At 43.6% G+C, this 57,671-nt stretch carries 47 protein-coding genes and 2 riboswitches (2 of these 49 cut by a window edge); of the genes, 23 read left to right on the top strand and 24 right to left on the bottom strand.

Going from position 1 to position 57,671, the window contains the following annotated elements:
- Positions 1 to 340 carry the 5' portion of a TonB-dependent receptor gene (locus tag IM792_RS02475; RefSeq protein ID WP_194100085.1) on the bottom strand. The gene continues 2,627 nt to the left of window position 1, outside the view, so 340 of the gene's 2,967 nt are visible here — the first part of the coding sequence; its start codon is at positions 338 to 340; its stop codon lies beyond the left edge, outside the window.
- Between the two features lie 262 nt (positions 341 to 602).
- Between IM792_RS02475 and IM792_RS02470 the strand changes: the two genes are divergently transcribed.
- From IM792_RS02470 to IM792_RS21220, 5 genes are all read left to right on the top strand, one after another.
- The gene (locus tag IM792_RS02470) at positions 603 to 4,679 is read left to right on the top strand and encodes a hybrid sensor histidine kinase/response regulator transcription factor (protein ID WP_228084899.1); all 4,077 of its coding nucleotides are present in this window, start codon (positions 603 to 605) and stop codon (positions 4,677 to 4,679) included.
- 598 nt (positions 4,680 to 5,277) lie between these two features.
- Complete coding sequence (locus IM792_RS02465; protein ID WP_194100084.1) at positions 5,278 to 6,324, top strand: aldehyde reductase; 1,047 nt, start codon at positions 5,278 to 5,280, stop codon at positions 6,322 to 6,324.
- Position 6,325: 1 nt separating this feature from the next.
- Positions 6,326 to 6,700 carry a hypothetical protein gene (locus IM792_RS02460; protein WP_194100083.1) on the top strand — a complete coding sequence of 125 codons (375 nt, stop codon included), beginning with the start codon at positions 6,326 to 6,328 and terminating at the stop codon, positions 6,698 to 6,700.
- The gene (locus tag IM792_RS21225) at positions 6,697 to 7,041 is read left to right on the top strand and encodes a hypothetical protein (protein ID WP_228084898.1); all 345 of its coding nucleotides are present in this window, start codon (positions 6,697 to 6,699) and stop codon (positions 7,039 to 7,041) included. Before IM792_RS02460 ends, IM792_RS21225 begins: the two co-directional genes overlap by 4 nt.
- A gap of 20 nt (positions 7,042 to 7,061) precedes the next feature.
- Positions 7,062 to 7,466, top strand: a complete 405-nt coding sequence (locus IM792_RS21220) for an AraC family transcriptional regulator (protein WP_228084897.1) — start codon at positions 7,062 to 7,064, stop codon at positions 7,464 to 7,466.
- Between the two features lie 170 nt (positions 7,467 to 7,636).
- On the opposite strand, the gene IM792_RS02450 is transcribed toward IM792_RS21220, so the two are convergent.
- The 11 genes from IM792_RS02450 to IM792_RS02400 all read right to left on the bottom strand — a co-directional run bounded on the left by IM792_RS02450 (position 7,637) and on the right by IM792_RS02400 (position 17,170).
- A complete protein-coding gene (locus tag IM792_RS02450) occupies positions 7,637 to 8,542 on the bottom strand; it encodes a DUF6268 family outer membrane beta-barrel protein (RefSeq protein ID WP_194100082.1) in 906 nt (301 codons plus the stop codon).
- A gap of 164 nt (positions 8,543 to 8,706) precedes the next feature.
- Positions 8,707 to 9,219 (bottom strand): hypothetical protein, encoded by a 513-nt coding sequence (locus IM792_RS02445; protein WP_194100081.1) that lies wholly within the window; start codon positions 9,217 to 9,219, stop codon positions 8,707 to 8,709.
- Positions 9,219 to 9,566 (bottom strand): hypothetical protein, encoded by a 348-nt coding sequence (locus IM792_RS02440; RefSeq protein WP_194100080.1) that lies wholly within the window; start codon positions 9,564 to 9,566, stop codon positions 9,219 to 9,221. The genes IM792_RS02445 and IM792_RS02440 overlap by 1 nt, the downstream gene beginning before the upstream one ends.
- A 104-nt stretch (positions 9,567 to 9,670) precedes the next feature.
- Positions 9,671 to 10,225: a hypothetical protein gene (locus tag IM792_RS02435; RefSeq protein WP_194100079.1), complete on the bottom strand. Its 555-nt coding sequence runs from the start codon at positions 10,223 to 10,225 to the stop codon at positions 9,671 to 9,673.
- 42 nt (positions 10,226 to 10,267) lie between these two features.
- Positions 10,268 to 10,672 carry a DUF2147 domain-containing protein gene (locus tag IM792_RS02430; protein WP_228084942.1) on the bottom strand — a complete coding sequence of 135 codons (405 nt, stop codon included), beginning with the start codon at positions 10,670 to 10,672 and terminating at the stop codon, positions 10,268 to 10,270.
- A 71-nt stretch (positions 10,673 to 10,743) separates the two neighbouring features.
- On the bottom strand, positions 10,744 to 11,520 hold the full coding sequence (locus IM792_RS02425; protein ID WP_194100077.1) for an SDR family NAD(P)-dependent oxidoreductase: 777 nt from the start codon (positions 11,518 to 11,520) through the stop codon (positions 10,744 to 10,746).
- A 91-nt stretch (positions 11,521 to 11,611) separates the two neighbouring features.
- Complete coding sequence (locus IM792_RS02420; RefSeq protein WP_194100076.1) at positions 11,612 to 12,541, bottom strand: helix-turn-helix transcriptional regulator; 930 nt, start codon at positions 12,539 to 12,541, stop codon at positions 11,612 to 11,614.
- Positions 12,542 to 12,665: 124 nt separating this feature from the next.
- Entirely contained in the window at positions 12,666 to 13,769 is a 1,104-nt protein-coding gene (locus IM792_RS02415; protein ID WP_194100075.1) for an MBL fold metallo-hydrolase, read from the bottom strand.
- A 176-nt stretch (positions 13,770 to 13,945) separates the two neighbouring features.
- Entirely contained in the window at positions 13,946 to 15,271 is a 1,326-nt protein-coding gene (locus tag IM792_RS02410; RefSeq protein ID WP_228084896.1) for an MFS transporter, read from the bottom strand.
- A 91-nt stretch (positions 15,272 to 15,362) separates the two neighbouring features.
- The gene (locus IM792_RS02405) at positions 15,363 to 16,139 is read right to left on the bottom strand and encodes an SDR family NAD(P)-dependent oxidoreductase (protein WP_194100074.1); all 777 of its coding nucleotides are present in this window, start codon (positions 16,137 to 16,139) and stop codon (positions 15,363 to 15,365) included.
- 89 nt (positions 16,140 to 16,228) lie between these two features.
- Positions 16,229 to 17,170, bottom strand: coding sequence for a helix-turn-helix transcriptional regulator (locus IM792_RS02400; protein WP_194100073.1), 942 nt, complete (start codon positions 17,168 to 17,170; stop codon positions 16,229 to 16,231).
- A 761-nt stretch (positions 17,171 to 17,931) separates the two neighbouring features.
- Between IM792_RS02400 and IM792_RS02395 the strand changes: the two genes are divergently transcribed.
- From IM792_RS02395 to IM792_RS02380, 3 genes are all read left to right on the top strand, one after another.
- Positions 17,932 to 19,323 carry a DUF5982 domain-containing protein gene (locus IM792_RS02395; protein WP_194100072.1) on the top strand — a complete coding sequence of 464 codons (1,392 nt, stop codon included), beginning with the start codon at positions 17,932 to 17,934 and terminating at the stop codon, positions 19,321 to 19,323.
- Positions 19,324 to 19,387: 64 nt separating this feature from the next.
- Entirely contained in the window at positions 19,388 to 20,482 is a 1,095-nt protein-coding gene (locus tag IM792_RS02390; RefSeq protein ID WP_194100071.1) for an efflux RND transporter periplasmic adaptor subunit, read from the top strand.
- A gap of 470 nt (positions 20,483 to 20,952) precedes the next feature.
- Positions 20,953 to 21,936, top strand: a complete 984-nt coding sequence (locus IM792_RS02380; protein WP_194100779.1) for a D-glycerate dehydrogenase — start codon at positions 20,953 to 20,955, stop codon at positions 21,934 to 21,936.
- 150 nt (positions 21,937 to 22,086) lie between these two features.
- On the opposite strand, the gene IM792_RS02375 is transcribed toward IM792_RS02380, so the two are convergent.
- Positions 22,087 to 22,227 carry a hypothetical protein gene (locus IM792_RS02375; protein WP_194100069.1) on the bottom strand — a complete coding sequence of 47 codons (141 nt, stop codon included), beginning with the start codon at positions 22,225 to 22,227 and terminating at the stop codon, positions 22,087 to 22,089.
- A gap of 169 nt (positions 22,228 to 22,396) precedes the next feature.
- Between IM792_RS02375 and IM792_RS02370 the strand changes: the two genes are divergently transcribed.
- The 9 genes from IM792_RS02370 (at position 22,397) to IM792_RS02330 (ending at position 31,680) form a co-directional block, all read left to right on the top strand.
- A complete protein-coding gene (locus tag IM792_RS02370) occupies positions 22,397 to 22,969 on the top strand; it encodes a TetR/AcrR family transcriptional regulator (RefSeq protein WP_194100068.1) in 573 nt (190 codons plus the stop codon).
- A 47-nt stretch (positions 22,970 to 23,016) separates the two neighbouring features.
- Entirely contained in the window at positions 23,017 to 23,805 is a 789-nt protein-coding gene (locus IM792_RS02365) for an antibiotic biosynthesis monooxygenase (protein WP_194100067.1), read from the top strand.
- Positions 23,806 to 23,867: 62 nt separating this feature from the next.
- Complete coding sequence (locus tag IM792_RS02360) at positions 23,868 to 24,713, top strand: aldo/keto reductase (RefSeq protein WP_194100066.1); 846 nt, start codon at positions 23,868 to 23,870, stop codon at positions 24,711 to 24,713.
- Between the two features lie 242 nt (positions 24,714 to 24,955).
- Positions 24,956 to 26,554 (top strand): GMC family oxidoreductase N-terminal domain-containing protein, encoded by a 1,599-nt coding sequence (locus IM792_RS02355; protein WP_194100065.1) that lies wholly within the window; start codon positions 24,956 to 24,958, stop codon positions 26,552 to 26,554.
- Positions 26,551 to 28,020, top strand: coding sequence for an aldehyde dehydrogenase family protein (locus IM792_RS02350; RefSeq protein WP_194100064.1), 1,470 nt, complete (start codon positions 26,551 to 26,553; stop codon positions 28,018 to 28,020). Before IM792_RS02355 ends, IM792_RS02350 begins: the two co-directional genes overlap by 4 nt.
- Positions 28,021 to 28,061: 41 nt before the next feature.
- Positions 28,062 to 28,670, top strand: a complete 609-nt coding sequence (locus IM792_RS02345) for a hypothetical protein (protein WP_194100063.1) — start codon at positions 28,062 to 28,064, stop codon at positions 28,668 to 28,670.
- A gap of 39 nt (positions 28,671 to 28,709) precedes the next feature.
- Complete coding sequence (locus IM792_RS02340) at positions 28,710 to 29,789, top strand: MBL fold metallo-hydrolase (RefSeq protein WP_194100062.1); 1,080 nt, start codon at positions 28,710 to 28,712, stop codon at positions 29,787 to 29,789.
- 118 nt (positions 29,790 to 29,907) lie between these two features.
- On the top strand, positions 29,908 to 30,771 hold the full coding sequence (locus IM792_RS02335; protein ID WP_194100061.1) for a pirin-like C-terminal cupin domain-containing protein: 864 nt from the start codon (positions 29,908 to 29,910) through the stop codon (positions 30,769 to 30,771).
- 36 nt (positions 30,772 to 30,807) lie between these two features.
- Complete coding sequence (locus IM792_RS02330; RefSeq protein WP_194100060.1) at positions 30,808 to 31,680, top strand: pirin-like C-terminal cupin domain-containing protein; 873 nt, start codon at positions 30,808 to 30,810, stop codon at positions 31,678 to 31,680.
- Positions 31,681 to 31,748: 68 nt separating this feature from the next.
- Here IM792_RS02330 and IM792_RS02325 read toward each other — a convergent pair whose 3' ends face one another.
- Positions 31,749 to 32,519, bottom strand: coding sequence for a LytTR family DNA-binding domain-containing protein (locus IM792_RS02325; protein WP_194100059.1), 771 nt, complete (start codon positions 32,517 to 32,519; stop codon positions 31,749 to 31,751).
- Positions 32,516 to 33,568, bottom strand: a complete 1,053-nt coding sequence (locus IM792_RS02320) for a histidine kinase (protein ID WP_194100058.1) — start codon at positions 33,566 to 33,568, stop codon at positions 32,516 to 32,518. The genes IM792_RS02325 and IM792_RS02320 overlap by 4 nt, the downstream gene beginning before the upstream one ends.
- Before the next feature lie 245 nt (positions 33,569 to 33,813).
- On the opposite strand from IM792_RS02320, the gene IM792_RS02315 reads away from it, so the two are divergent.
- From IM792_RS02315 to IM792_RS02305, 3 genes are all read left to right on the top strand, one after another.
- Positions 33,814 to 36,189: a TonB-dependent receptor gene (locus IM792_RS02315; protein WP_194100057.1), complete on the top strand. Its 2,376-nt coding sequence runs from the start codon at positions 33,814 to 33,816 to the stop codon at positions 36,187 to 36,189.
- A gap of 25 nt (positions 36,190 to 36,214) precedes the next feature.
- A complete protein-coding gene (locus tag IM792_RS02310; protein WP_194100056.1) occupies positions 36,215 to 37,057 on the top strand; it encodes a DUF4249 domain-containing protein in 843 nt (280 codons plus the stop codon).
- A 227-nt stretch (positions 37,058 to 37,284) separates the two neighbouring features.
- Entirely contained in the window at positions 37,285 to 38,184 is a 900-nt protein-coding gene (locus IM792_RS02305; protein WP_194100055.1) for a helix-turn-helix domain-containing protein, read from the top strand.
- 939 nt (positions 38,185 to 39,123) lie between these two features.
- On the opposite strand, the gene IM792_RS02300 is transcribed toward IM792_RS02305, so the two are convergent.
- From IM792_RS02300 to IM792_RS02285, 4 genes are read right to left on the bottom strand one after another with little or no spacing between them, the layout of a single operon-like run.
- Complete coding sequence (locus tag IM792_RS02300; RefSeq protein WP_194100054.1) at positions 39,124 to 39,384, bottom strand: hypothetical protein; 261 nt, start codon at positions 39,382 to 39,384, stop codon at positions 39,124 to 39,126.
- Positions 39,381 to 40,031, bottom strand: a complete 651-nt coding sequence (locus IM792_RS02295; protein WP_194100053.1) for a thiamine phosphate synthase — start codon at positions 40,029 to 40,031, stop codon at positions 39,381 to 39,383. The genes IM792_RS02300 and IM792_RS02295 overlap by 4 nt, the downstream gene beginning before the upstream one ends.
- Positions 40,031 to 41,074, bottom strand: coding sequence for an AIR synthase-related protein (locus IM792_RS02290; RefSeq protein ID WP_194100052.1), 1,044 nt, complete (start codon positions 41,072 to 41,074; stop codon positions 40,031 to 40,033). Before IM792_RS02290 ends, IM792_RS02295 begins: the two co-directional genes overlap by 1 nt.
- 9 nt (positions 41,075 to 41,083) lie before the next feature.
- Entirely contained in the window at positions 41,084 to 41,803 is a 720-nt protein-coding gene (locus IM792_RS02285) for a class I SAM-dependent methyltransferase (RefSeq protein ID WP_194100051.1), read from the bottom strand.
- Between the two features lie 105 nt (positions 41,804 to 41,908).
- A riboswitch (TPP riboswitch) is annotated at positions 41,909 to 42,009 on the bottom strand.
- 203 nt (positions 42,010 to 42,212) lie between these two features.
- Here IM792_RS02285 and IM792_RS02280 point away from each other — a divergent pair.
- Both IM792_RS02280 and IM792_RS02275 read left to right on the top strand, forming a co-directional pair.
- A complete protein-coding gene (locus tag IM792_RS02280; protein WP_194100050.1) occupies positions 42,213 to 42,794 on the top strand; it encodes a hypothetical protein in 582 nt (193 codons plus the stop codon).
- A gap of 692 nt (positions 42,795 to 43,486) precedes the next feature.
- Positions 43,487 to 47,197: an ATP-binding protein gene (locus IM792_RS02275; protein ID WP_194100049.1), complete on the top strand. Its 3,711-nt coding sequence runs from the start codon at positions 43,487 to 43,489 to the stop codon at positions 47,195 to 47,197.
- Between the two features lie 243 nt (positions 47,198 to 47,440).
- Here the strand turns inward: IM792_RS02275 and IM792_RS02270 are convergent, their stop codons facing one another.
- Genes IM792_RS02270 through IM792_RS02250 form a run of 5 tightly spaced genes read right to left on the bottom strand, consistent with a single transcriptional unit; the run spans position 47,441 to position 56,278 of the window.
- The gene (locus tag IM792_RS02270; protein ID WP_228084894.1) at positions 47,441 to 48,964 is read right to left on the bottom strand and encodes a hypothetical protein; all 1,524 of its coding nucleotides are present in this window, start codon (positions 48,962 to 48,964) and stop codon (positions 47,441 to 47,443) included.
- 11 nt (positions 48,965 to 48,975) lie between these two features.
- The gene (locus tag IM792_RS02265; RefSeq protein WP_228084893.1) at positions 48,976 to 50,388 is read right to left on the bottom strand and encodes a hypothetical protein; all 1,413 of its coding nucleotides are present in this window, start codon (positions 50,386 to 50,388) and stop codon (positions 48,976 to 48,978) included.
- Between the two features lie 3 nt (positions 50,389 to 50,391).
- The gene (locus tag IM792_RS02260; RefSeq protein ID WP_194100048.1) at positions 50,392 to 51,726 is read right to left on the bottom strand and encodes a DoxX family protein; all 1,335 of its coding nucleotides are present in this window, start codon (positions 51,724 to 51,726) and stop codon (positions 50,392 to 50,394) included.
- Between the two features lie 33 nt (positions 51,727 to 51,759).
- Entirely contained in the window at positions 51,760 to 53,136 is a 1,377-nt protein-coding gene (locus IM792_RS02255; protein ID WP_194100047.1) for a RagB/SusD family nutrient uptake outer membrane protein, read from the bottom strand.
- A gap of 19 nt (positions 53,137 to 53,155) precedes the next feature.
- Positions 53,156 to 56,278 carry a TonB-dependent receptor gene (locus IM792_RS02250; RefSeq protein ID WP_194100046.1) on the bottom strand — a complete coding sequence of 1,041 codons (3,123 nt, stop codon included), beginning with the start codon at positions 56,276 to 56,278 and terminating at the stop codon, positions 53,156 to 53,158.
- Between the two features lie 702 nt (positions 56,279 to 56,980).
- Positions 56,981 to 57,084, bottom strand: a riboswitch (SAM riboswitch).
- A gap of 471 nt (positions 57,085 to 57,555) precedes the next feature.
- Here IM792_RS02250 and IM792_RS02245 point away from each other — a divergent pair.
- Positions 57,556 to 57,671, top strand: the beginning of a protein-coding gene (locus tag IM792_RS02245) for a MaoC family dehydratase (RefSeq protein ID WP_194100045.1). It continues 343 nt past the right edge of the window; 116 of the gene's 459 nt are visible here — the first part of the coding sequence; it begins with the start codon at positions 57,556 to 57,558; the stop codon falls past the right edge of the window.

Here is a 57,671-nt window from a genome sequence, read left to right as displayed (position 1 = left end):
CGTAACCTATAATCACAACCTCATTAAGGGCTGACGCACCCGCGGGTTTCATGGTAAGGGTTATTGCCGGGCCATTAGCAGTTACGCTTTGGGTCAGCTCCTGGTAACCTAAAAATTTTATTGTTAATGTAACTGCTCCTACCGGCAAACCTGTTAGTCTGAACTTACCGTTTAAATCAGTAGCTGTAGAGCGCGTGCCCGCCAGTACTGAAGCACCCGGCAGTGGCTGGCCTTCTTCATCGAGCACCTGCCCGCTAATGCTGCCTGATTGCGCAAATGCAAAATTTACGGCCATAGCAAACAAGAGCAACAAAGTTGTTCGTAAATAAAAATTTCTCATTTAAAAATGGTTTAATTGGTAATGCGACGTTTATAATTGGACTACAATAATAGCTGGATAATATTGTTCTCCGTTTGTTCAAATCGTCTTAATAATTGTTCGTATTAACTTAATTTGAGCTTAAAACAGCATTATTGTATAACATTGGCTGAACTTTGACATAATATTAATTACCGTTACCGTCATCTGGGCATATTTAAAAGAATGTTACCTAACTTAGGCAGGTTATAAAATCTGAATGCCTTCGTTTCTATATAAAAAAATGATTACTGGAGCTATGTACGTTACATGTACCTGGCTATATTTAGCGCTGATTGTAATTACCGCTAAAGCGCAGGACATGGTATTTGATCATATCGGCAATAAAGACGGTTTATCAAACAGCACTATACAGGCCATCACTCAGGATAAGCGGGGATTCATGTGGATAGGTACTCGCGATGGCCTTAATCTGTATGACGGAAGGCAGATCACTATCTTCAGGAACGTGCCAGGCAGACTGAACACCCTTAGCGATAATTTTATTACCTGTTTATACTCCGACCATGAGGATAATCTTTGGGTAGGTACCAGCAACGGCCTTAATCAATACAACAACCGATTGCGCATATTTAGGGCATATGTGAGCAATGATCGATCGGGCATTGCCATACATGGGAACAGGGTAAATTCCATATTTGAGGATGCGCAAAAGCGGCTATGGATTGGTACTAACGCCGGGCTAAACTTAATGGATCGGTCCAGCGGCACTTTTAAACTGATGTATACCGGCAGCGCCGTGAACTCCATTTTACAGGATAGGGATAATAATATTTGGATTGGCACAGAGGGCGGCCTCGTGAATTATACAGCTAAAGGAAAACCAATTTTTAACACTGCAGTCAGCGATATACAACAGGACAATAACGGCAATTTATGGGTCGCCACGAAAACTAATGGGCTGATCAGCTATAATATTACCAATAATGAAAAAACTTTTTACCGCCACAATGATGCCGCCCCTAACAGCTTGGGTAGCGACTTGGTTTTGGCGTTACTTACTGACAAAAAGGGACAAATTCTTGTTGGTACCATAAATGGTGGCCTTAATATCTTTGACCCGGCAACAAAAGGCTTCAAAAAACACACTTACCACGCGGGGAGTGAAGATGGGTTATCGCAGCGCACCATAAGCGCGCTGTTCGAGGATAAGCAGGGCAATTACTGGATAGGTACACATCGAGGAGGCGTGAATGTTTATTCGCCGAAGGCGCGTAAGTTTAAAATTTACAGGCAACAACCTTCTGGTAAGGGCCTTAGTTATAATGATGTAAAATGTTTTGAGCAAGACCATTTAGGTCGTATATGGATTGGCACTGATGGCGGCGGACTTAATTTGTTTGATAAAGCTAGCGATTCCTTTAAGGTTTATAACAATAAGGTTAATGACAAGGCGAGCCTTGGATCTGACGCGGTACTCGACCTGACCGAGGATAAACAAAACCGCCTATGGATAGCCACCTGGGGAGGCGGACTAAATGTATTTAATCCGCGAACGCAAAGCTTCACAAAGTATATAAACAAACCGGGTGACACGAATTCGCTGTCATCAAACTTTGTACAAAAGGTTTACCAGGACAATGAAGGCAAACTATGGGTGGGTACCTACTTTGGTGGTTTGAATGTCTTCCAACCTGAAAGCGGTAAGTTTAGCCGGATAACAAAAGGCACCGGGAATTCCGCTTTGAGTGGCAACAACATTGTATCTATAAATGAAGATGCCTACGATGACCTGTGGATTGGTACCGATGACGGCGGCTTAAACCGTTATCATAAAAAAAACGGCACTTTTAAGCACTATTTTAAACAAGGATTGCGCATGCCCGATATACGGGTAATTTTTTCGGATAGTAAACGAAGATTATGGATTGGTCAGTCGGGTTTATATGTATTTGATAAAAATGCTGACACATTTCGTGTCGTTACCAAAAATGCAGGACTCGATCACGTATTTATAAAAGGCATAACCGAAGACAATAGCGGACAGCTGTGGATATCCACCTCAAACGGATTATTGCGTTTTAACCCGGAAAAAGGAGAGGCTACTACTTATAACACCGCCGATGGATTACAAGCCATGGAATTTGAGGCGAATGCGTTTATGAAAACCCGAGATGGCGAAATGTATTTCGGGGGTATAAGTGGATTTAATTCATTTTATCCGGATAAAATAAAAGATAATCCTTATTTGCCACCGGTATATATAACTGGCTTTCAAATATTTAACAAAGATGTTTTTGTTGGTCCGGGATCAGCGTTAAAGGAAGATATCAGCATAACCAAAACGGTGCGTCTGAATTATGAGCAATCAAGTATATCTTTTACATTTGCCGCGCTTAACTACATAGCGCCACAAAACAACTTATACGCTTACAAACTTTCAGGCATTGATAAAAATTGGGTTTACACCGAAGCCAATAAAGCCGTTTACACTAATCTTTATTCGGGCACTTATACGTTTAGGGTAAAGGCTGCGAATAATGATGGGTTGTGGAATAATAAAGGAGTTAATATTACCATTATTATTACGCCGCCGTGGTGGCAAACCTGGTGGTTTAAACTATTCATAGCATCATTTGCCGGTGCAACAGTTTATGCCTACATACGCTACAGGCACCAACAACAGCTCAAAAGACTTGAGGAGCAAAAAAGGGAAGAAATACATCAAACCCAGCTGCATTTCTTCACTAATATATCTCACGAGTTCAGAACGCCGCTGAGCCTCATCTTAGGGCCGGTTGAAAATCTCATCAACAGCGAGCAGCAAGAACCAGGTACCGAACTGTCACAGGCTCATGGCACCATCTACCGCAACGCCAAAAGGCTGATGCATTTGGTTAGCGAGCTAATGGATTTTCGCAAAGCCGAGTCGGGAGCATTGCGCCTTAAAGTAGCTCCTGGTAACATTAGCTTGTTTTTACAGGAAATTACCGACGAGTTTACCAACTGGGCACAACAAAAAGGAATTGCCTTTTACGTTGATGCAGGCGCAGTTGGAAAAATGGTTTTATTTGACAAGCAGGTACTTGAAAAAATATTATTGAACCTCATAAACAATGCTTTAAAATACACTAACAATGGCGGCGAGATTTCAGTAAAACTGCTGTTTGAACTGAGCAAGTTCAGCCCCAATTTCGCACACGAATTAAAAGTCGAAAACAACTATTTGGGTAAAAAATATATGTATATTGAGGTGGCCGATACAGGGATAGGTATCACGGCTGAATCGATGCCCAATCTTTTTCAACGTTACTACCGAATCACATCCGCTCACTTGGGTTCGGGCATAGGGCTGGCCTTTGTTAAGACGCTTACATTGCTGCATAAAGGGTACATAAAAGTATATAGCGAACGTAATAAGGGTACCCAAATTTTGATCGCCCTGCCAGTATCAGAACAAGATTATGATACTTCCGAACAAATTCACGGCAATGCCGATAACGTGGCTGATCTTTTCAGTAATGATGATTATCTTGAATATACCGAGGAAAACTCGATTGGGCTGACAGATAATTATAGCAGCAGTAATCATTTAAAGAGCATTTTGCTTGTTGATGACAATATCGAGTTACGTAATTTCCTACAAGATTCGCTGCAAAAACATTTCATGATTACAGTGGCCGGCAATGGCCATGAAGGGTTATTACACGCAGAAAAACAAATACCCGAACTGATTATTAGCGACGTAATGATGCCTGAGATGAATGGAATTGAGTTTTGCCGGGTTATAAAATTGAACGAACGTACGAAGCACATTCCGTTTATTATGCTCACTGCCCGGGATGCCTTGGAAGCACAATTGGAGGGCGTGGGTTCCGGAGCTGATATTTATTTGCCAAAACCTGTGAGTCTAAATCTACTGGTATTGACTATCAACAACATCTTTAATCGGCAGCATAATCTCAAAACCCGTTATACTGAAGATTACGCCATTGAAGCTAAGGACGCTGCACGGACAGAAAAGGATCGACAATTTGTAAGTGACCTGATCAGGATTATTGAAAACCGGATTACCGACCCGCTGCTGGATGTGCAGTACCTGTGCGATACTTTAAATATGAGCCGCACTAAACTTTACGAGTTGATAAAGCAGCTTACCGGGCAATCTATCGTAGAATTCATCCGTTCCGTGCGGCTTAACAAGGCAAAGCACATACTTACACATGAAGAAATATCGATTGCCGAGGTAATATCGCGGGTTGGTATACAAACACAGGCTTATTTTACAAAGGCCTTTAAAAAAGAATTCGGCAAAACGCCATCCCAATATTTAAACGATTTAAATAATAGTAAAATGTAAGTTTACTTTAATATGCCACTACCCTCATCGCTAAAAACTAATGAGTAAACGACGACTTCCAATTACGTGGCAACGCCATTAACGTGTTTTAATAGTCAATAGCTTGATTTAGAAAATTAGGCTAAAAACCGGATTATTGCTGCTTAACGTGTTAAACTATATATCCGTTATGTTGGGGCTCAAATTATCTTCATGTCTTAACAATTGGCTTCAGGTACATTTTTTACACAGATCTAAAAGACTGTATTCTTGAATCTTAAGGCGGGCACAGTTTTGCTGAGTTGATAATGATTTTTATATGATCTATACGCCGCCTCAATGTCTGCAAATAAGATCATTTTTTTGATCTTATCTCGATCACTTAAATCGATGTTTGTTTCGGGCGATGTACCTTTAAATTTACTTCTAAAGATCATGCCGGTCAGTGCTAATGTTGTTTGTGCACAGTGGTAGTTTTTGTTCTCAAACACGGTTACCACTACTTCAGTAAATTGTTCTCTGCTTTTGGACTTTTGAATAAAGCAAACTGGACTTTTGAAGTAACTTCTATATGCATTTTTCAAGCAACTTTGTTACTTATATAATTATTAAAACAGGTATGGAAAATGAAGAAACGGTTCTGGTTACGGGCGGAACAGGCTTTGTGGGTATGCAGATTATTTCGCAGCTACTACAAAAGGGCTACAGGGTAAGAACAACAATTCGCAATTTAAAAAGTAAAGACAAATTGATAGATACGCTTAGGGTAAACAACATTGCTAATCTTGATTATCTTTCATTTACGGAGGCTGAATTGACCACGGATGATAACTGGGCAGAAGCCATGAAAGGTTGCAAGTATGTGCTAAGTGTAGCTTCCCCGGTATTTTTCGATAAGCCTAAGCAAGAAGAAGAAGCCATTCGTCCTGCTGTCGATGGCATTTTACGCGTTTTAAGATTTGCGCAAAAAGAAGGCGTGCAACGTGTGGTCATGACATCTAATTTCGGGGCAGTAGGATTTTCACAAACCGATAAAAACAGAGAAACCACCGAAGCGGACTGGACAGACGTGCAAACTAAAGGGTTATCTGTTTATGAAAAATCAAAAACACTTGCAGAGAAAGCCGCGTGGGGTTTTATAAATTCCGAAAGCGGAAAACCGGAATTAGTTACTATCAATGCAGTCGCCATATGGGGACCATCACTGGATGCGCATGTTTCCGGGAGTTTCCATTTGCTGCAAAATCTGTTAAACGGCTCCATGAAAGTGGTTCCCAATATTCCGCTTAATATAGTTGATGTCAGAGATGTCGCTGATCTGCATATTCGGGCAATGACCAACCCAGCGGCAAGCGGGCAAAGGTTTATTGCCACTGCCGACGGGCAAATTACCTTGCCGCAAATAGCTGCAATATTACGAAAGGAAAAACCTGAAATAGCTCAAAAAGTATCCTCCAAAATTTTGCCGAACTGGGTTATCCGGTTGGGTGCATTATTTAGTTACCGCGCACAAGAAGGAAAAATGTTTATTAATATGAACCGTAATATAAGTAACCGAAAAGCAAAAACGATATTGAATTGGAAGCCCATAGCCACACAGGAAGAAACCTTATTGGCCGCAGTAGATAGTATGGTAAAGTATAACCTCATTGATCAAAATATATAATATGAAAATTTTAAGTGGGATACTGATCGCGATATCCGTGTATATTGGCCTAAATCATGGGAGCCGGGTCTTTAGAAAACCTTCAGCAGCGTATGCAGAAATGATGTTATCATTGGGTATTACTGATCCGGTCCGTATCGTATTCGGTTTATGGGCTATAGCAGCCGCTTTACTCACCGTGTTTCCTGCTACATTTTTTTGGGGAAACACGCTTCGGGCAATACAACTCATATTGATGATGGCTTTGGTATTAAAAGCAGGTAATTATAAATTTGCGCTAATCGAAATCCCTTTTTTACTATTGCCTTTACTGCTGATATATTTAGGGCATCCGTTAAGAAGCGCGGGTACTGACAATGCAATGCCGATAAAATGAGAGCGATAGCTGATAATATTAAGACGGATGTATTAAAGGAGCAGTTCATTCCCGACCACCTATTCCTGTACCTCATCAAGGGAGAGGTTAGTTTCTTTGACGGTAATGAAAGCTACACTTACCGAGCCGGCGAATGCTGTATCGCACAGAAAAACCATCTTATAAAATTCATGATGAACCGTCGGATAAATGAATTTGAACCAATTATGTTTTGTTTTGATGAAGCGTTTTTGCGTCAATTTCAAAAAAAGCACCAAAGCAAATCAGTGAATACTGTGTCAGAACCTGCGATCATCAAGGTTGATCATGCAGACCTGATCGACAGTTTATCAGATCGATAAAACCTTATTACAAGGGAGCAATGCAATTGGATGAGGCATTTGAAGACCTTAAATATGAAGAGCTGCTGATCATATTGCTCAAAACCAAGCCGGAGCTTTCCGGCATATTCTTTGACTTCGGCATACCGCAGAAAATCAATTTAGAAGCCTACATGAACCGGAACTTCAGGTTCAACGTAAGCCTCAAACGTTTTGCTTTTCTTACGGGGCGTAGCCTATCAGCATTCAAGCGTGATTTTAAAGCCGTATTTAACGAAACACCCAGCCGGTGGTTAGTTAAAAAAAGATTGCAGGAAGCTTATTTCCTGCTGGAAAAAGAAAAGCGAAAACCATCAGACATTTATATAGACCTCGGTTTTGAATCTTTATCCCATTTTTCAATTGCTTTTAAAAGAGCATTCGGCGTAGTACCTTCATCCTTCTAAACAAAACAATCAGAACATATTGGTGTCCAGGCGATTCTCTGCCCAAAACGCGTCAATTATTACCTCTGAGCCTTTCCTGATTACGGCAGGCCCTTCGTAAATTGTTTTGGGCAGAGGATCGTTAATGATAAAAATCCTGAATAATTACAGTTATTGCTACAGCTCAAAGTTTACTTTTTATGCTTTTTAAAGGGATTGAATGATAAACCTATATTAACGTATGGAGCAGGATCGGTGTGCCCCTCCCACGTATAATCGCTGAAGGAATTATTCTTTTCAAGCACTCTTACTGTTGGGTTTATACGATAACCCGTTTTGAAAGTGAGGGTAATACTACCCGGTAAAATATGCTCGTAAACCAGGCCTACGTTGCCATCCAACTGCCGGTATTGGTAAGTGGTATTGGCAGCATCACGATCATACAGAAAAAATGTGGTGTAAAAATCAAGATCAAAACCTGCCGAAAGCCTGCTGTTATTTGACATCTGCCTGCGTAAATAAGCATATCGCGGAAGGGTAAGATCTGCCGTTAGCTTATCATTAAACCTATGCTGATAAATAAATATAGGGGCAAGCGGAATTTGCGCACCGGGATCTGTTGTACCTGCTAACCCGACGCTCATAGTCGTTGTTTCATTAGCTTTTAGTATAACAACCCCACTAAATATCCCGCGTACCCTTTCTATCCTTTTTTCGCTGCCGTCCAGTGCAAAACCTGCCGTGTAGATAGCCGTTTTACCAAACAGTTTCGAAAAGTAACTCAGGTTTAGCCCCTCAGTATGATAATGGTGGCCTTCGTTGTAGTTTTGCTGAATACCAGGTGTTGCTGCCGAAAAGCTTGATTTAACAGAAACATAGCGGTAAAGTCCGTTGGCTTGTAACAGCCAATGGCGGTTTTGCAGTAAATTAACATTAGCGCTGGCAGTAAACTGCGACCAGTTGCTAAATTCACCGTCCGGCAGATCCCGATCTCGTAAATTAGATGAGAAGTTATAATTTCCATACTGTTTAAAATCTATACTGAAAGGCCTCTGTTCTGTAAACTTATCGGCAGCGAACCTGGTAACTTTTTTCACGATACTATCTTGACTTTGCGCCTTGACAAAGAATGGCATGATCAAAAATACCATAAATGCCATTAAGCTTTTAAACCGGCTTGAAGTTTCCTTAGATGAGCTAAGGAAACCTGAAATTGAAAAATTGTGATTGAACATAATTGCTTAGTTTGATTGTGAATGTTTTATTGTTTATGACCAAGTTTTATCCTTACGAACATGTCTATACCGCAGGTGGTCAAACGAGCATAGCGAATAGGTGATTTGACGATATCGGTTCTTTGAAGATGTATTTTGATCGAAAGATGGATGATCTGAAAAATGTAGGTTCTTATCAGATCATATTTGTAGATATAAGCTAATTCAACGCTGTTAAACACTTTATCGAAAATTGGTGACAGCGTTTTTACATCTTCATCTTCCAATTCAATACTTATTGGGTTGATGTTTTTAAAAAGATGAATTCCTTCAAAATTGCACCAAACACCTTTAGGGAAAAACGGCTTGTTAAATGATAATAAATACCCTGTGTCATTATCATCCCACTCCAAATCTTTCGAGCAACAGAATATAAGGGTTGGCTTTTGGGCCATATTCAGTTTAAGACATACATAAAACTGCTTTTCGTAAACAAGCAATTTACCACTCCCCCCTTGTCCTGTCGGCCACCAAAAGGCTTCAAAGTGCTCGCTATCCATTACCGTTTAAGAGGATGCCCCAAATAGATGATCAGCAGCGGCATCAGTAAAAAGGGAATCTCTATCAAAGCTGTCTTATAGTTTCCAGCCTTGAGAGATAATGCCATGATCAAAACTATAGTTATCGCGTTTACTACACATGCGATATAGTATGTTTGCGGAAAAAGAACCGCAGTACCTATAGCGATGCCAACAACGCTCATAACAAGTATAACGGACCTCCCAATGCCCAATTCCGCGGCCATTTTTGCCTGCTCGGGGTTCGCATCGATATGGAAGCCGTCCCAACCGTGCTTTATGCTTAGCACAGCGGTTATAATAATGAGTATACTACTGATTATTTTCATTTTGAATTGTATTGTAATAGTTTGTAAATGCCTTATTGATTGATATGAACCGAAGTGTTATTTGCGAGATCCGGTTACGGAGATATTGACCGGTGTATTTTGATCTAAGTTGTAACGTTCTGCATTTGCAGCCCCTTAAAGGCCATGTAAAGACGTTCCGAATAGTCGGCAACCAGTTTATCCTCCTTGTGGGTTGAATTGACAAACAGCACCCAGGTCCAGACATTAACACGCTTAAATTTTTTAAAGATCAAACGCTTGCTTGAGGATATCGTAAGCTCAGACTTTATCAGGTTTCTTGGAAAATAATTGAGTACAAGCGGACCAGGGAAACCTATCAAATAACCAACAACCGGCATAATCACCATCCCTAAAAAATTAACCGTATAAGCCAGGGTTCTATCCTTCCTGCTTACAAATTTCCCTTGTAAAAAATCAACCTTCAGGCAATTGGCATCAGCCTCATCGCGGCGCCTAAGTATAATGCTATTGCTTTCATTATTATATCTGCTGATAGCTGCTTCTACGGCAGTTTCTAACCGTGATCTTACATCCACCTGTACTTTATTTCCAAAATTCCATATTACATCAATTGTTGCGAGAGTCTTTGATTCAATTACGGCGAGTTCTTCGAGGGTGGAAGGCGATAAAATTTTCATCGTGTTTGTTTTGGTCTAAATGTAAAATCTGTTACTAATCGGCTATTGTACGCGCGTCCACCTGAACGTTTTGCCCATCATCGGAACACCTTTGTAGCCCCGTGTTTCAAGATCATTGGGGCCTTTCAGTTCACCTTTTATACTATAGTTTCCCCCACTCTCTACACTGTATAAAACACCGTTACTATATTTTCCATCTATAAATACTAACCCGGTAATATGCACAAGGCCCTGCCGGGAGCGGCTTTTGAGTTTCTCGTTAGGGTTTTCCGTATCCTTTTTAGGCGTTTTACCATCAGCCTCAAACATGAATTTTGCTTCTATCAATTTGCCTGAATAAGTATTGCCGGATTTGAAGATTTCTATCTTCATGGCGTTGTCTGCAGAAAACCACACCCCCAGGATCTTATCTGCAGGTTGAGATTGTGCGAATAAACCGGTAACCATAAGCAATAGCATACCAGTGAGAAGAGTTATTCTTTTCATAAATAATTATTAATAAATGAGTAAGGGAAATTTTATTTGCCTGATGCGACCTTTTCGTACATTTTAGCGGTCTGAGAAAGTAATAATTTTGGAGCCACCCTCGTTACAATGCGCATGATCTTAGCCAAGCCCGGATAGATCTCATAGGAATCGTTTTTCATTCCCCTGATCGCCTCGTCTATCAGTTTGCCCGGAGCCATTAACATCTTTTCGTTAAAACCTTCATCATTTTTGAATTTATCATTCAAAGGCGTTGTCGCTCCGGGAGCAACAAGTTCAAATACTTTAACATTGGTATTTTTTAACTGGACACGCAATGATTGGGTGTATGAACGCAGCCCGGATTTTGAGGCGCCGTAAATTGGAGCTATAGGAAAAGGCATCAGAGCGATGCCCGAAGTAACATTTATTATGGCAGCGTTGGGCTTTCGTTTAAGGTATGGCAAAAATTCCTGTACCATACGGATCGGGCCCATTAAATTGATTTCTACTTCACGTGTAATATCAGAGAGTTCACGCTCTTCATTAAGGAAGATCTTTCGCATCTCCCCGGCGTTATTGATCAAAATGTTCAGATCAGGGAATTTTTTGATAACCTGGTCATATAGATCATAAATATCTTCAATCTTGCTTACATCACTTTGAATAATGTGTACAGCAGGGAGCATCTGTTTGGTTTCCTCAAGCTTTTGTGCATTTCTTCCGGTTATGATCACCGTATTACCGAGCCCGATAAGCTTTGAGGCAAATTCGAAGCCGAAGCCGCTTGTTCCGCCGGTTATTAAAACTGTGTTTTTACTGAGTTCCATCTTTGTTGATTTGATAGAACAAAGTTGGCGAGAACAGATCAGATGTACTTTGCAAGAATCAAAACAATGTTTGCAAAAAAGAAACCTTTTGCTAATTTCTGAAAGACAGTGGTGAGGTATTGGTCTGTTTCTTGAAAAAGTTAGAGAAGTGAGCGATTTCTTCAAAACCCAAACTAAACGCGATCTCTGAAACGTTCCACTCCGTTTGCCTGAGCAGTATCTTGGCTTCCTGTACAATTCTGCTGCTGATCAGATTTTTGGTGGTCTGCCCAGTCTGTTCTTTTAATACCCTATTCAAATAATTCACATGAATGGAGAGTTGATCGGCGTAGTCTTTAGGAGTACGTAACTTAAGCCCCTGCAATGGCGAGGCAATTGGAAACTGACGCTCCAAAAGTTCGGCAAACAAAGAAGACACGCGGGCCGAGGCATTATGTTCCTTGTAAAGATCTGTGGCAGGCTGGAGTTTTTGCCCGTAATGGATCAACTCCATTAAATAGTTGCGGATCAGGTCATATTTATAAGCATAATCAGAGTTGATCTCTTTATGCATTTTTTTGAATATCACTTTGATCTCTTCTTTCTCCTGATCCGTAATATGGAAACACGGATAGCCGCCCGGTTTGAATATCGGCAGGTCATCAAGTATCACTCCACTTTTTGACTGGGCCAGAAAATCAGCAGTAAAAAGGCAAAAATAACCATGCTGATCCATATCTTGTGCAATCCAGTTGTAAGGCACCTTGGGCGTGGTAAACATCAGCGCATGCGTTTCGATATCAATGATCTTATCCGCGTATTCGGCTCTGTTACGGCCGTCAATAAGATTGATCTTATAATAGGCGCGCCGGTTATAGGTCATGTTTGGCCTTACTTTAACAAGCCTGGCCAATTCGCTCACATCAAATACATTGAAATGCCCCACCTCTTTAGTAAGCCCTTCGGGTAATAGCTGGCTGATGTCTTTATTTAAAGATGCTGATGCCTCTTTATAAAACCCTTCAACTGTGGTGATCTTCATATTTTTATTTGCGAGAATCAAATATAGAAAAAGATCATTGATCATTTGGAACTATATATGATTGGAGCAAATTACCAGAATCGTTGCCTATCTCGGTACTGATATTTTACAGGTGACAGGGCCGCTATAGTTCCCACCAAATTTTGCGTACAGGAGTGGTACCTATCACATAAGGTTCTCCTATGTAAGGGGTGATCACAGTGATTCCTAACTTTTCCGCCGCCGGAAGTAGTTGCCTGACCGGTTCGTTCCAGATATGCGAACTTTCGGCAAATTTGGCCCAGTGTACCGGTTGCATAATATCAGTCTGCAAATCTGATGCTGCCTGGGCTGTTTGAGTCGGAAACATGTGGCTGTGTGGCCAGTTTGGCCCGTATTGCCCGCATTCCATAACTGCCAGGTCAAATGGACCATATTGCGAACCTATGGCTTTGAAGTGATGCCCAAAACCACTATCGCCGCTGTAGAAGATCCGGTGATCTCCGATCCTAATTACATAGGAGGCCCACAAAGTTTGATTCATTTTTAAAGTGCGGTTCGATCGATGCCTTGCCGGTGCTGCAGTAACACTCGAACCGTCGGGTAGCTTGTACGACCCGTGCCAGTTAAGTTCAACGATCTGTTCAGGTTTATAGCCCCAATACTTTAAATGCGAACCTACGCCTAATGGCACCACAACTTTTTTAACCTGATTGCGCAACTTTTTGAGGGTGCGGTAATCCAGATGATCGTAATGATCGTGCGAGATAATAACCACATCAATGGGCGGCATATCCTCTACATTATAATGTGTAGCTCCGTTAAAAGCCTTTATCAAACCAGGGACAGGGCCCGCATTACTGCTAAAAATGGGATCGATGAGCATATTGATGCCACGATATTTGATTAATACAGATGAATGCCCGAACCAAACTACAACTGGCCTGGCATCAGGCAATGTTTTTAAATTTGTTTTAACCCATGGTAGCTGCCTGGGCGGCGATACTGAATCAGGCTTATTAAAAAACTGCTTCCAAATACCACTGCGTTTGATTGCGGTTGTATCGTCATCATAAGATAAGTTTTGAAATTGTCCATTTTTATAATTGGGCTGATTGCGGATTACGTCCAGCGCCTCGTCTTCAGGATTTTTGCCCAATGATGGTACGATCCCGCAACCGAAGGGAATATAAAGTAAGATAAACAACAAAAAAATTGCAAGGATACGCCAGGAATCGGTAATTTTCATTTGTGAGCAGAGGATTGATTTGATATAACGGAAAATTGTAATTAAAGATATTATATTTAAAATCATTCGCTTTGAATAACATCGCCGGATTATAATTATTAAGCGTTTTTTACTCTGTAAAAAGACTTGTTGACTATCCCTATGCCATGGTCATGGCTAAACAATAGTTGGTGTGTTTAATTATTGCCAGGAGTCTGAACACGTTCAATGCCTCGCTTTCCGGACATTAATGAGCCGACCTGTTTACTGGCGATAAAAATTGCGATGCTGCTAAATATGCTGGCAACAGGAATGACCATCATTCCCCAGCGAAGACCGTTAACGCCTTTGATTACGCCGACCGCGTCACTTATCATTCCTACAAGCAGCGGTGATAATGCCGGACCTAACAACCCCGAAGCGATCATAAGCAGACTGGATGATAAAGCCTGTTTACCGGGCCCGGCAATTAGATGGCCTGCGCTGAAGGCAAATGGAAGCAGGAAGGCAAATGCAAGCATACCGGGTACGAAAAGGGTTATGGCCATCCAGCCTTCTGGCGCTAAAAGCCCCGCCACGGTGGTGATTCCTGCTACGCCGAAAAGCAAAGCGGGCGGATGAAGCAAGCGGTTGGCACCCCGGTTTACCGCTCTGTCAAATAACCGGCCGCCAACCACGGTACCGATGATGCCCATTAGCCCTTGTAATAAGCCAAATGATAACCCTACCTGGCTGGCTGTTAACCCGTGCGTCCTGATCAGGAACGGAGCTGTAAATGAATAAAACGGAGCCGCGGCAAAACCTAAAAAATTTGCTCCTATGAACATCCATAAAAATGCGGGTTTGGCCAAAAGTTCCCGGCCGGTGGTGAAAATATTGCCAGTGCTGTTACTACTATGCTGTGGTAATATTCCAGTTTTTCCTGCAAATGTCATTACCAGCACAACCAACAACAGCCCGATGCCGCTTGCTACAAATAGTGCAACGCGCCAGCCAATATGATCACTTGCCCAGCCTCCGGCAGCAAACCCAATCATTGTACCTAAAGGGATACCCATAGAAAATATCCCGATAGCCCGCCCACGATGATGCTCCGGGAAATTTTTTGCGATCATCGCATGCGCGGCTGGCGTTCCGCCGGCTTCGCCAAGTGCAACTCCAAAGCGGGAAATAGCCATGGTTACAAAACCTGCGGCCAATCCTCCCAGGCTTGTCATCACGCTCCATATTAATATACACCACACCAACACTTGTTTCGATGCTCCCCGGTCGGCTAAACGCGCCAGTGGCAGGGAGGCCAGGGAATAGATCACGGCAAATGCTATACCCGTAATCAGTCCCAGTTGCGTATCACTCAGATGCAGATCCGCTTTAATAGATTCAGCGAGGATAAAAGGTAGTATGCGGTCAATCTGGCTAAAAGCGCTGACCATAAACAAGACAATAATTAAAGCCGTTCTGCGCCAGCCGCTCATCAGTTCTACTTTTGGCTGTATTGGTGATAAAGATATTTGATCGTTCATACTAATAATTTTTTGTGTAGGTGATTGGTATTGAGCTAATGTTTAGCCCAGAGGCAGGAGGATAAAGCTTCAGTTGAATAATAATAAAGTACTATTGGCCAAACATATCTTTAGCGCCGTACTTGCTCGCCTGCGAAAGCACAAATTTGGGAAAGTACCTGATAATAAAACGGAGTAGTTTTAAAGGGCCGGGGTAGATCTCATATTTATTGTTCTTCAATCCGTCAATACCCTCTTGCACAATTTTTCCAGGGGCTACTATGCCGCTTGCGGCGGGTCCCGCCTCGCTTCTAAATCTGTCATTCAAGGGTGTAGATGAACCTGGTGCGACCAACTCAAATACTTTAACCTTAGTATTTTTTAACTGCACCCGCAGGGATTGCGTATAGGAGCGCAATCCAGACTTGCTGGCACTATAAACCGGCGCTAAAGGCAAACTCATTAAAGCGATGCCCGAGGTGACATTCATAATGGCAGCATTTGATTTTGACTTGAGGTGCGGCAAAAACTGTTGCACCATCCGCATAGGGCCAATCAGGTTGATCTCCAATTCGCGGGTAATATCGGGCAACTCGTAGTGGTCATGAAGTATGATCTTCCTCATTTCCCCTGCATTATTGATCAGGATATTTAAATCAGGAAATTGCTCAACAACACTGTCGTATAAACTAATGATGTCTTCTTTTTTGCTTACATCGCTTTGAATGGCATGCACACCCGGCAGGAGTGTTTTTGTTTCTTCAAGCTTAATAAGATTCCGGCCGGTGATGATCACCGTGTTACCGAGAGCTACAAGTTTGGAGGCAAATTCGAAACCAAAACCACTTGTTCCGCCGGTGATCAACACTGTATTTTTACTAAGTTCCATCTGCTTTTAATTTGATAGAACAAAGTTGAGGAGAGTATACTATAATGTCTTTGCAAAAATCAAAACAATGTTTGCAAAAACAAAACCTTTTAGTGGCGGAAGGTTAAAGGCGAGGAATCTGTCTGTTTTTTAAAAAAGTTGGAGAAATGTGCTACTTCTTCAAAACCAAGGCTATGAGCGATCTGCGAAATATTCCAATCGGTCTGCTTAAGCATTATCTTCGCTTCCTGAACAATACGGTTACTGATCAAATTCTTGGTCGTATTGCCGGTTTGCTCTTTCAATACTCTGTTCAAATAATTTACGTGGATGGAAAGCTGATTGGCATAATCCTGCGCAGTACGTAATTTGAGGCTTTGCAAAGGCGATGAGATAGGGAACTGGCGTTCCAATAATTCATTAAATAATGAAAAAACACGGCCGGAAGCATTATGCTCTCTGTACAGGTCAGTTGCGGGTTGCAGTTTTTGTCCGTAATGGATCAGCTCCATTAAGTAATTGCGTATCAAGTCATACTTAAAAGCATAATCCGATCGCATTTCTTTGTGCATTTTTCTGAATATAACAGCAATTTCGTCTTTATCCTGTTCGGACAGATGGAAGCAGGGGAACCCTCCGGGCTTAAAAATTGGCAAATCATCCAGTACTATCCCGCTCTTGGATTTCGCTAAAAATTCAGCAGTAAACAAGCAAAAAAAGCCGCCCCGGTCGGCCTCATCATCCACAGGAAACCAATGATAAGGAACTTTTGGGGATGCAAACATTAACGCCTGATCTTCTATTTCAATTACCTTATCAGCATATTCCGCACGGTTCCGCCCTTGTACGAGGCTGATCTTGTAATAAGCCCGTCTGTTATAAGTCATTTTGGCGGTTGGCCGCACTTTAAGTATCTTTAATACAGCAGCTATATCAATAACATTAAAGTGTCCTACTTCCTTATCAATGCCGTCCGGAAGTATCTTACTAAGATCGGCGTTAAGGAAGGCAGAAGCCTCTTTATAAAAATCATCAAGGGTTTTTGTATCCATTTCTGTTGGGTTTGCAAAAATCAAATATAATTAATTACTTAAACAGCGCGAGTAATTCAATTGCAGTTAGATTCTTATTTATGGTAGCGATACTTCGCTGATCATCGAAAGCTCAACAATTAATAACTATTTTACATCATCTTGCTTAAAATTTTAGCTTGCGAATATTTGTGCTGTTAACTCAGCAACGTTGAACGTGTATGGCAGAAACACTAATACTATCAGCAGTTTAACTTTATCCGCTTCTCGCACTGATGATAATAGCCGGGCAGAAAATAGCCTGACATTTGCAAACGCTCTGCAAGCAACGTCAGGCGCGCTAAGTATTGCCGTGATTAACAATCACTTTGAACGAAAAAAAACTCAAATTAAATAAGCTAAGAAGTAAATTAAGGACAGGAAAGACCTTATTTAATGGGGAGTTGTTCGGTCAATAGCGATGAACCGTAATAAAACAATTCAAAATGGCTGTCTATAATTTGTAAGATCTGCACTGATAAGGCTTTTACTGATTATTTGTCCATGTATAAGTTTTCCGGCCAGGCACTACAGAGCCCAGAGCGATCATTATTTAAGTTAGCTATTTACTGCTACCCTTTACTTCCCGCGTTAGTTCTAATCACTTTCTTAATAATATCTAATATATTTTTAATAATTGTAAATTATTGGCTATTTTATTGAACTATTTTTAATTACATCGCAAAAATTCAGAATTTCTCCTAATTCAACTGTGAGCTTAGGATCAACTAATTTAAGATCCTATGAAAAATCTGTTTATTATTTTCCTGATGCTCGCCTTCCCGGTTTTGGTAATGGCGCAGACTACCGATAGCTTATCGTTCATCAAATCCAAACGGATGTCAGATGCTGATCTCGAGAAAAAAAGGGAAGGCACATTTGTTACCGGCCTGCCCGATCTGTCCTCTGATCCGGTTACCGGCTTTGGTATTGGCCTTCGTACCAATGTGTTCTTTAACGGCCGGAAAGATAACCCGCTATTTCCTTATACGGCATACCTGATGAAATTGAAAGCCAATGCGGCCTACTATACGTCTAATGCAAAAGAGCTGGTATTAGGGCTTGATGTACCGTACTATAAAGGTACCCGCTGGCGTTTCCGGGTCGATCTTAAACTTCAGCAAAATCCGGCCAATCTTTACTTTGGCCTTACCGAACAAACCCTTGGTGATCTCAGGCTACCATCAAATCCGGGCGTTACATTCGGTAAGTATCAGGATTTTGATAATGCCCGGAAAACCTTACGCCCCGGCGGCCCCGGTGAGGCTGCGCAGGTAACTGATGCACTTTCCAACCGTTTTCGTGAAACGGAATTTATGTTGAACCTGAAGGCAGACTATGCTTTAGGTAAAAAAGGAAAGTTCCGGGTGATGGGCGGATATGAAATTCAGCACCTAAGCTATAAAACATTTGAACAGTTTGAAACCGATGCCATTCAACCGGGAAGTGGAGAAGCTGTAAAAGCACCTAACGGATTTTCGCTGCTGCAAAGGGACTTCGATCAGGGACGGGCATCAGGCCTCAATGGTGGATGGGTGTCGCTGATACAAACCGCGCTGATCTATGATATCCGTGATTTTGAACCTGATCCTACAAGAGGTGCTTATGTGGAGCTTGCCAACGAGTTCTCTGATCAGATCATCGGGTCGCAATTTTCTTTCGATAAGGTATTTATCCAGGGCAGGTATTATCAAAAACTTCCTTTTGGTAAGCGTACCATTTTGGCCGGACGTGCTGCGGTGGGCAATATATTCGGTAACAACGCACCATTCTTTGAGTTTCAGGATCAATGGTCGCCCGATGGAAGCATCAATTCTTTGGGTGGAAAACAATCGTTGAGGGGCTACCGCGCCAACAGGTTCCTGGCAAGATCACTTTGGTTCGCTAACCTGGAACTTAGGGTCAGGTTAGCGGAAGCACGTTTTGGCAAGCAACGCTTTGGCTTTGGCGTGGCGCCGTTCTTTGATGCGGGCACCGTGCGCGACCGCTGGCAGGACCTCAGCTTTAAAAACATTAAAACTTCCTATGGGGCAGGTGCGCGCATTGCCTGGAACCAGTCGACCATCATCTCCTTCGATTACGGCTTATCGAAAGAGGATAAATTGTTCTTCTTCGGCATTGGTCAGGCATTTTAACAACCGTTTATGTTTCCCCGATCATCAAAAAAATGGAATACATATCTGCCAGAATAACTTAAATATGAAACAAAACTATTTATGTATGTTGGCTGTAACCGCCACATTAATATGGTCGGCTTGTGGTAGCAAACAACAAAAAGCAGCCCCACCATCTGCAACACAAGTAAGCATAATTGAAGCCAGGAAAACTCCCGCGTTCTATTACGATAATTTTCAGGGAATAGTGATATCACTTAACACTGTTGAATTATTCAGCCAGGTATCGGGCACGGTAACCGGTAAGTTTTTTTTACAAGGCGAGATCGTTAAAAAAGGAAAGCCCTTATATGAGATAGACCCCCGTAAACACCTGGCGGCATATCAGCAGGCACAAGCCAATGTCGTTAATGCAAAAGCGAGTTTAGTATTGGCAAAAAAGGATATGGATCGTTACAGTATGTTGTTAAAAAATGACGCGATCGCCCGCCAAACTTTTGACCAGGCATCAGCTACCTACGAAACTGCCAAAAGCCAGCTTGCTGTTGCCAATGCGGGCCTGGAAATGGCCCGCGCAGATCTTTCATACACGATCATTGTTGCGCCGTTTACCGGTCGTATCGGGATATCACAAGTTAGTGTGGGCGACCTGGTTACACCGGGCACAACTTTGTTAAATACCATCTCGGATGAAGATCCGATAGGTGTTCAAGTAGTCATCAACGAGCAGCAGCTTGACAGGTTTTATAAACTGATGAATAGCAGCACCGGCAGCACCTTTAAACTGCAACTTTCAAACAGCAGGATGTACGGCAGTAAAGGCAAAATATTAGCTGTGGACCGTGGTGTGAACAACCAGACAGGTAGCATTATTGTAAGGGTACAGTTCCCTAATCCTAATAAGGAGTTAAAGGATGGTATGAGTGGTGTGTTACAGGTATTGAACAATGATTCGGGCGATCGTATACAAATACCCTACAAAGCGGTAGTTGAGCAAATGGGTGAGTTCTTTGTGTTTACCGCGCAGGATAGTATAGCGCTGCAACATAAAGTAACACTTGGTCCGCGTGTAAACGCCAATGTTATTGTGCTTAATGGCATTAACGAGGGCGATAAGGTAATTACAGAAGGTATACAACGCCTTCGTGATAGCAGCAAGGTAACCGCGGCCGGTAAATAACCGGGCCTTTTCCTGACCGCCTTAAACCAATGGAATGCTAAAAATCTACAGAATTCCTGCGGACATAAGTGTAGATCATATTTTATCAACTCTTAAAGGTCGTGAACGTAAGATCCTGGAAATGACATTTGGACTAAGAAATCGAATTCCGTCATCAATAGACGCTGTCGCGCGAGAGCTCAGAATTTCCCCGGAGCGGGTTCGGCAGATCAAACGAGACGCTATATTAAAGATCAGAAAAAAGAATTCTTCTTACATCAAAAGGCTCTATCCTGACCGGTGATCAAGCCTAAACTAACTTCTCTTAAAAGCATCTGAATTAATTGTAACAATGCTACTATAAAAAGCATAGGCCGAACCAAATAATAGATATCTTTCTAAGCTGAAAGAGATAGTAAAAAAGCCAATTATCTTTCATGTTTTATTAAAGCATAATGTTACGTTAAGCAATTAAATACTATACTTGAAAGATAAGGGTATTAATAACAAGAAAACTTCCTGATGCCGGCATCAAACTTTTGGAAGATGCGGGTTTAGCCATCACTCAGTATTCAGAAAAACGTGAACTGCCTCAGGAGGAATTGATTGAACTATGTCAATCTCAAGATGCTTTACTCAGCTCGGGCCCTAATGTTATTGACGAACATTTTTTGAGCCATAACCGCTATCTCAAAGGCATCGCGCTCATGAGTGTGGGCTATGATAAGGTTGACCTGCAGGCAGCTACTAATTGTCGCATCCCGGTTAGCAATACACCTGATGTATTGACAAAAACGACTGCCGATACCGCGTTTTTACTGATGCTGGCAGTATCCAGAAATGCCTTTTATCAAAGCCAAAGTATTCAACGCGGTCAATGGGGCTTTTATGAGCCAACCGCAAATCTGGGCCAGGAACTTTATGGAAAAACATTGGGGATATTTGGTATGGGCAGAATAGGCTCAGACCTGGCCCGTAAGTGCAGATCGTATTTCGGGATGGATATTATTTATCATAACCGATCCCGCAAAGTGGAGGTTGAACAAGAACTTTCGGCCATTTATGTTTCCTTTGATGACCTATTGGCAAAAAGCGATGTTCTTACGGTGCACGCCGAACTATCTGAACAAACTAAAGGTTTATTCAATGCCAATGCATTCCGTAAAATGAAGCCTTCTTCCATATTCATTAATACTTCAAGAGGTGGCTTGCATCAGGAAAATGACCTGATCGAAGCATTAAGCAAGAAGGAGATCTGGGGAGCCGGCCTTGATGTCACCAATCCAGAGCCAATGAGCCCGCAAAACCCGCTTTTAACCATGCCTAATGTTTATGTGTTGCCGCATATAGGGTCAGCAACGGTAGAAACCAGGGATCAAATGGCTATTGTGGCGGCTAAAAACATCATGGCCGCTATGAAAGATGAGAAGATGCCGCAGATATTGAATCCGGAGGTATACCGTTCAAATAAATAAAAAACGATTATCTAAGCAAAACCGGTGATGTCCGATACCCTGATACCGCTTTGATATCCCAAATTCGTTCTGCCATCCGGCCTATCGAAGGCTAATGATTAACGAAAGGCGAAAATGAATGACAAAGTGGTTCTGAAAAAAAACATCACTTTAAACTTCCCTGAGAAAGCCGATATGACCGGTAACCGGATCAATTTCAACCAATACCCTACGGCCATTAGCATATTCATAAACGTATTGCTGGCCGTTAGATGTGGGATGGATCAGCATAGGTTGCTCGATGTTATTCATGGGCGCAAATATTGTAAAGCCGCCGGATCGTGACAAGGTATATTGAAAAATGATTAGTACTAGCAATTGTACACTTCCGAAAAAACAATGCGTTATACATATTTTATATCATGACATCGATATTACATTATTATTTTGGAACGATAGGTTTAATATATACATTTGCCTCATGCCAAGGAATAAAGAATTCGATTACGATGAGAAGCTGGTAACGGCAAGAGATCTATTCTGGAAAAATGGGTATAACGCAACTACATTGAATGACCTGGTGGATGGGATGAAGATCAATCGCAGCAGCCTGTATCTTACCTATGGTAACAAGCATGATCTCTTTTTGAAATCCCTGAATAACTATATTCAGAAAAAAGATAAGCAATATCGCCAGGCCGCTGACAGAGGGACAGACGCTTTAAGCGCTATCAGGAACATCATACATTCTGTCTTAGAGTCGGCATTAAAGGATAATAATTGTCTGTTCACCAATACAGTATTTGAATTAGGCACAACGGACAAAGAAGTGAGAGCGATACTGGCAAATCAAACATCAAATGCGGTCACGCTATTTGAAGAATTGCTGAATAAAGCAAAAGAGCGTGGCGAATTGCAAACGGAAAGATCAATACCTGCTTTGGCCAACTTCCTGGTTTCTGGACTGGTGTCCATTTACAATACCCACATCCTTTTTGGCGATGAGAAATTAACCAGACAAACTGCCGAAATTTTGATCAGTACAGTAGGCTGATATTTTTTTGCATCATTTTGGAACGATAGGTTTAAAATAAAACAACTATGATCTACACAAGGAAAAACATGACAACTGTTCTCAGGTCCTTGATCAAACTAATGATCTGCGGGATCAGCATAATTTTATGGAGTGGCACCGCAGCCGAGTCGAGAGCGCAACAATTGGTCAAGGCTGCTATTTTACCTGTGATTGATACAAACCAAACCTATTTGGAACTGGGATTCTTTGGCGACATTAAACAGGAACAATGGCCTGAATTTGTAAAGGCGATACAAAACAACATTCGGTGGTCGAGAAAAGAAGAAGGCAATCAGGCTTTTAGTTTATACCAGCCCGAGGATGGAAAACTGCAACCCATCTGGTTCGAGCGGTATAAAGATACCGCTACCCATAATGCGCACATGAAACAAGGTCATTTCAAAAATGCTATGCAGGTGATCAAAAGATCATTAAAGGGTGAAGCACGGTCTATCTATTTAAAAGAACTTAACAAGATACCTGCCAAAATCCCCTTACTTTCTGAAAAGCCGAAGCTCACCCGTCATGTGGTCGTGTTGTTTGATGTTAAGACTGAAAAGCGGAAAGCATTTATCGATCTGATGTCCAATGTAGCTAAAAAATCCCGTAAACTACCGGGTAACCTGGAGTTCAATATTTACCGGTATGCAGAAGATGCGAACAAATTTGTTTTGCTGGAAGGTTGGAAAACCATAGCTGACCATGAAGCACAAATGAAACATCCCTTTATCAAACAACTGGGCATTGCCATGAAAGACTTTTTCGTCACCAGCCCGATGGATACACGTTGGCTGGTGAAGGACTTATCACAATAAACACCCGTCACAGATCCTTACTAACTCATTAACCTGATAACAATTCTTATAATTCAACAAACATGCAAACAATTAAATTGAACAACGGCATAGAAATGCCAATGCTGGGCCTGGGTGTTTTCCAGATACCAGACCTGAACGAATGTGAACAAACCGTGCTGACCGCCATCAAAGCCGGTTACCGCCTGATTGATACCGCAGCATTTTACCTGAACGAATCGGCTGTAGGCAATGCCATTAAAAAAAGCGGAATTCCACGCGAAGAATTGTTCATCACTACAAAACTGTGGGTACAGGACGCAGGATACGAAAAAACCAAACTGGCTTTTGAAAGATCGCTAAAAGAACTGCAACTGGAATATATTGACCTATACCTGATCCACCAGGCTTTGGGCGATTATTATGGCTCATGGCGCGCCATGGAGGATCTTTACAAGGAAGGAAAGATACGTGCCATTGGCGTTAGTAACTTTTTCCCCGACCGTTTGGTTGACCTGATCGCGCATAACGAGATCGTACCGGCGGTTAACCAGATCGAGGTAAATCCCTTTTACCAAAGAGAGGCTGAGAACGAGTTGATGCAAAAGCACAACATATTGACGCAATCATGGGCATCCTTTGCCGAAGGCAAGAACAATATCTTCAGCAACGACATCCTAACTGCCATTGGTCATAAATATGGGAAATCGGTTGCGCAGGTTACGCTTCGCTGGCTCATTCAACGTGGCATTTCGATTATACCAAAATCAGTGCGTGAAGAACGCATGGCAGAGAATTACAGCATTTGGGACTTTGAGTTAAGCCAAGAAGACATGGATGCTATTATCAAGTTGGATACCGGCAAGAGTGTGTTCTTTAATCACCGTGACGCAGAAACTGCTGAATGGCTGACCAAATTGACATTTTGATATTGCTATTAATCTGTACGTAATAGAAATGCCCCGATCTTAAATAGATCAGGGCATTTCTATTAGAAAGCCGCAGGGTAACTTTAATTCTGCTCTTCTTAAGGAAAGCAATTTACCACCAACCCGGTCATTCAAACTTAAAAAGCGCAGATCAGATATACTTATGCGCCATTTCAGCATATGATCTTGATCCTTGATTTTAAACTTTTGTGCTGTCGCTCATTTACCATAGATCAACTTCAATGTCAACAAAAAAAGTAAACAAGATAACTGAAGATCAGCATTACAGTGCAGACTACAGCCATATTATAATTGGTGGAGGTTCCGCAGGGGCGGTACTCGCCAACCGGCTGAGTGAAGATCCCTCTTTACATGTTTTATTGCTCGAAGCCGGCGCCCCCTTCGGCCAAGCGGAGTACCCGGAAGTTATTGCCAACAGCCAGATACTGGGTGCTAATGGTGACAACAGGTATGATTGGGGTTATCAGACCCAACCGGACGATACGGGCCATTCCATCCATATTGCCCGGGGCAAGGTTCTTGGCGGCAGTTCAGCAGTTAACGGTGCCGTAGCCGTCAGGGGCATCCCCAATGACTTTAAGCGCTGGGCTGATATGGGGCTACCGGACTGGTCGTGGGAGAACGTGCTGCCATATTACAAAAAACTGGAAATATCTAACTTGGATGATGAACGCTGGCACGGCCATGGTGGCTATTTCCCGGTCAACCAGTTGCGCCGGTCTGACCTTTCGCCCATGCAAATAGCATTTATGGAGGCAGCCAAGGCCAGGAATTACGAGGAGATCACAGATTTTAACGGGGAAAAACAATACGGGGTCGGTGCTTATCCTGCCAATATTATTAATGGTATCAGGATGAATACCGGCATGACCTATCTCAGCCCTGAAGTTAGACAACGAACGAACCTGACCATTATCGGCCATGTACTGGCAGATAAGGTGCTGTTCAACAATGGCACAGCAGCAGGTGTTTTGCTGTCCGATGGGCGGGTATTTATCGCTAACAATATCATTTTATCCGCAGGTACCTATGGTACAGCAAGTATACTTCAACGTTCCGGCATCGGCCCGGCTGAGATACTTCAGCAATTGGAGATCCCCGTAATTGCAGACCTACCCGTAGGAAAGAACATTCTGGATCATCCTTTTTACTTCAATACCTACGCCGCTGATCCCGAAAAGATCGGTCGTTTATCTCCTGTTACGGGGGTGAACCTGTGGACACGATCATCATATGCCGGAAAGGATGAACTGGATATCCATATCACGGCAGGGCATTTATTCGATCCCGCAGAAAGTCCGACGAACGCAGGTTACGTCATCGGTGTAGCGCTGACCAACCCCGGTTCACGGGGTACGATCAGGATAACCAGCCGGCATGCAGAAGAACCACCGGAGATCGATCTCAATTTCCTGGGTATCGAAGAAGACGGCCAAAGATTGCTCGAAGGGATCAAACTATCGCGGGAACTGGCCAGAACAGCACCCTTAGCGAATCTGACCGTGACCGAACTCATACCCGGCCCGCTGATCACGGATGACCGGCTGATCATGGATTCTGTCAGACGAACGCTGCAATCTTATAACCACCCAGTCGCTTCCGCTCCAATGGGGCTTGAGGGAAGCCCGGCAGCAGTTGTTGACAGTACCGGCAATGTTTACGGCGTAAAGGGATTACGTGTTGTTGATGCTTCCATTTTACCGGATTTTGTTTCGACAGGACCCAACATTACAGTCATTATGGCCGCAGAAAAGATCGCTGATGAGATTAAGAAGATAAACCGCAATAACAGTCGTTCAAAACAGCATTCCGGTCTATGAGAAAGCCATTGATAACAGCAGGCCACGAGCCTAAACTGAACTGGATCAACAATGAATGGTCGGACAGCGGGATCTATAATGATAGCGTAAACCCGGCTACCGGAGATGCGATCGGGCGTTATGCCAATGGTGGTTTAAGGGCCGCAATAGATGGCATCGCGGCTGCAAAAGCAGCTTTTAAACACAGTGACTGGAAAACGGACCGCCAGTTACGTTCAAGGGTACTGAACGAACTGGCCTCGGCATTTGAGGAACATGCCGAAAGGCTGATCGCCATCCTTTCGCTGGAGAACGGGAAACTGAACGGTGAAGCCAGAATGGAAGTAGGTGGCGTACCCTCCAAACTCCGTTATTATGCCGCGCTCGTACTGACACAAAGCGGGCGTGCCCTGGAAACAAGTCCCGGCAGTTTTAGTATGGTATTGGAAGAACCTGTCGGCGTAGCAGGCATTATTGCCCCCTGGAATTCCCCGGTTATCCTCCTGATACGCTCATTAGCGCCGGCACTGGCGGCAGGCTGCACGGTCATTATCAAGATGCCGGGACAGACCGCACAGGTCAACGCCGCGATTTGCGAAGTATTCAGCTCGGTCAAAAGCCTGCCTGCCGGTGTGATCAACCAGTTTACCGAAAGCGGCCATGAGGGTGCGGCACATATCATCAGTTCACCTGATGTGCCATCGATCAGTTATACCGGCAGTACGGCCACCGGTAAACTGATGATGAAGAACGGTGCCGATCACCTGAAGCGGTTTGGTTTTGAATTAGGTGGTAAAACCCCAATGATCGTTTTTGATGATGCTGACCTTGAAGAGGCGATACCGGTAATCGTCAGATCGATCACGCTATTCGCAGGCCAGTTCTGTATGACAGGCAGCCGCATACTGGTACAAAGGAACATCGCTGAGCAATTCATTGAACAACTGACGGATCTTTTGGCTAGGGTCAAGGTCGGCCCGGCCGCAGATCCGCAAAGCGATATGGGCCCGCTCATCGACCGGGCCAATGCAGACCGTGTGGACAGCGTGGTAGAAAAAGCTATCGCGAATGGAGCAAAGATCCTCCTCCGCGGCGGAAAGATCAAAGAGGGACTTTTAGCCAAAGGTGCCTTTTACCAGCTGGCCTTATTGCTGGTTACCGATAACAAAATGAATATCGTGCAGAAAGAAACATTCGGCCCTGTAGCGACGGTACAGATATTTGATACCGCGGAAGAAGCGATTGCCCTGGCCAACGACAATCAATATGGGCTTGCAGCGTCGGTTTGGAGTCCCCACGTCGATCTTCCGCTGCGGGTGAGCAGAAAGCTGGATGCCGGCACGGTGTGGATCAATAACTGGGCAAGGATCCATGATGAGTTCGAAGAAGGCGGCTTTAAAATGAGTGGCCTTGGCCGTCTAAACGGCCTGGCAGCGATCCACGATTTCATTCAGTACAAGCACATTCATCATGATGCCGGTATATAGGAAGCGTGAAAAATAAGGGTAAGGATCATCAACCAGGCGCCATGCAAAAAAACATATCGGAACACATAGAAAAAACTGACAAGATCTCCGCGGGTGATCTTCCCGTGATCACTATTGTCGAACTGGAACCTAAGCTCCCTTCAGGGGAAGAGGCGCTGGTGTCCTTCCAAAGGATCATCCAGGCAGCCTCCCGCTTTAGTGGTTACCAGACAGCAGATATTTATGAAAAAATAAAGAGCGGGGAAGCTACTGAATATGCTATCATCCTGCGTTTTGACAGCTTTCTCAACTTACAGACCTGGAACAATTCCCCGGTCAAAAAGCAACTGATCGCGGCAAGTGAGGGCCTTTTCAAAGAGGTGAAACCAGAACTGGCACTTACCGGTCTGGAGTTTTGGTTCGATCCCAATCGTCACAAGGGGGCTGCACCCGCCGCCAAATGGAAAATGGTGCTGGTCACGGTCATCATCATCTTTACGCTGCTGAATACGGTCATGCCGGTGCTCGGCAACCTACTCGGCGCATTGGGTTCACCGGGCCCTGTCAAAACGCTTTTGAGCGTCACGGTCATGGTGACGCTGATGACCTATCTGATCATGCCCGCCATAACCTCTTTACTGCGGGGCTGGCTATTCAAAGCAAGCAATTAGAACAACGCATCTTTAACTATCAATAATTTAACGACTACTATGAAAGACACGATCAAAAAGGAAAAAAGGGGATTACAGGATGATTTCTATTTTACCAAACATCGTTTTGAGAAAGCGCACTGGCATGAGCATGCGCCGTCACCCTTACAGTTCCAGCCGGAATACCTCAACAGTCCTGAATTCATCAAGAACGGTTATCATTGTGAAGAACTGAAAGACGGGTTTTACTGGGTGACCAGCGGCGGATATGATGCTGCATTCCTGGTGACCGAAGAAGGCGTTATTGCCATAGATGCTCCGCCGATCCTGGGTGAAAATATGCTTGCCGCGATTGAAGCCGTAACCGACCAACCCATCGTAAAGGTCATTTACAGCCACTGGCATTCTGACCATATCGGTGCGGCGGCTATGTACGGCACTGACGTGGAGATCATTGCACATGATATCACCCGTGAACTGCTGGAACGCTTCCCCGATCCGCTTCGCCCGGTACCCACTCAAACATTTACCGACAGCTATGTAGTTGAACTCGGCGGCGAAAAGCTGGAGCTTACCTATAAAGGAGCCAACCACTGTCCGGGCAACATCTTTATTTATGCACCCGAACAAAGAGCGCTGGTGAAGATCGATATCGTAAGCCCGGGTTCCTGTGCGTTCATGCATTGTGATGCTTCAGAGAACATCAGTGGCTGGATCGAAGCACATGACCAGATACTGGAATTTGATTTTGATTTTCTGATCGGCAGCCACATTACGCGCTGGGGCACCCGCGAAGACGTGATCACTTCCCGTGAATACTTTCATGATATGCTTGCCTTTGCAGACGAAGCGCTGATGACGATGTGCACGCCTAATGGCGCTGCTGTATTCTTCTCCATTCCCCCGGCTGATCAATATTCTGTCGGTACGGAGAACTGGGTCAATTCGATGGTGAACTATGTCACCGAAAAGATGCTGACGAAGATCACCTCGAACGGACAGAAATGGGAAGAACGTCTTGCAGGCGTCACCACCAACACCAAATACCACGCTTATACCGTCGTAGAGTCTACCCGGACCGAGCGAAGCCATAAGGGCTATCAAAAACGGGGAACGGGTGGTACAGATTATTTCGTGTAACCGGGATACCCCGATCAAACCGCCGCATTACCCTTGGGGGTATTTGCGGCATTTGGTTACCATAACGGCCGGTAACGGCTGCATGAGACCGAAAAACCTTCATACCAATAGCAAAACTATGTCAACACAACAGATCATACAGCGGACCATACAAGATAAGTGGCAAATGACACTGCAAAAAAACACGTCCATTCACCAGGCCGGACTGGTCCTGCCACCCGGTAACTGGGAAACCTTTGACCCCTTCCTGGTGATGGCAGAAGATAATATGAAAAAGGGTGCTTTTGACTACCATCCCCACCGGGGTATCGAAACCGTAACCTATATGATCGACGGGGTACTTAACCACAGCGATAATCAGGGCAACCGTGGACAATTAAAGCAGGGCGACACACAGTGGATGACCGCAGGAAGAGGTTTACTGCACCTGGAAGAAGCGCCGGAAAATGGATATGCTCATCTGCTGCAGCTTTGGGTCAATCTTCCTGCAGTGCACAAGATGACCACTCCCCGTTACCAGGATATTCTTCATGCAACGCTCCCGGTGCGAATAGAACATGGAGCTGAAATAAGGGTTATTTCCGGTTCGTCTGGCGGTATCAGATCAGTAACAGCCAATTATACTCCGGTCATCATGGTCGAGATAACGTTGCACGCCGGACATTCCGTTAAACAAGACCTTGCCGCCGACCTTAATGGTTTCATTTATATCCTGAGCGGTTCAGGTGCCTTTGGTGCCAATAAGCTTACGGGAAAAAAGAATGATGTTCTTTGGCTTTCAACCTCTGTGGACCATCCCAGTGAAATAGAGATCGGGGCTGATGAAGCTTTGAAACTGATCCTTGTGGCCGGAAAGCCATTAAGGGAACCTGTTGCTGCAAGGGGCCCCTTTGTGATGAATACCGAAGAACAACTTAATGAAGCATTCAAAGATTACCTGGACGGTAAATTTGGTAGCTGGACCGATGAGAATCAAAGATAACCTTTACAAACTTTCTCAAAATTAACATCAACCAAAATGATCGACCGTAAGATAACAAAGACCACATATCCGGGAACCCATCAGGGCTTTTTAGGGCAAGGCCATGCCGCTGTATCTGTAATAGATGGTTCAGATATGCAAAGAAGTGACCCGTTCACCCTGTTAATGGATGACCAACTGGACCTGCCGGGAAATGATGTTGTGGGCGGTGCCCATCCGCATGCAGGCTTTGAAATAAGTACACTGGTGCTGGAGGGGCAGACCGGAGATGGAGACCGCTCATCATCAACCGGTGATATGGAATGGCTGACCGCGGGTAGCGGAATTGTTCATACCGAAGAGATCAAAAGCCAGGTCAAACTGCGAATCTTACAATTATGGTTGCGCTTACCTGAAAACAGGACTGGGATGGCACCCCGATGGCAAAAAATACCTGCTGATAAAGTGCCTTTAAAAAAGATCAACAACTCCGATATCCGCATTTACAGCGGCAGTGCTTTCGGTCTGACATCCCCTGTTATGAACGAAGTGCCTACGACGATCCTGTTTATTCGTTTAGCACCCGGTGATGAATTGACCGTCGTTCTGCCTGCCTCTTATAACGGGTTGATCTATATTATCGACGGAACCATAAAGGCGGGAGGAAACGAAACGCTCCTCGAAAAACAGCAGGTGGGCTGGCTGGACAGACCAATGGAAACCGGCGATAGTAACCTTAAACTAAAAGGCGGCTCATCAGGCGCTCAATTCTTCCTCTACGCAGCACAACCACAGGAAACGCAGATCTACAGTAAAGGGCCATTCATCTCCGATAAACGCGAAAACTTTCCGCATCTGTATCACCGGTACAACAGCGGCCAGATGCCGCATTTAAATGACCTGCCGGAAGATCAGCTATTCTATCACTGATCATGATCGCTGAATTAGGAGGATGAAAAAACATATACTCATCCGTCTATATCTTAAAATATCGACATCTACCGGCTTAACCATTGTTTAAATAAAGCAGCCCGGCTTTTACTTACCACGATACCGTCAGGCAGATCTGGCGTTACATATACTTTGAGCTTCCCATTAAAATAATTGTGTATGGTTTTAACGGCGGGGAATGAAGTAATGTATTGCCGGTTGAGGCGAAAGAAAGCGGCCGGATCGAGCATTTTATCCAACTCATCGAGGGTATGATCGAGCATATACCGCTTTTTGCCCCTGGTATACAGAAATGATAGTTTGTCCTCAAAACTGAAGTAAGCTACATCGGTGATCGCTATCGGGATATACTTATCACCTTGCTTTACTAAAAACCGTTTTTTGTACGTTGGTGCGGGATATTTATTGCTGGCTACGCCGATCAGTAACGATTCCACGATCTCTCTGAAGTTCTCCGGTCTGGGTTGTAACCTATCGAACTTTCTCATCGCCATATCCAACAATTGCGGTTCCACCGGTTTCAACAAGTAATCAATGCTATTAACTTTAAAAGCCTTGATCGCGAATTCATCAAAGGCGGTCGTGAATATGACAGGTGCCTTGACCTCGGTCTGTTCAAATATCTCAAAGGATTGCCCGTCGGCGAGCATGATATCCATAAAAATAAGATCAGGCGACGGATTGGTATTTAACCAGATCACGGCATCCTCAACACTGTCAATAATATCAAGAACAACTATTTCGGGGTCGTAATTCGATATCAGTGATGCCAGTCTTTTGGCGGCCAGTACTTCATCTTCAATTAAAAGTATTCTCATAGTTCTTCTTTAGATATGATAAGGGGAAGCGTAACACTGAAGTCAGTCGCTGTAGTGATTATTTCGACAGGGCTCCCTGTCAATAGTTTGTATCGTGTCACGATATTCTTCATCCCGGTATGGGTGGATTCTACACCTGATGTTTTTCTTTGCAGGTTATTGCTTACCGTGATGGTATTGCCATGTATGCTTATGTTAATGGACAGCGGTTTGCGGTTAGAGATGATATTGTGCTTGATGGCATTTTCTACCAGCATTTGTAAAGTAAAAGGGATGAGCCGAAAATGATCCAATTTCGCGGGCAGATCGAATTTAATAATCAGGTTATCGCCAAACCGCATTTGGTGCAGAAAGATAAAATCGTCCAAAAAATTTTTTTCCGTTTGCAGGTCGATCACATCCCTGCCGTTATAGCTAAGCACATGCCGGTATACATTAGATAATTTCTGAATAAAAAGCACGGCTAACTGCGGATCTTCCGGTACCATGGATATCAACGTGTTCAGGCTGTTAAACAGAAAATGCGGACTGATTTGGTTCTTCAGCAATTCTATTTGCGAAACAAGGGCTTCTTTTTTCAACCTTTCCGACTCATACTGGCTTTTTTCATACAGCCCGAAATAATACATGCATTCATAGATCACGGTAACTAATCCCAAAAAAAGCAGGCTTTTCTCCAGAACATCACGATACTCTCTCCAAAAAGATTCCGGCGTGTTTTGCGGGAGGTTTATATTGATGTAGGTAAAGATGAGGCCAGCAATCAATACATAAATGATGAATATCAGCAAGTGCAGCGTAATACGTTTGGAAGTATCTTCCAGCTCAGGATACCGGGTGCGCATGTACACGAACAACATCCGGTTGCTTTCCCAGTAGCATACCACAAAGAATACACTTTTGATCACCTTAATGGCCAGCATTTCCGGGCTGAGCCGAATTGGGTTAAAGTCGCTAAAAGCGATCAGCAGCACGGTGATCATCGGTATCCCGACGATACGTAACCACCTGTCGCTGATCGTGGGTTTTTCGGTTTGCGTTCTGAGCATGCTTTATTGATATCGCTTTACAGTATACAAACATCCGTAATTAGGAACTCAAAATCTGCAAAATCCTGTTAAACCCACTGTTTTTCATTTTCAAACGCCGAAATAGAGCATCGAGTTAACCATAACACCTGATCATTTCAATTCATATTTTTTCCGTTTCAGATCATTTCGGGGGCGTTTCGATATGATTTTATAAGATTTAAGCTGCTGCAAACGCCTCATTTGTGCCGTCAACCAACAATTTTATGGATCAGAAACACTTTTTAATTTTAATGCTGCTCTTTGGGCTGTGCTATCATCAAAGTTTTGCACAGGAAAAATACTTTACCCTCTCCGGCACGGTACAGGATACTTTAGGGCAAAGTCTTATTGGTGTAACCGTAAGGATCAATCCGGCACCGGGAGGCGGACAAAAACCTTTAAGCACTTCCACCGATATCAACGGACAATTCAAGTTCCGTTTACTGAAAGGTCGCTATAACATTTTATGCTCTTATGTTGGCTTCCAGTCCTTAAACCAGGAACTGATTATAAACGCCGACAGGCAGTTCAGCTTCGTGTTAAGAACCGGTGGTACCGGCTTGCAGGAAGTTGTGGTACGGGCACAAAGAAAGTCAAGCCCCGTCAGGAATATGGAAATGGGCGCGCAGTCCATAAGCATCACTACACTGAAGAAGATGCCTGCCCTGTTTGGCGAGGTGGATGTTGTGAGGAGCGTACTGACACTGCCCGGTGTAAGTTCTGTTGGCGGAGGTTCCAGCGGATTTAACGTTCGTGGCGGAAACATCGATCAAAACCTGGTACTGATGGATGGTGCACCGGTATTCAATACGTCCCATTTGTTTGGATTATTTTCTGTTTTTAACCCGGAGGTAGTGCAGGATGTAAAGCTGCTGAAAGGCGGCATTACGTCCGACTATGGTGGCAGGCTATCCTCAGTGATGGATATTAAACTGCAAAGCGGCAATGCCGATTCTTTAGCTGTTTCCGGAGGTATAGGTACCGTATCAGCACGGCTGGCGGCGGGTTTGCCTATCCTCAAAAATAAAGGATCGGTGTTTTTGGCCGGACGCAGAACTTATGCCGATCTATTCCTGAAGCTGTCAAGCAACCCGAATACCAATTCTACGGTGGCCTACTTCCAGGATTTTAACGGCAAAGCTGACTATCAGATCGGCACGAAAGACCATATCAGTATTGCCGGTTATTATGGCAACGACCGGTTGGGCATGAGTAAGGATTTCAGGCTAGGGTACAGTAATGCCAATGCCGCGGCAACACATGTGCATGAATTCTCAGAGGGATTATCCGCAAAGACCACGGCACTCTTCAGCCGGTATCAAAGCGACCTGAGCGTGCTGGAGGAACCACAATCATTTATCAATAAACAGCATATTAACCAGTACCAGTTAAAAACGGACTTGATCTACCGGAGAAATGAAAAAATAAACCTGTCGTTCGGCTTATCTGCTATTCAATATAAGGTCAGTCCCGGTATACAAACACCATTGACAGACAGTTCGCTTTTTAATACCACCGCATCCGCCCGGCAATCCGCTAATGAACTGGGCCTTTACATCAGCAACACCCACAAATTCAGCGAAAAACTTTCTGCACAATACGGCGCACGCCTGTCGTACTTTAACGCCATAGCCGCACAAACCGGGCCGGTGTATACTTACGGCGGTACAGCAGGAAAAGAGTTGACACCAATACAAACCGTTGAATATAACAAGGGAGCTTCCATAAAATCGTACGCCAATTTTGAGCCAAGGCTTTCGCTGCGCTATCTGCTTTCTGAAAACAGTTCTGTAAAAGCGGGCTATAACCGCATGGCCCAGTATGTACACCTCATCTCGGCAACTTCCGCTTCCACACCGTTCGATTCATGGATGACGTCCACCAACAATATCAAACCCGAGCTGGCCGATCAGTTTTCCCTTGGTTATTTCCGGTCGGCACGTGATTTCGAGGTATCCGCCGAAGGCTACTATAAAACGATGAGCAACCAGGTAGACGTGATCAACGGAACAGAACCTATGGGTAACCCTGACATTGAAAAGGATCTGGTATATGGCGACGGAAGATCATACGGGTTGGAGCTTTACTTGAAAAAGAACACCGGCAAGCTGAACGGGTTTGCCAGTTATACATTGAGTAAAACAGAACGTAAGATCAACGGCATTAATAACGGCGATTGGTACAATGCCAAGTATGACCGCACGCATAACCTGAACCTGGTGGCTGTATATAACTACAGCACGAAATGGGATCTTTCAGCTAATTACGTGTATCAAACCGGTGTCGCCGCGACATTTCCATCGGGCAGAAGTGAGTTTCAGGGCATCATCGTTCCATACAATAATGGTGATCTACGCAACAATTATCGTTATAGTCCTTATAGCCGGTTGGACCTTGCTGCAACTTTACACGTTAAGCATCGCCCCGGCAGCCGGTTCAGCAGCGAATGGGTGTTTTCGCTGTACAATGTACTCAACCGGAAAAACGTGTATGCCCTTTATTTTAAACAAGACCCCAACAATGCGAACCGCACCATTGCCACGCAGCTATCGGTGATCGGCTCTATCGTTCCCGGCGTAACCTGGAACTTTCATTTTTAATTCACTTGATCAAATACTTACTATTATGAATATCACTAAAATCGCTTTGCTTCTGTTTTTTTGCGCCATGTTAGTCAGCGCCTGCGAAAAAGATCTGCCCAGTGTACCACTTCGCCCTGGTACGCCCGTGCTTAATGTTGATGGCTGGATCACCGACCGGCAGGGTGGTGACACGATCCGGCTTACCAAAACTGTCAATTTCTTTGAGCAGACCAAAGCTCCTGCGGTTACGGGTGCGGCCATCACATTGGCCGATGACCATGGTAATACCGAGCAACTCGAAGAGGTAAGCACCGGTGTATTCGCCATTAAAAAGTTAAGGGCTACTGTAAATTACAAATATACCCTGACCGTACGGGCAGCGGGGGAAACTTATACGGCGACCACTTCCGTGTCACGCTTGTCCCCGGTCATCGATTCGCTGACGTTCCGCTACTATCCCGAGGGAGGAAACCACGATAGTGTGGGTTATCGCGTAAAAATATGGGGGCAGGAACTTGCTGGTAAAGGGGATGCGCTCCGTATCCTGATCAAAAGGAATGGTGTACCGCAAAATCAAATTGATGATCTGAATATCTATAACGACGACAACGTAGAAGGTAATTATATCCAGGGATTGGAGATGAATTCTTTTACAGGATATAAGACCGGTGACCGCTTAACCGTCGAACAATGGTCGCTTGACCCGGAAGCCTACAATTTCTGGAACCAGCTCAAAACGCAGGTAGATAACGGCGGCTTATTTGCGCCCGTCCCTGCTAATGTACCGACAAATGTACGCAATGTCGATCCAGCTTCTGCCAAGGTCGCGACTGGTTATTTCGGTGCATCACTGTCGGATATATTACCGGTCAGCATTATGAAATAGGCATGTCTGATCCTGGATAGTCGCAAGATATTAAACTGAAACATTTCAAGCGTCATGTCTTATATTCTCATTGTTTACATAAATAAGCAGCGTTAAGGGGTCTATCATAGAATTTGGTTTGCAGTTTTTAAGTTATATTCGTTATTACGCAGCAACGGTACGTATATAGTTCATACGAGATTAGAGCTGAGTTGTAAAGCATTTTATTAAGATCATTATCTATCTATATGGAAAATTCTGTTAAATCTGTGCCTGTTATTTCCATTGGCGATATCAATGATTCTTCCGGAAATGAATGCCTGGGAAATCAGTTCCATGTAATAAGGAGCGATGAAATGATCGGAACTCCGAGCTACCAAAAACCTGTCAAAGGTGATCATTTCACCTTTTTACTGGCGCTGGCAGGAGTTACGAAAATGAAATACAATTTGTTGGACTATGAACTTTTGCCCAATGATCTGTTTATCATATCCCCGGGAATTATTCACGAATTTCATACAGGAACGGATGGTCAGATCCTCGGTGCCGGCTTCACAAGAGCCTTTTTTACCAGCACACTGATACACAAAAAGCATGTGAATGTATTTAATTTTTTGCTGACCAATCATAACCCTCACTTTAAATTAAGCCCGGAAGAAGCCCATACGTTACAGAATTTAATGCTGATGTTAAAGAAAAGCCATGCAGATAAAGCGCATAATTTCAAGGAAGACCTGATGTTTCACGGATTCAATCTGTTCATGCTGGAAGCAGCTGATATTTTTGGCAAGCAACGTGGGGATACGGGCGGACGTTTTACCCGCAAAGAGGAACTTCTGATGAACTTCCTTAAATTACTTTCGATAAACTTCAATATACACAGAAGCGTTCAATTCTATGCAGACAAGATCTTTGTCACCTCCAAGCATCTTACCAAGACGGTCAAAGAACTCACCGGCAAAACAGTGGGTCAGTTGATCGATGAAATGGTCATCGCAGAAGCGAAGATACTTTTAGATACTCCATCGTTGACCATCGGAGATGTGGCTGCTCAGCTCAATTTTAGCAACCAGTTCTTCTTCAGCAAATTCTTTAAAAATCAAACGGGGTTAACACCATCACAATTTAAAATGAATTTATCGCAGTAAAAAATCATGGTATCATGCGTCATTTCGATTAACATCCGTTGGCTCTAAAGCCTTTGATGCCTTTGAAACACTTGGCAAAATCGACCCGTATAATATCCCACAGTTTACCGCACAATTATCATTGCAACCATTTCGTATAAAGCGGGGAGAATTAATTTTAAAAATGGCTTTTACCGCAATAGCATGTCTAACGATTATCGAAATCCTAATTACGTTTTTATCTCACTTAAGAGTGTCAAAATGGGAATTAGGGGTTCAATTATACTCCCTCCGGCTCCACTAAGTAGGTATCAAAAAACACTAATACCCCTCATACGCTATGTTTGAGGGTTTTTTGTTGTCAATGGAAGTCCTTTTGTTCATCTAAAATCACCTTTTTGGTGACTTCTGGTGAGCAGGTCACTTTACACTAAGCCGCTCACCATAAGACAGTAAAATAATTGACTATCAACATATTAATCAATTGGACATCTTGTTTAAATTATGCTGCGAAGTTAATTTTGTATAACTTTTAACAGCTTTTTTATGACTAAAAATGTAGCAATTCTCTTTTATTTGAAAAAGAGAGCAAATGCCAAAGAGCAGAAAGTTCAGCTTTACATGCGGATAACTGTAGAAGGATAACGTGTTGAAATTGCCAGTGGTGAAAGAATTGAGCCTAAACACTGGGACTCTTTCGAAGGGCGGGCGAAAGGAAAAACAGCAGACATCGAGCAACTCAAATCTTAGCAGGCTTGAACTAAAAATTACTGATACAGCCCGCTACCTCAAAGAATTTGACCTGAAACTTATCAGCAATTCATCCGAATGATGAAAAACTTTTAGTAAACTGCTGCAATAATACAATAGGCAATACTACAGTACATTACCACTCTTTTTTGAGCAATGCAGTTATCAACTCAATTGAATAGTCATTTTAGATCAGAATTGCCAACCGTATTATTTAGGCAATAATTTCACCGGATCGATATAATAGTCAAGTTTCCAACGATCTATTACCGGCTGTTCCAAAGCGATCTGACGATATTCATCGGGTGCCATGATCGGTACGCCATAAATAATGGGATAGTTGCGCAGGCAGGTTTTACAACTCAAGATGCCTTCAATCACATTTTGATCAAGATCGTGCGACAGTATTTTCAGTTGCAGGTCCTGCTTATCGAAAGGGCAACAAAGTTTTGCGATGGTATTTAGTTTCATAAGTTATGTATTGTTGAATTTAAAGCGCTTTGATAAGCGCTGACTTTTAAAGATGTGTCATCAGCACTCATGATGCCAGAGATAACGGCCACACCATCAAAAGGTGTAAGTTTGCGAAGTGAAAGTATATTTTCAGGCGTTATACCGCCTGAAACAAATAAAGGCAGATCGGTAATGCAGCGGGCTTCCCTGACCGTTGATGGCATAACGATAGTACAGCTTCCCGCGGATATTGATGGGAACATCGCACAGAAGGATACATAGGCTAACCGATTTTTATCTGCCCAACGCACGATCTCCAGATCACCTGAACAAGTGATCCCTGCCAAAAAAGGCCTGGCTACTTTTTTCTTTATCTCCGGGTAGTTTTCCGGTATGGTATCGAAATGCACGCCATCCAGATCGGTAGAATCCAGCAGCAATTCCCAATCGTTATCAATTAGTAAGGGAACCTTATAGGCACGGCAAAGACCGGATACTGCGGCGATATATGACCGTTTGTCGGCATGGGGTAACCAGTTGCCCCATATCTGTACCGCATTAATACCTGCTTTTAATGCCGGTGCCAGTTTTGACAACAGCATAGACCTGTCCATTGCCGGATCGACGACCAGATAAACTCCGCCGGTTATTTTTGGTTTATCCATTATGTCCATCCTTTTTTTAACGCACCAAAAAACGCTGCCCAATACGGGTCTTTTTCGTAATAAGGCATCTGTTCTTCGCGGCCATTGTTAATCAGTCGTGATCCTTGCTCCTTGTCAGTAAATTCACCGATCACTGTTCCTTTGATCTGTTCGGCCGCGAGCGCTGATAAAACCTGTTTTTCACTACCCGGGCTTACAGCGATGATCATTGCGCCGGCACCTATACAGAAGCGTTCGTCGATGCCGAATAGCGTGGTCACCCGTTGCTGAGCGATCCCGGAAGGCAAATCCTCATTACGGATACGAACACCAAGGCCTGATGCAACTGCCATTTCATAAACAGCGCCCAACACGCCACCTTCAGTAACATCGTGCATGGCGGTAACCTGCCCGGTACCTACTGCTGCGAGGGCATCCGTCAACGAGGAGGTTTGATAAAACAGCGCGCAACATTGATCATAAACTTCTTTGCCGAGCCTGTTCTTTACCGTTTCCGGGAAACTCATGGCCAGTATAGCTGCCGACGATAGTGCACACTCTTTGGTGACGATGATGACATCTCCGGCATTCGCCCGATCGCTGACCATGATCTGATCCAGCGGCGCGGTCAGCAACATGGTACCTCCTCCTGCAATAGTGGAGTTTTGCCCTTCGATACTGCCGGTATGTCCGCCGGTGATGGCCACACCTATCGCTTTACAGTAGCGGTGAACATGCTCCCAGTACGTGGTAAAGTCCTCAACACTCAGCCCCGGCGGCAGGTTCAGCACCATTTGTGCGTACATTGGTGAATGGCCGGTTGTCGCCATATCGTTAGCCATCAGGTGTACGGACAGCCAAGCCGACTCAGCCATACCTAATGAAGGAATGAGTGAAAGCGGATCACTGGTCATGGCCAACCCCATACCGTTGCCGATATCTACGACCGATACGTCTACCCCAAAGGCAGGGCCACGTGTGATATAGGAACGGGCAAACCCCAGGCGTGGCAGGATGAGTTCATCGAAACCGCCGCCGGATATTTTTCCAGAGAACTGTGACATGGTCCGAGTTTAATCGTTGAACTTGACATACAAACCAAAGAAATCGCCAACCGGCACATTCCACTGCTGCACGGGGAACCATTCGGGCAAGCCGGTGCAGGTCCATTCCAGGGAATAATTACGCCCCTGCAATGCCTCATTGATCTTATCGATCAGTAGCTTAGGCGTATAAAATGTTGCCGTTACATAAAAGGGGTTCTTGCCGAACAGCTGCTGCACCCTGCGGCGGAGCACTTTAGGAGAATTGCGGTTCATCATACCGAAGGCGATGCCATGACGGCCTACGCGTGCCGCCTCGCGGATCACCATTACCGGATCACGGTAATACTCAAAGGTGGTGATGAAAGCGACCGCGTCAAAAGTATTGTCTTTAAAGGGCATGTAGTGGGAATCCGCGTTGACCAGGTCACCCTGAAATAAATGAACAGCCTGGCCCAACATAAATGGCGAAAGATCGCCTCCTGTGGCATCGATCCCGATCTCATGCCACCAGCGGGTAAAGCGCGTGGTGCCGCAACCGAATTCGAGTAGTTCTTTTACCCTCGGATCTTTTCCCAGCAGCTGCGCCATCACTTTTTTCTGCCAAACCTCAGCGCGCTTATAGCGTCCTTCGTACCATTGTTCGTAAGTGTCGGTGTGCTCGCGGTTAAAAAACCACTCTTTGCGTCCCTGCCAGTTGGTCAGGCTCCTGGTCATCAGACCGAAATCCCCATTTTGTTTTAATTCCATTCTCAAAAGGTATTAATGTAAAAGCCTTGCTTCCATGCCACGGCGAGCGCAGCAGAAACAAGGCTTTTTCCTATTGAATGGACAGCATAGAATGCTGCTTATTAGACAATAACGGCCATGCATCCCTACGCCGGTATTATCCGTATCAGGTTTATCGGGTATCATCTCAGCCTTGCTTTTCAGCAAAAGCACCCCGTGCAAGTATGCCGGCAATGTAGCGGTTATTTTAATAGTTTCAAAGCGACTTTATATCGTTAGGTGGATTTTTGTCAATTGAATAATCTTGCACCGATTATTGACCAATAAGTGCTCGCATACTCATACCAGCGATAGCAACAATATTTTCAATTATTATTTATGGCTTGAATATTGAACATCTACCAACCAAATAACACAAACTACATTTATTATGAAAAAATTTACTCTGATTACAAGTATGGTATTGATGGCATTTGGTTTTAATGCGAATGCTCAAATACAAAAAGGCAATGTATTTGTCGGCGGTAACTTTGCGGACCTTAGCCTGGGGCTGGATGATTCCAAGGTGTTTAGCATCGATATTACCCCCAAAGCCGCGTGGTTTGTTCAAGATAATATCGCTGTTGGTGGTTACCTGAACTTCGGCTTGCAAACTGCAAAGAATACCAGCACGACAACAAGCTATGGTGTAGGCGGATTAGGACGTTACTATACCGGCAAAGATGTAGAGGTGCTGCGTCACGGAAGATTTTTTGCCGAAGGAACAGCAGGCGTCGGCGGTATTAATGTTAGTGATGGTGGTGGAAATACCAACGGATTTAACTTTGGTGTTGGTCCTGGTTTTGCTTACTTCATTACCCCTAACATTGGCCTGGAAACGTTACTTAAGTTCAATGGTCTTACCGGATTTGGCAATGCTGGTTTCCAAAGCAATTTGAATCTTTCATTCGGATTGCAAATTTATCTGCCAGGTAAAAGCACAGCGAACAAGGTTAAGGGCGACGTGCAATAATTAAAAGAACTAAATATATCAGCCTCTGATGATTATCATTAGGGGCTTTTTTATGAGCTATCATAATAGTTATTGAATATTGAACACCGATAATCTGTTAGCTGCCGTTTGCTTATCCCAAATCACTTAACCGATATCACTTACTCCCCCTACCATGTGCGCCGATCTCTTATATCATCGCTGCACTTAAGAAATTGCGGACACTTCTTTTGTTTATCAAATTCAATAACAAAAAATCACCTAAAGATCATCAAAAGTTACTAAGCTATAGCTTGCGGCCATTTATTCTTTTGTACTCATGGTTCGTCACTGGCTTGCGAGCATTCCAAATGAATAAGGTATACAATAGATTATTAGCAACGCAGGGGCAATTTGGTAACAACCTGCTTTCTCACCACATATCCGGTTGTTAACTTCATTACATTAGGTCACCAATTATACCGAACATGTCTAAATACCTGATTTTATTTATCTCTCTTTCTGTATTATATACTTTGATCGTAATCTTTAATTTTTGACATCGATTAATTTTATCGAAGTCAAGAAAATCGGCGTGTTAAAGGTTCATTTTAACGGATGTTTATCCATCCGGATTTGCATTCTTTAATATTTGCCGTATGGCTATTTATGCTCTATTGTGATTACTATAAATTATTACCTTTATTGGTCACTTATTACAGTTAAATCGGTAGATGGAAGCATACACGGAGAGTACAGAACAATTTCTTTCAGGCGGCGGTGAAATGGGTAAGCTCATCCGTTCAATGGACTGGTCAAAAACAGCATTAGGACCAATTGAAAGCTGGCCACAAAGTTTAAGAACATCTGTAAGTCTGTGCCTGTCATCTACCTTCCCGATCCTGATTGCCTGGGGAGAGGAAACCATACAGATATACAATGACAGCTACCGCCCTATTTGCGGAGCCATGCACCCGCAATCAATGGGTATGAATTTCCGTATCTGCTGGGCATCTGCTCTTGAGGTTGTGGGCGATAAATTTACCCGTGGGCAACATGGAGAAGGTACCTACATTAAAGATCAGCAGATGTTTTTGGAGCGTTACGGGTATCTGGAAGAAGCCTTCATGACCTTTTCTTTCGCGCCTATTCGTGATGAGTCGGGCGGTGTTGGCGGTATATTCCACCCTATTACCGAAACAACCGACAAAATGCTGAGCGCCAGGCGAACGCAGGTACTGCGCGACCTTGGCGCCGCTATCGGCAAGGCCAAAAGTGTTGAAGAAATGGGGCAGGAAACCGAGGGCAAGTATGCCGAATTTTTGAATGACCTGCCCTTTGTGCTCATCTATAAATATAACGCCAACGATGGCAAAGCTGAACTGCTGAGCGCCTCGGGTATTATTGAAGCTTTGCAACTCGGCGTAAGCACAATTGATCTTTCGGCCGAAAATAATAGCTCATGGCCATTTACCGCATTGATAGATAGCAAAGAGCCCCTGGTGATCAACAACCTTGCTGAGCGTTTCGGGAGCTTTAGCTGTGCCCCTTATCCCGAAACACCTCACACCGCTGTTTTATTGCCTATCCATATTTCAGGGCAGGATGAGCCTTTCGGTTTTTTAGCGGCCGGTGTAAGTTCGCGCCGTGCGTTGGATAAAGATTACATTGCCTTTTACGAACTGTTGGGCAACACTTATAACACAGCTGTTTCAAACATTTACGCTTATGAGCAGGAACAAAAAAGAGCGGAAGCGTTAGCGGAAATAGATCGTTCAAAAACGGCGTTCTTTAGCAATGTGAGCCATGAGTTTCGTACCCCGCTTACACTGATGCTCGGCCCTTTAGAAGATCTGCTTAACCGAGCTACCTTAAGTGAAGATATCAAGGCACCCATAGAATCAACCCATCGTAATGCCCTGCGCCTGTTAAAGCTGGTAAATAACCTGCTTGATTACAGCCGTGTTGAAGCAGGGCGTACGCAGGCGGCTTATCAGCAGGCCGATCTGCCGGTACTGACCACCGATCTGGCAAGTAGTTTCCGTTCGATCATTGAAAAAGCGGGCATGCAGCTCGATGTTCACACCGGACAACTGGATACCCCCGCCTATGTTGACCGCCAGATGTGGGAAAAGATTGTGCTTAACTTATTATCGAACGCTTTCAAATACACCTTACAAGGCATTATCGGCGTTACTTTATTTCAGGAAAATAAGCACGTTGTTCTCCAGGTTAAAGATACCGGCGTAGGTATTCCTGAAAAAGAACTACCGCATATGTTCGAGCGTTTTCATCGTGTCGAAAATTCGGCAGGGCGAACCCACGAAGGCAGCGGTATCGGGCTTTCACTTGTACATGAGCTGGTTCATTTACATGGCGGTGAAATATCAGTTGAAAGTACTGAAGGAGCAGGAAGTATCTTTACAGTGAAGATACCTTTGGGAAAAACTCACCTGCCACAGGATCATGTATTGGAAGTTGCCAAAGAAATTGATTCGAGCGCGCTCAAGGGGGCGTTTATACAGGAAGCATTCAGTCTTTTACAGGAAGAAACACAGTCGCAGCACTCCGGCACCAATGGCTCCGCACCGGGCAGTATAACCGCCCATCAGGATTTTACCATATCTAAAGAAACCCGCATACTGATTGTTGATGATAACGCGGATATGCGGGCATATCTTAATCGTCTGCTTGAACCCTATTTCACAACTGTAATAGCGATGAATGGTGCCGATGCATTGAATAAAATACACGAGCAAAAGCCCGACCTGGTGCTGAGTGATATTATGATGCCGGTTATGGATGGTAAGGCCATGCTTGAACATTTACGAAAATCGACCGATACGCAGCGCTTGCCGGTTATATTCCTTTCCGCACGTGCCGGTGAGGAAGCCCGGATAGATGGTTTGGAAGCCGGAGCGGATGATTACCTGGTTAAACCTTTCTCGGCCGCTGAGTTATTGACGAAGATTCGCGCACAGATCAAGATCAGTAAAACCCGGACACATGCCGAGCAGCAATTACGCAGTCTGCTTACCGAAGCGCCGGTAGCCATATCGATCTACAGAACTCCGGAACATATTATAGAGTTTGCAAATAACCGCATGCTGCAATACTGGGGCTTTACAGCACCCGAATCATTTGGCAGGCCACTTTTAGAGTTATTACCGGTATTGAAACAGCAGGGCTTTACCGAGATAATGAAGAACGTTTACGAAACCGGAGAACGCTTCGTATCAACCGATCAGCCTGTTAGGTTGACCAAATCAGGTAAAGAAGAAATAACCTATATACACCTCACTATTGAGCCCTTGCGCAACGAAGATCAACTCATTACGGGGCTGATCGCCGTAGCGGCAGACGTTACCGGGCAGGTTATCGCGCACCAGGAATTAGCCAAGGTGACAGACACGTTAAAGCTATCGTTGGAAGCGGCAAACCTGGGTACCTGGAGAACGGATTGGGGTACCGATAATCTATTCGTTTCTGATATTGCCAGGAGTATACATGGCATTCCTTTAGGTACCGATCTATCTTTTAACGCTACCCTGGATGTAGTTGTGCCTGAACACCGTGATCGTTTTGTAAAGGCGATACAGGATGCCGTTGATACCAAAGGCAGATTTAGCGAAGATTACCAGATACAACCATTTGACGGGAGCAAACGCCGCTGGCTGAACTCCACCGGTAAAGTTGAACTGGATAAGCAGGGAGAAGTAGCAGGCGTGATCGGTACTATACTGGATATCACTGAATCTAAAGAAGACAGCCAGCGTAAGGATGATTTCATCGGCATGGTGAGCCATGAATTAAAAACTCCGTTAACATCATTAAAGGGATATACGCAGTTATTACAGGTAAACGCCCGGCGTAATGATGACAATTTCGCGAAAGAAAAGCTGGATAAGGTAAATGCGCAGATAGGTAAAATGACCAACCTTATTACCGGATTTTTGCATGTATCGCGTTTTGAAGCAGGGAAGATACATCTCAATAAAACCAATTTTGATCTATCAGCGCTGGTTGAAGAAACAGTCGAGGAGATCAGATCAAGCTTTACTTCCCATCAAATAATACTTTCAGGTATCAATACCATCACTGTTAATGCCGACAGGGACAAGATCAGTTCAGTAATTTTCAACCTGATCAGTAATGCCATCAAATACTCGCCCAATGGTAATGATGTAAATATTGATATAAACAACAATGGTAAGGAAGCAATCATCGGTGTTCGAGATAACGGAATGGGCATTAAACCGGAAGATCAGCAAAAGCTTTTCGATCGCTATTACCGGGTAGAAAACAGCCAGATGAGAAATATCGGCGGGTTCGGTATCGGGCTATATCTTAGCGCCGAGATCATCAAAAGGCACAACGGAAGTATTTGGGTGGAAAGCGAATTCGGCAAGGGGGCAGAGTTTTTGTTTACCCTGCCCAATAGCTAAATATATTTAAAGAGAGCGATTAACTACAGTTATTAGATCAATTCATCTTCATTAATAAGTTGATTTTTAAGCGCCAAAATGATCAATCCGACCAAATTTTTCATCTTGATCTTTTTAAGCTGTTAAAAAGGAATTTTAATTACAATTATATCCCAGCCCGGTATTTAAAACTTCGATCGAGGGTTTTGCGATCGGGTAACTAATAAATGTATACCAAGAGTTATTTTAGATCAATACTACACTTTAAGGCGTATATGATAAATTAGCATTTCGGCCATTTTTAATTGGGTAATGCTGATGCGTACGGTCAAGCACTACGTATATGGAATCCTTGAACTCATTTCTGCCCCACAATATTACTCTGTCTTTGGTCGGACGGCTATAGTGCAATTCTTGTGTTTGGTCACGGTGGGCTTTATTTTTATTAACAAGATGCAGTACGTGATTGATTGTATCGGCCTTGTAATAATAATATTGGCGACCGCCTAAACCAGATAGTTCCCAGGTAATATTCAGATCCCGTTTGGCTGGGTCATACTTCTTATGTTTTTTGGTATCTCCAAACCGGCGCACGTCGCCGCGCCAGTCAAAATACCATTTACCATCGTACACCTCATGGTTACGAGGGTAGCTGCCTGCCGCAAACATTTCAATCTGCTGAGGCCGGTTGTATACCTTAAAACTAAGTGACGACCATTCTTCGAAGGCTGCATCCTGCCAGCGTTTTAAATCAAAAGGAGAATATGGCACAACTTTTCCGTTCAACTTAAACTCGGTAACGTTATAATAACCTTTACTACCTGCAAGTCCGGGAGTATTGGGCAGTTTATAAAAGTCATTGTGTGTATAGCCGTAAACTTCCAGCGCAAAAAACAGGATAACATAAACTAAGTTACCGCTCCATTTCACCGCCAGGCGAATATAGTTTTGCCACTTTTGCTTAAAAACCGGATAGTAATGTACCACCCGCGTATTTACTTGGTTAACGATTAAGTTCCAGATGGCCGGCAAGTCATACCACATCAGGAATAGCGATAGCAACGCTAAACCGGCACTTGGCACCTGTTCGCCAATATCATAAGCATGGTTGGCTATGGCAATATTACCAAACACCACGAAAGTAACAGCAGCACCGATGCCCCTTGTTTTGCGGAACAGCAGCAAAAAGCCGCCTATAAATTCTGCAAAGCCCAGGAAGAATTCATATTTGGTGGCCACGCCTATGGCTTCCCAGTAAAGGCGCTTAGCGAAAAAGTCGATAAATTCAGTATTGTACAAACCCTCATTACCCGCAGGCATCTGCATAATAAATATCTTTTTGTAACCCCAGGCAATGGCCGCGTAGGCAACCCTGTAAGAAACTAATACCCTTACCCAATAATACAATTTGTTGTAATCCCTGCTCCTGCTGTCGAGCGATGTCCAAATAGCTGCGCCTGCTATAGCGATAAGTAGCACAAAGGGCCAGTTTACATAACTTTCGTACCCGAAGAAGCCCCCTTCGGAAAAGATGTTGATGAACTGTGGATTATAAAACGCTATTGACTCATTGATTTCTCTGTAAGTTAAATGCGAATAATCAATATTCCAGATAAACTGGTAAAATCCTATATCAAGCGGAATGGCAAATAAGCCAAAAAAGATAAAAGCTACACGAAAAGCCACTTTTTCGATATTTGTCCACTTGTTGAATTCATAGGCCGGTTGCTGTATAGTTTTTAACTCTTTTCGTTTCGCAACTTCGGTTTTGGTAATAACATCAGACATGATAGTAAATATTAAGGTTGATAAGTTAGCGCAGCGCGCCTTCCTATATATAATGGATATTTTTTGTCTTTTTTATCAAGCACAACGTAGATGTTGTTTTTGTATTGATCGGTGCCCGTCAAGATAAATCTTGTTTCAGACGGCCTTTCGTAATGCAAGTGCAGGCGTTCATCAACATATTTTTTATTCTTGTTGAATAGGGTGAGTGTCTGTTTAACGGTATCTGCTTCGTAATAATAATGACACCTGCCGCCGCCGGTTCCGGCCGACTCATAGGTGCGGTCAACATCTTTGAACTGTTTGCCCCTTCCCGCTTCGGCGTGTATGTTAAAGGTGTTGTGTACAGTATAAGAAATGGTAGACCACTTCTCGAACGTAACATCCTGCCAGCGCAGCGAATCAAGCGGCGAGTATGGAATTTCCTTGCCATTCACTCTAAATTCAGTTACCAGGTATAGTCCTTTTGAATGGGGAATACCCGCCCGTGCCGGAATTTTGTATGAGTCGTGCTCATAGTTATCATAATGCAGGTACGCGCTCAGCACAAAGAAAATGGCGATAGTAAATCCCTTTAAACCGATACGAAGGGCTTTTTGCCAGGGTGCTTTGAATGGGTATTGGTAAATGGCTAATTTCTCATCTTTCTGATTAACCAATAGTTTCCATATAGGACGCAGGTAAGGCCACAACACAAAAGCTCCCCCCAAGGCATAGAAAGATGCCAGCACATGCACACCACCATCATATACGTGATTTGATATGGCAATATTGCCAATCATCGCGATCGCTAAAGCAGCACCTAAGGCCCGTGTCCCCCTAAAAAACAACAGAACCATTACCATCAGTTCGGCAAAGCCTAAAAACACTTCATATTTTGGCACAAAGCTTAGCTGTATCCAGTACAATTTTTGCGCTACAAAATCACCCAGTGGTGTGTTCAACTGTGTTTCGGCCAATGGCGGCATTTGCGATGGAAATATTTTGGAGAAAGTAAGTCCCTGCAACCGGGTAATCATGGCGTAGGTAACCGCCACCGTTATAAAGTAGTTGAGCACCCGGTAATTGGTCGATTTTCGGTCCAGGAGTGTCCAAATCAATCCTCCAATGATGCCTATTACAAGCGCTATGCCCCAATTAACATAACTGGCTAAACCAAATATGCCGCTCTCGGTATTTATGGTTGTAAACCGGTAGCCAAAACCACCCAGGCCACCTAAATCTCGTATATGAGGATTAGTCCAGTCAATATTAGACCACTGTATGTAATACTCAGGGTCAAATGGAACAGTCAGTATAAAAAAGAAGATAAAAAAGATGCGAAATACTACTTTCTCGTACTCCTTCCAAACCGGCCTCTGTGGGTTTGCAGGTTGCTGTGTTTGCCTTGCCGGAGCTTCAATTGCCAAAACGCTTGCAGTTGCCATATCTTAAAGTTTAACAGGTTTACGTCGCCCTTCAAACAGCATGTACTTGCGGGTGATTCGGTTAAGCTCTGCATATACCGAATCCTTTTTCTCATTCACGCCTTTTAAAATAATGGTTGAATCATTCAGCTGGTTGTAAGTAAGATTGAAGGTTTCTTCAGCGTGGTTTTTATTCTTGTTTTTAAGCACGATGGTTTTGGCAACAGTATCGGGCGTGTAGGCGAAATAACTGCGCCCTCCCACCCCAGCCGACTCAAAATTCCTGTCGATGTCATTTACATAATAACCCTCGCCGGTATCGCTGTCGGGCTTAATGGGCCTGGCTATTTTTATGCTTATGGTAGCCCATTTTTCAAACACAACATTTTGCCAGCGGTTAGTGTCGGTAACCGAATAAGGAATGATTTCTCCGTTTAGCTTAAACTCTTTTACATTGTAATACCCATAGCTACCTTTCAATCCCGCCGTACGCGGAATTTTATAAGGCTCACTCGTGTAGTTCGCATAAGTACTGAAACCCAGCAACACTACAAACAACACAAAAGCGGCACGCAAAGCAACACGGCTTCTTTTCAGGTTTTTATTATTAAATACCGGTACAAACTTATTGGCGATAGTATATTGCTGCTGAACCAGTAAATTGTACAAACGCGGCAAATCATACACAAACAAAAACAGCGCTATAAACACCAGGTAGGCACTGTAAACCTGCTCGCCGGCATCGTAAGCAAAATTGGCAGCCAGCACGTTGCCGGTAAAACCAAGTATAATGCCTGTGCCGAAAGTGGTAGTTTGCCTGAAGAACAGCAGTACGCCGGCAAGTATCTCCACAAACCCTAAAAAAGTTTCATAGCCCTGGGTGATGCCTATAGTATGAAAATAAATCTTCCAGGCAAAAAAATCACCGTAATTGGTGTGCAGGTTACTAAGCGATGGATAAGGCATTTGCAAAGGGAACAGTTTTATTAAACCGTAAGCAATAATCCCAATGGCTAAACGGTAGCGTAAAATAACGCGTAACCAGTAATGCAGCGCATCATAGTCAGGCTCTTTCTTCTGTACAAATTGCCATACCAACGTACCCGCCGTCGCAATGGCCGCTACCACCAGCCAGTTACCAAAGCCGGTTATACCAAAGAAGCGGGGGGCATATTTCGACAGGCTGAACAAGCCGTAAAAATTCAGGTGCAGCACATCGGTGCTGAACAAATGGCTGTAAAATTTCCAATCGAGCGGAACTGCTTGTAAAATAAAATAGATGAAGAACAAGCGTAAGACTATCTTTTCATAGTTCTTCCAATCAGAAGAGCGGCCATTAGATACATTAAAAAAACTCATATATAATGGATTGATGATTTAACATTGAATAAATTAATAACCAGCATTTTGCTCAAGATTTTTATCAAGTTGAAGTTGTGTTACCGGTATTGGGAATACGGTTTCGTGCGAATCAATCTTGATGTTTGGGTCGATTGCCTCAAGTACCGTTTTAGCGCGACCGGTACGTGCCAAATCAAACCAACGGTGAGCTTCCCAGGCAAATTCAATGCGGCGTTCGCTCTCTACAGCAACCAGCAGATCATTGGCCGTGCTAAGCGTTAAAGGCGCAACATCTGCACGTTCACGCACAGCATTTATATCTGCAAGCCCGCCAGTTGCACCAGCAATCAGTCCTAAATGTGCACGGGCTTCGGCACGGATCAGGTATTGCTCGGCTATTCGCAGCACGTAAGCAGGATCAGTTGAATTTTTCCGGTAATACAGGTTACCAAACCAAAGTGTAGTACCCGCTTGTGTTACCTTTCCAATTAATGCACTTCGGCCACCTGATACTGCCGGGTCATTCAACAATTGCACAAACTTGTCGGTAGGCGCGTATCGGTAGGTGCCCCCGTTCGTTGAATGCTGCATTTGCTGCCTGATGGTGCTTGGATTGGTCGCGCTATAGGCCAGTTCGAATATCGATTCGCGGGTACCAACCACATCATTAGCAAACCAACTGCTGAATGGCTTTAATAATTCATAATCAGTTGCTTCGATAATTTTTGTGGCATATTCATCAGCCTTTACCCAATTTTTACGGTACAGGTATAACCTCGCTTTAAGCGCCCAAACTGTGCGCTTGGTTGCACGAATACGATTAACAGTATTAGGCAATAACGCTTCGGCATCGTTCAGGTCCTGCTCTACCTGGTCAAAAGTTTGGTCGAGCGTACTACGCTTTATTTGAGGAAGCGCGTCAATTGAAGTGGTAGGCGTGAGCACAATCTGCGCGCCGCCCCAGGCGCGTGCGATATCAAAATAAGCCAGCGCACGTATAAATTTCGCCTCGCCTACAATCTGATCGTTTTGAACTTGTGTGAAACCCGGGCCAACCAATGATGGTACCTTAGTGATCACGTTATTGGCCCGGTTAATCGTATAATAAATTGCTGTCCACGCGGTGTTAAAGTTCAAATCATCAGCCCTGAAGTTCACCGTAACGAGGTTGGCAGCACCTCCGGTGGTAAGGTTTTTAACATCACCGCTTGGAAAATAACCCAGGGTAACATAAGTTTCACCGTAATAGCCGGTTGAGGCTAACTGACGGTACACACCACGCAGGGCCGACTGGCTTGATGCCAAATCAAAAATGGTAACATCATCGCTTACATAACTAACGGGTTTTGTATCCAGAAATTTATTACACGACGACAGCGTTAAAACAGCGACCAAAATTGTAAAGAAAGTATATTTTGAAATTTTCATGTCGATATCAATTAGTGGTTTACAAGGTTAGATTTAAACCGAACTGGAACGCGCGGGGCTGTGGCGGCACACCATAATCATACCCCTGAATGTTGTCCTGACCGATGTTTGATTCTGGGTCAGCGCCTGAATAGTTAGTGAAAAGCAGCAGATTAGTACCGCTGGCGAACACACGCAGTTTTTGGACACCTATTTTCGAGGTAAAAGAAGTTGGAAAGGTATAGCCAAACGTGATGGAACGCAGCCTTACAAATGATCCATCTTCCAGGAAACGGCTATTTTCCTGTCTTGAATAGTTGGCATCTGTTAGCCTCGGTACATCGGTGTTTTGTCCCGGAGCTGTCCATCGATCAAGCTGAGAGGCCAGCAATACACGATTCGCGTCAAGCGTTCCACCTGTTTCGCCAAGCATACGGTTATGGTTCCATACCTTGTTACCAAATGAGTAAGTGAAAAATATATTCAGGTCGACACCTTTGTAAGTAAAGTTGTTGGTAAGGCCACCGAAGAATTTTGGCCATACGCTTCCCACAATCTGGCGGTCATCGGCAGTAATTTTGCCATCGCCGTTAACATCTTCAAACTCGGCATCTCCGGTTTCAGGGTTTACACGCAATTGCTTGTACAGCCAGTATGAATAAAGCTCTTTACCTTGTTGTATTCTTATCAAATCGCGACCGGCAAAAGGAATATCAGCCTCAATTTTGTCAACATTGTTTTTGTTTTTTGATATATTGAAGTCTGTACGCCAGGTAAAACTGCTTGTTTTAATATTGGTTGAATTTATAGCCAGCTCAAAACCTTTATTACTTATTTGCGCAAAATTGCTGGTGTACGATGGATAACCTGTTATGGCGGCTAATGGCCTTAACAACAACAGGTCGGTAGTTTTTTTATCATAGTAATTGAATTCTATGGCCAGGTTGTCGTTAAACAAGCCGAGGTCAATACCGGTGCTGAACTGAGTGGTACGCTCCCACGTCAGGTTTTTATTAGCCAGCTGGTATGGTCCAATGCCGGGGTTTTCGTTACTGCCTACGCCATCCGGATAACTGTAACCGCCACTCCACAATCCGCGTGACGCGAAATCATTAATGCCTTCCTGATTACCTACAGCGCCGTAACTGGCTCTGAATTTGAGATTACTTACTTGATTAACATCTTTCAGAAAATCTTCCTCGTTTATTCGCCACGATACACCTACACCCGGAAAATAGCCCCATTTTTTTGCGAATTTCGATGAACCATCGGCTCGGGCAGTAAATTCCAGATAATATTTCTTAGCATAATCATACCCTACCCTACCAAAAAATGAGGCTAATTTGCTGGCGCTATTATACTGCGAGGCCGTTTGTATTGCTGCTGATGATATCTGTGTATAGGCATCGCTTGGAAAATTGGTGCCGGTAGCGCTAACATTGCGTACGGTTGAACTTTGTATGGTATTACCTACCAATAAGTTTAAACTATGCTTGCCGAATTTATTGTTGTAGTTTAAGGTTTGCTCGTTAATCAGCGTAGCCAGCGCGGTAACACTTTGGCTGCCTTTACCACCGGCATTACCCAAAATGGTATTTTTTTGCCAGTATTCGTTCTCGTCATAATTATTATAGTCAACAGATACGCTCGAGCGGAATTTGAGGTGTTTGGCAACGTCAATATCAATAAAAGTATTACCAATGTAATGCAAACTGGTTGACCATAAGTTAACCCTGCTGGTAAGCGTAGCAATATTATCAAAGTTAACCCAGCGAAGCGGCTGACCTGCATCATCAAAGATCGGCAGATAGGTAGGAATATTTAGCGATGCCTGCAACAGCGTACCGTTACCGCCGTTAGCCGGGCGTGCCTGATCGCGATAACTGCGGCTAAGGGTATTTGTTGTACCGACCGTTACTCTTTCACTAATTTTATGGTCGAGATTCAGCTTTAAGCTCTGCCGCTCAAAAGCCATTGGCTTCCAAATCGATTCCTGCTTGGTGTAGCCACCACCCAGATAAAAACGTGTACGTTCTGACCCACCGCTTACCGCTATATTATAATCACGAAGCGCTGCTGTGCGGTTCAGATAACTCATACGGTCGTAAGTTGGTTGCTCATCAGGCAGGCCGCGGCCGGCCACACCATTAACTATCACATCTTTTGGCCTGAAAGGCTCCGGCTTACCCATATTACGACTGTACTCATTCACAAGCAGGGCATGCTCCGGCCCGGTAGTAGTTTTCCAAACTCTGTCACCCGGCGCGTTAGCAAACCCTTCCGAAGCATTGAACTCTATTTTTGTTTTTTGCCCGTAATTACCTTTTTTGGTGGTTACTATAATAACACCGTTAGCACCGCGCGAACCATAAATGGCAATGGCGGAAGCGTCTTTTAGTATTTCGATACTTTGAATATCAGCCGGATTTATATCAGCCAATGGCGAAGTTGCCCTGTCCTGAAATATGCCTTGCAGTGTTTTGTTATTAACAAACACACCATCAATAACATACAATGGACTATTGGACGCGTTTATAGATGTGGCTCCACGTACACGTATATACAAATCTGAACCTGGAACCCCTATGTTTGAATTTATTTGAACACCCGAGGCCTTACCCTGTAATTGGGCATCAAAACTACCTTCAGGTAAATTTTTGGTTGTTGATGGATCAATTTTGGTGACTGCGCTTACCACATCCCTTCGCTGCTGGGTACCATAGCCCACAACCACTACATCATTTAGCTGACTGGCAGATGCTTCAAGGCCAATTACAAGTGTTTCGCCATTTGCTATCAACGTTTGTGTTTTGTAACCGATGTATGAAACTATAAGCGTGTATGGAAATTTTTGGCCGGTTACAAAGTTAAAATGTCCGTTACCATCTGTTGTAACAGTATGTGTAGTACCTTGTATGGCTACAGTAGCGCCCGGCAATGGTTCTTTTGTTTTAGCGTCAACGACACTACCTGCCAGTTTTGAATTGATGAGCGGAGTAGTTTGTGCTAATAGTTGCAGCGGTAACAATACCACTGCTGTTGCAATAAAAAAAAGCGTTCGTAGTTTTAATAAGAGCCTGTAAATACCAATACCATTTGGTGATGGCACGGCAAGGCATTGTAAAGCGCCTATGTGCCGCTTTACATTGTGCAATTTTTGCATACTTTTACAATGTTTAATTATATGTTATGATTCAGGTGCAACGCCAATTGACTGCCTGTTCATTCTGTTTTAATTATTCCTTAGGGGATGCTTTACGCATCTCCTTTGTTGCTTTAACAAACTATTGTTGTATAGTTATTGTTGCATCACCTCCTTTTTTGCAGAAAATTTGGCACGATACCTTGGTACCGCCCTTTCCATAAATTTTTAAGAATCTTATTTTTTTGTCCCTGAGGTCAGTTAGGGTTGGCAGAACTTTGCCGAGCGGCTTAACAACAACATATACAGCAACAGTTGACATTGAATACAATATTCAACTGTTGAAAATTTGCTGTGTATAATAAACCTTTCATTGTATGTGGAGATAGTGATAATATATGCAAATATATAAATATAGTATACTATTCCTATAGATTTAATATTTTATTATAAAATAGACCGGCCCGCTGAGAAATCATCTTACTTCCGGTCATTATTGTGGAGATCACAGCCTTTTTAAAACGGGCTCCGGATCTCTAAAATCACGAATCAACAACAACAGGCGTTGTTGCATGTAAGCTGGTGAGTAATGGCGAATTGATAGCGCAAGTAGCAAATGGTTGTTTTTGTAGATGGTGTTTTCATGAAAATTTTATTTAAAAAACAGCACTTGTCATTAAAAAGATGGACTTTGCAGATCGTAAACGATGAGTCCGTACATTAACATTATCTTCTCTGCATACGCAGACAGGAATTAGCACCTGAGTTAAGTACTCCAGGTTGCTAAGACTTCATCGGGCCTTTCCCTCCGTCTTTCTTGATAATGATCAATCAGCTATTTCAATGCAAATATATAAATAATATTATTGTACACTACCAAATCGATAGAATTAATATAATTAATTCTATCGATCATTCCATTTAAGCCATGTGATAATGGGTAACGTGTGCGGTTGTAAAAAAACGAACCTCTTGTTTCAAAAGTCACACTAATTGTCACACCTTTTTGCGAAATGCTGCAAATTTTGAGTCCCGCAAAAAAAAGCCTGTAATCATTTTAATTACAGGCTTTTGACACTTTTTAACTTATAATCTTGCGATTAGAAAAAGAATTCGAACCTATCTATTCATACAGCTAAAATCAATTATTTAGCTTTATTAAGATAACGAATGCTATAGAAGTCGCACTTTTTCTTTACCTATGTAAATATTACATTAAGATAGGTAATATAGTATATGTAATAAGTTAGTTTATGCAATACCGTAAAGAATTACTTATCTCTTGAAACAAGCCTTACATGCTAATAATAAATAGTTTTGAAGAATATCAGACCCATGTCGGAAACGAGCTTGGCCTGTCTAACTGGCACAAGATTGACCAGGCACAGATTAACAAATTTGCAGATGCTACCTT

Source organism: Mucilaginibacter sp. JRF (genome assembly GCF_015223065.1).
Classification (GTDB): domain Bacteria; phylum Bacteroidota; class Bacteroidia; order Sphingobacteriales; family Sphingobacteriaceae; genus Mucilaginibacter.
Note: the sequence above shows the minus strand (reverse complement) of the source record. Positions and strands in the feature narration are given on the sequence as shown.

What these genes read in the sequence shown, in the direction of transcription:
- IM792_RS02470 (WP_228084899.1), top strand. Translation starts at nt 603, where the DNA reads ATGATTACTGGAGCTATGTACGTTACATGTACCTGGCTATATTTAGCG.
- IM792_RS02465 (WP_194100084.1), top strand. Translation starts at nt 5,278, where the DNA reads ATGGAAAATGAAGAAACGGTTCTGGTTACGGGCGGAACAGGCTTTGTG.
- IM792_RS02460 (WP_194100083.1), top strand. Translation starts at nt 6,326, where the DNA reads ATGAAAATTTTAAGTGGGATACTGATCGCGATATCCGTGTATATTGGC.
- IM792_RS21225 (WP_228084898.1), top strand. Translation starts at nt 6,697, where the DNA reads ATGAGAGCGATAGCTGATAATATTAAGACGGATGTATTAAAGGAGCAG.
- IM792_RS21220 (WP_228084897.1), top strand. Translation starts at nt 7,062, where the DNA reads ATGCAATTGGATGAGGCATTTGAAGACCTTAAATATGAAGAGCTGCTG.
- IM792_RS02445 (WP_194100081.1), bottom strand. Translation starts at nt 9,219, where the DNA reads ATGGATAGCGAGCACTTTGAAGCCTTTTGGTGGCCGACAGGACAAGGG.
- IM792_RS02440 (WP_194100080.1), bottom strand. Translation starts at nt 9,566, where the DNA reads ATGAAAATAATCAGTAGTATACTCATTATTATAACCGCTGTGCTAAGC.
- IM792_RS02435 (WP_194100079.1), bottom strand. Translation starts at nt 10,225, where the DNA reads ATGAAAATTTTATCGCCTTCCACCCTCGAAGAACTCGCCGTAATTGAA.
- IM792_RS02430 (WP_228084942.1), bottom strand. Translation starts at nt 10,672, where the DNA reads ATGGTTACCGGTTTATTCGCACAATCTCAACCTGCAGATAAGATCCTG.
- IM792_RS02425 (WP_194100077.1), bottom strand. Translation starts at nt 11,520, where the DNA reads ATGGAACTCAGTAAAAACACAGTTTTAATAACCGGCGGAACAAGCGGC.
- IM792_RS02420 (WP_194100076.1), bottom strand. Translation starts at nt 12,541, where the DNA reads ATGAAGATCACCACAGTTGAAGGGTTTTATAAAGAGGCATCAGCATCT.
- IM792_RS02415 (WP_194100075.1), bottom strand. Translation starts at nt 13,769, where the DNA reads ATGAAAATTACCGATTCCTGGCGTATCCTTGCAATTTTTTTGTTGTTT.
- IM792_RS02410 (WP_228084896.1), bottom strand. Translation starts at nt 15,271, where the DNA reads ATGAACGATCAAATATCTTTATCACCAATACAGCCAAAAGTAGAACTG.
- IM792_RS02405 (WP_194100074.1), bottom strand. Translation starts at nt 16,139, where the DNA reads ATGGAACTTAGTAAAAATACAGTGTTGATCACCGGCGGAACAAGTGGT.
- IM792_RS02400 (WP_194100073.1), bottom strand. Translation starts at nt 17,170, where the DNA reads ATGGATACAAAAACCCTTGATGATTTTTATAAAGAGGCTTCTGCCTTC.
- IM792_RS02395 (WP_194100072.1), top strand. Translation starts at nt 17,932, where the DNA reads ATGAAAAATCTGTTTATTATTTTCCTGATGCTCGCCTTCCCGGTTTTG.
- IM792_RS02390 (WP_194100071.1), top strand. Translation starts at nt 19,388, where the DNA reads ATGAAACAAAACTATTTATGTATGTTGGCTGTAACCGCCACATTAATA.
- IM792_RS02375 (WP_194100069.1), bottom strand. Translation starts at nt 22,227, where the DNA reads ATGAATAACATCGAGCAACCTATGCTGATCCATCCCACATCTAACGGC.
- IM792_RS02370 (WP_194100068.1), top strand. Translation starts at nt 22,397, where the DNA reads ATGCCAAGGAATAAAGAATTCGATTACGATGAGAAGCTGGTAACGGCA.
- IM792_RS02365 (WP_194100067.1), top strand. Translation starts at nt 23,017, where the DNA reads ATGATCTACACAAGGAAAAACATGACAACTGTTCTCAGGTCCTTGATC.
- IM792_RS02360 (WP_194100066.1), top strand. Translation starts at nt 23,868, where the DNA reads ATGCAAACAATTAAATTGAACAACGGCATAGAAATGCCAATGCTGGGC.
- IM792_RS02355 (WP_194100065.1), top strand. Translation starts at nt 24,956, where the DNA reads ATGTCAACAAAAAAAGTAAACAAGATAACTGAAGATCAGCATTACAGT.
- IM792_RS02350 (WP_194100064.1), top strand. Translation starts at nt 26,551, where the DNA reads ATGAGAAAGCCATTGATAACAGCAGGCCACGAGCCTAAACTGAACTGG.
- IM792_RS02345 (WP_194100063.1), top strand. Translation starts at nt 28,062, where the DNA reads ATGCAAAAAAACATATCGGAACACATAGAAAAAACTGACAAGATCTCC.
- IM792_RS02340 (WP_194100062.1), top strand. Translation starts at nt 28,710, where the DNA reads ATGAAAGACACGATCAAAAAGGAAAAAAGGGGATTACAGGATGATTTC.
- IM792_RS02335 (WP_194100061.1), top strand. Translation starts at nt 29,908, where the DNA reads ATGTCAACACAACAGATCATACAGCGGACCATACAAGATAAGTGGCAA.
- IM792_RS02330 (WP_194100060.1), top strand. Translation starts at nt 30,808, where the DNA reads ATGATCGACCGTAAGATAACAAAGACCACATATCCGGGAACCCATCAG.
- IM792_RS02325 (WP_194100059.1), bottom strand. Translation starts at nt 32,519, where the DNA reads ATGAGAATACTTTTAATTGAAGATGAAGTACTGGCCGCCAAAAGACTG.
- IM792_RS02320 (WP_194100058.1), bottom strand. Translation starts at nt 33,568, where the DNA reads ATGCTCAGAACGCAAACCGAAAAACCCACGATCAGCGACAGGTGGTTA.
- IM792_RS02315 (WP_194100057.1), top strand. Translation starts at nt 33,814, where the DNA reads ATGGATCAGAAACACTTTTTAATTTTAATGCTGCTCTTTGGGCTGTGC.
- IM792_RS02310 (WP_194100056.1), top strand. Translation starts at nt 36,215, where the DNA reads ATGAATATCACTAAAATCGCTTTGCTTCTGTTTTTTTGCGCCATGTTA.
- IM792_RS02305 (WP_194100055.1), top strand. Translation starts at nt 37,285, where the DNA reads ATGGAAAATTCTGTTAAATCTGTGCCTGTTATTTCCATTGGCGATATC.
- IM792_RS02300 (WP_194100054.1), bottom strand. Translation starts at nt 39,384, where the DNA reads ATGAAACTAAATACCATCGCAAAACTTTGTTGCCCTTTCGATAAGCAG.
- IM792_RS02295 (WP_194100053.1), bottom strand. Translation starts at nt 40,031, where the DNA reads ATGGATAAACCAAAAATAACCGGCGGAGTTTATCTGGTCGTCGATCCG.
- IM792_RS02290 (WP_194100052.1), bottom strand. Translation starts at nt 41,074, where the DNA reads ATGTCACAGTTCTCTGGAAAAATATCCGGCGGCGGTTTCGATGAACTC.
- IM792_RS02285 (WP_194100051.1), bottom strand. Translation starts at nt 41,803, where the DNA reads ATGGAATTAAAACAAAATGGGGATTTCGGTCTGATGACCAGGAGCCTG.
- IM792_RS02280 (WP_194100050.1), top strand. Translation starts at nt 42,213, where the DNA reads ATGAAAAAATTTACTCTGATTACAAGTATGGTATTGATGGCATTTGGT.
- IM792_RS02275 (WP_194100049.1), top strand. Translation starts at nt 43,487, where the DNA reads ATGGAAGCATACACGGAGAGTACAGAACAATTTCTTTCAGGCGGCGGT.
- IM792_RS02270 (WP_228084894.1), bottom strand. Translation starts at nt 48,964, where the DNA reads ATGTCTGATGTTATTACCAAAACCGAAGTTGCGAAACGAAAAGAGTTA.
- IM792_RS02265 (WP_228084893.1), bottom strand. Translation starts at nt 50,388, where the DNA reads ATGGCAACTGCAAGCGTTTTGGCAATTGAAGCTCCGGCAAGGCAAACA.
- IM792_RS02260 (WP_194100048.1), bottom strand. Translation starts at nt 51,726, where the DNA reads ATGAGTTTTTTTAATGTATCTAATGGCCGCTCTTCTGATTGGAAGAAC.
- IM792_RS02255 (WP_194100047.1), bottom strand. Translation starts at nt 53,136, where the DNA reads ATGAAAATTTCAAAATATACTTTCTTTACAATTTTGGTCGCTGTTTTA.
- IM792_RS02250 (WP_194100046.1), bottom strand. Translation starts at nt 56,278, where the DNA reads ATGCAAAAATTGCACAATGTAAAGCGGCACATAGGCGCTTTACAATGC.